Here is a 51435-nt window from a genome sequence, read left to right as displayed (position 1 = left end):
CATTTCATGTGCATTTTTATAGTACAAAAATACTCTTTATGAGCGATCGCCTCTGCCAGTTACGTCAGTTATATAGTACTAAAGTACCAGTAATTAGCGATCGCCTGTGCCAGTTGCGTAAGTCCTGGATTATTTAAAATTAGCGCTAGCTTGTTTTTTGTATCTTGAAAATATAAAAATGCAGAGATTAACTAATGAAAACAATACTGCAAATGGGGTTACATAAGTCCAGTGAATTGACATTTTATCTAAAATATGCCAAGGCAATAACAACGTAACTAAATAAGTTAATCGATGTATCTTTTTCCAATAAACTTTTAAGCTCTTTACACTCCAATCATTTGATGTTATTGCTAAAATACTGAAAATAAATAGCATAGATATCCCTTGAAAGTATTCAATATACGTTAAGGGTGAAAGTAAATTGATTTCTCTTTGAATTAATAGTAGTAATCCGTGATTTGAGCCGAAAAAGAAAGCAGCAATACCAATGTATCGTCGTTTATTCATTAAAAATTTTATAGCTTTACTATTTTTATAAACTGGAAAAGCTCTTTTAAATATGCTTGGTATTAACGTAGTGATATAAGCTATTAATGAAAAAAAACCTAATAAATTAGCCAAAGGTACAGGATTACAAAAGAAAGCCAAACATAACGTAATTAAGTAGATAGTTAAAGCTAATATTCCTGAAGTAAGATAAGATTTGCTATTTACAATTACTTGTCGCATAACTATTTCCTTTAAGCCTGTTTTTAACAGTTATCGGTAAGGATTTATTAGTAAACAGTGAGTGATGTATTATCCTTAACTTATACTCACCAGTTGATAATAGCCGTTAGTGCGCTGTAATACAACAGGATACGCTTTGGTAACCGTTTACTGTTTACTGATTTAATGTTTAAAGTAGCGGTAATTTAGGGTAGGAATAAATAATGTAATTTGGTTAGATTTCACGCCTACCCTAAAATTAACGTTAATTGGTAACAAATGTAGATAAGTGTTGTAGCTTACTACACTAAAAAATTATCAACTACGTAATTGCCAACAGCGGTACCTGCAAGTAAACCAGCTTCGCTTGATGAAGGTAAATGAACCCCACCATAAAAACGGCTGATAGAATTTTCTTCTACAAAATCTCTAAAACCTTGGAAATATCGAGCAACACCAGGTAATTCTTGCGAAGTAAGATTAAAGCTGATGTTATCAGTGCCATAGAAAGAAGCTAAAACTGTACCAGCCGCAGCACCTAATGCAGAGTGGGCCGCTATGTAGTCAGGATGTGATGGAGTGTCTAGTAGTGATTTCCAATTAGGATCTTGAACTGTGTATAGATTACCATCTGTATCAGCCTCACGAATTCCTGTAATGGGTCGCCATTGATTGTATGTATATTTAACATCAAATGCAACGACACCTGCATCAGCGATCGCCATATTCATGAGTGCAAGCAATTGGGCATTTTCTGTTATGGTATTACCTTGTTGTAAAGCTACCCTTTGAGCAATGAGGTTGTAAGGTTCTCCAAATGTGTCGGAGCGATCATAAGCCCAGAAATTAGCGATTTCAGTCTGTTTTGGGGTGCGAATAACGTCAGTAATATCAGTATCCTCTAAACCACCAAATAATCGAACTTGTTCCAGTTCTTCTGCATACTGAATGCTATCTAACGCTGGAGGGCCTTCTAACCCAGCACTTTGGATAACATCTTCCACACTAGATATTGCAAACGGAGTAACATCACCCCAGCCAGGCAATAATGCTTCGCCACCAATCTCATCTGTACTACTATTAATAGTTGGTCGCCAGACACCAGGAATAGGCTGGGCTGTATAAGGTTTAATAAATGCTTCTATTGCACCATCATTACTCCGTAATTGCAGTATTTCATTAGCAACACGTACTCCCAAACTATAGCCAAGTTCTTTAGCTTCGCCGTTGGGAATCTCTGCTAAAGACCGAGTTTTTTGCGCCTCGAATGCGTCTTTTTCTCCTGGATATAGATTGATTAGTGTTTGGTAGGCTGCGCCAACTACTGCGGCTTCCAGCGATGCACTAACTGTTTCCGATGGGTCTATATTAACAAAATAAGAAGCGTGACTACGATCAATTGCATTTACAGCATCATATATTGCCAAGTGAACTATTGCGGCGTTACGCGGATCAAGTGCAGCTAGTTCTAACGCTCCTTCAATATCACCCTGTTCCAATTTATTGCCTATTTTAATGTTATTCGCTTGTATGGCATTAAATAGGGTAGAATTCCAATCGAGTACAACATCAGTTCCAGGCGTTGAAACAAAAATGCTGTTGAGATTGTTGTTTTCATTACTTTCAACGATGGTGTTATTGAGGTCAACTTCACTTAACAAATAATAAGCTCCAGGTGACACCACACTAGGAGTACGAAATTTAGCATCAGCAAAGTTGAGTGTAAAAGTTTTAGATTCGCCTGGCACTAAGTTCAAATATGACAAATCCAAACTACCTAATAACTCATCTGTTCCTTCTAATGCAGGGTTGAGGGTATTCAGGGGGGAATTATCTAAAATTGAATCTGTTGAAGCATAAAGGTTGATAGTTAAAGGCCCTTTGAATTTTGCTTGACCTTGATTGCTGACAACAACGTTAACTTTCCCGCGTTCGTCTGGAAAAATTGTTGGTTCTTCAATTTTGTCAAAAGTAATTGATATATCTGGCATAAAATTTTCAGTTTTTGTAGAAGTTTTAGTTTTGCTAGAGCAAGAAGATAAAATTTGCTTATTGATAGCAGTAAGTAGTTGGTGCTCTTGATTGTAAGCTGGAATTTTATCTAGCTTTATTGAACTGTTTAGTGATGCTATATCAGTGCGCTCACCAACATCACCAGTCCATAATTTTGTTTTAGAATCAGCATCCTTAAAGTCAAATCGAGTTTGAGCGTCAGGTATGTTTATTAGATTGAGGACTGGTGTTGCTTTTGTAGAGTTTGACCAGTCTTTGTAATTGTAGCGGTCACTAACTTGACGCTGGGGGTAAGGTATAGGTGAAGAATCTTCAATTTCAGTCCAATCTATCACAAACTTAGATGATTGCTTTTTCATGAGCTTTCTATTCCTTATGTAAATGGGTATTAACTAAACTTGCAGATAAAAAGCTTAAGGCATAGGTATTCAAGTCACACCAATCTGCCTGTTTTTGAGAAAGAACAAGCAACTATGCTTTAGTTACAAGAGAAAATTGACTGCTAATCTCAACAATCCAGACTTTATCTCAGCGTTAGGATTTAGATACTTATATCTGGTATTTCATCCTCTACCCGTCGCAGACGAGGATATTGGTAAGCAATAACTGTCGCTATCATCGTCAGTGTTCCTATAACAATGAATAGTAAAGCAATCCCACGCCCTTTGCCAATACCAATAATCTGCCCTATACTGTCAGCTAGAGGTCCGTTAACAGCCATCAAAGGCTCAAAAATGTAATCTGACAGAGGCCCAGCCACAAGATAGGCGACTGGAAAGGAAATTCCAGAGATCATTTTACTCAAAGCAAAAACCCTTCCCTGTAAATTAAGCGGAACCTTGCGTTGGATAATTATTTGGTTAGAACCGTTGATCATTGGTAGACCATAACAGAAAAGGAAAACAGCAAGAGTAAAAAGAGCAGGCGAAGCGCGCAACCCTGCGACAATCATGCTCAATCCGTTGAGGAACAAAAAACCAAACACAACATTGACGCGGCGTTTTGGGCCTTTCCAGATACTCATCACAATGCTGCCAAAGAGCATCCCACTGCCGCCAATAGAAAGTATACTACCAGCAACAGCAGGCGAAACAAAAGAAAGAATCAGCGGTGTAGCTAAAACTTCCACAATTCCTTGCAGAAAGTTAGTAGCTGCGAAAAATATCTGCAATCCTAGTAGTCCAGTCCGTGTTGTAATGTAATGCCAAGCAGAGGAAATATCACCTAGCAGCGAAGATTTCTTAATAGCATCAACATTCGTACTTTCATATTTAGGAAATTTAACAATCAGTAACGTAATTAAAGCAAAACAGAAAGTACAGAAGTCGATTAAAAGTACACCCTGAATTTGAATAGTTACAACTAGTATTCCTGCAAGTACAGGTGAAGCCAGTTCAGCGACAGATTGACCCATTTGAGTCAGACCGCCTACCCGATGAAGATGCTCTTTAGGCACCAAAGTAGTACTAGCTGCGGTGTAGGCTGGTAATTGAAAAGCTTTACAGATGGAACTAACGGCTGTTGCTAAATAAATATGCCACAATTCCAACCGACCGGAAAACAAGAGTAAAGCGATCGCTATAGTACTTATACCAGCCCCTAGATCGCTATAAAACATCGTTTTCCGTCGATCCCAACGGTCTACAAAAGCACCTGCAAAGGGTGAAACCAAAACCAACGGTAAGGTCGTAAATAAAGAAATCAGTGAAAAATCAGTTACCGACCCCGTGCGTTGATAAACCCAAACACCCAAGGCAAAGCTTGTCAAACCAGAACCCACCAAAGACACAAGTTGTCCTAACCAGATAATGATAAAAACCCGCATTCTTTTCGCAACAGCACGTTGTTCCATCTCAGTATCCTATTCGCCTGGAAATAATTTCTTTAGACTACCTGAGCCAAGTATTCTCGCAACTGTTGTGCTAAAACTTGCACATGGGGTTGAGCCAAAATACTGTAGTGATTACCTGATATAGTCTGGATTGTTAGCTGTTGGGCGAACTTATGCCAACCCCAGCTGGCATCGCCAAAATCATCAAAATCTACTGAAAATACTTCATTGGGACGGATTAGCACCATTGGCTGTGCATAAACCCTTGGTTGATAGTTCCACATAGCGCGTGTGTTAGCTTTAAAAATCTCTAGCAGACGTTGCATTTGTGTTACCTCAATATCTGACGGCAAAATATTGGCTTTAATTGCTTGTTCTAAAAGGTAATGCAATCCTGCTTCTGATTTGAGATTTTGGATTTCGTCGGGTAATAGTGGGAAATTTTTACCAACTAATCCGCTTAAATCTCTAGCAAACCATGTCAAAAGTGTAGCATCATCTAAGTTAGGTGTAAAAGTAGGCACACGACTATCTAATAAAACTAATGCGCTAACTTCCTGCTGCTGTTGATGCAATTGCTGTGCCATTTCATAAGCTACCAGTCCACCCATCGACCAACCTCCTAGTAAATAAGGCCCTTGAGGCTGGATAGTCCGCAGCTCTTGGATATAATGAGCAGCCATATCTTCAACCGTAGTGTAAGGCGGCTGTTCTCCATTAAGACCTACAGATTGTAAACCATAGAATGGTTGCTCACTTCCTAAATGACGGGCTAAATCTACGTAGCACAGCACATTTCCGCCGACTGGGTGAACGAAAAACAAAGGTATTTGAGAAGTACTAGGCTGAATTTCTACCAAAGATGACCAGCGCTGGTTGGTTGTTTGTTGGCGTAAAACATTAGCTAAATGTTCTACAGTTGGCCCTTGTAAAAGTGTTGATAATGAAAGTTCTTGTTGATATAGCTTGTGAACTTTAGCCATCAGACGCACAGCTAAAAGAGAATTACCTCCTAGCTCAAAGAAATTATCTCGAATACCTACAGGATGGACATTCAGCAATTCTTCCCAAATCTGTGTTAATTGCAATTGCAGTGCATCAGCAGGTGCAACAAAATTACTTTGTCTTTCAGTCACCCTTGTTTCAGGATTTGGTAGCGCTTTGCGGTCTACTTTACCATTAAGAGTCAATGGAAAAGTTTCTAAGACAATAAAAGCAGTTGGAATCATGTACTCTGGCAACTTATGTGCAAGAAAGTTTCGTAGCTCATTAACATCTGCAATCAAACTTTGCTCGGTACGGACATAAGCTACTAAACGCTTGCTACTATGAACTTCACCAACTGCTGTCACAAATACATCACGTATAGCTGGGTGTTGTCTAAGTGCGCTTTCAATTTCTCCTAACTCAATGCGGTAGCCTTGAACCTTAACTTGAAAGTCTTCTCTACCCAGAAATTCAATGTTGCCATCAGGGAGATAACGCCCAATATCCCCTGTCCTGTACAAACGTTTTCCGGTCTGAGGATGAACAATAAATTGAGCATTTGTTTTTTCCTCATCTCGCCAATAACCTTTTGCCAAGCCAATACCTTCTAGATAGAGATTACCGACTACCCAATCTGGACATGGTTCTAAATTCTCATTGAGGATGTGAGTGCGCTGATTGGTCATTGGTTTGCCATACGGAATGCTAGATTGTGTAGGAGCAACCGTCGTAATGGGATAACAGACAGACCAGATAGAAGCTTCTGTAGCTCCTCCTAAACTAATCACTTGCACTCCGGCAAATAAAGACTTAATTTGATCTGGTAATGTAACTCCAATCCAATCGCCACTCAAAAGCACTAGGCGTAGAGAACAGGCTGATAAATCATAGCTAGAGGCATAATCAACCAACATCTGCATTAAGGCGGGTACAGAATTCCAGATTGTGATTTTTTCTTTTATCAGTAATTGAGTCCAATGGGCAGGATTTTTGAGCGCATCGGCATCGGGAAGAATTATTGTACCGCCAGCAGCCAGAGTACCAAAAATGTCATATACTGACAAGTCAAAATTTAAGGAAGATAAGGCCAGCACTCGATCCTCAGACCCAACGCCGAAGCGTTTGTTTAGATCGCAAATTGTGTTGACAGCACCGCGATGATCTACCATTACACCCTTGGGTAAACCTGTGGAGCCTGATGTAAAGATAACGTAGGCTAAATCTTCTGGTTGCTGAATCAGTTCTAAGGGGTGATCGCCTATATTTTCTATATCCTCGCTATCAATGCACAGTAGTTGGATATTTTTAGGCCATTGTATTTTGTCCTTAAGCCAGGATTGTGTCAATACTAAGCCGACTTCACTTTGGGCTATTAGATATTGAAGGCGCTCTTGGGGTAGGGCTGGATCGATTGGTAAGTAAGCGGCTCCAGATTGCAGAACTCCCAAAACGGCAACAACTTGCTCCCAACCTTTCTGCATCACAACTGCCACCAGTACATTAGGACGAGTGCCTAACTGCCTCAGCCAACGTCCTATTTGATGAGAGTAAAGATATAATTCCTGATAAGTTAAGGTCTTGTTTGCTGCCACAACTGCTGCTTGCTGCGATCGCTCGGCTACTTGTTCTGCAAATAAAGTATGCAGCATGGCCTTTGTTATCGGCGCATCAGTGCTGTTAACAGCTATTCTTTGTTCTAACTGTCTGGCTGGTAGCAGTTGAAATGACTGTTCTTGCCATGCCTCGTCTTCATCAGCTAAACGCTCCAGAAGATGAGTATAAGCACTAAACATATCATCTATCATTCCCTCTGGAAATATTTCTTCAACTACATCCCAGTTACATAGTAGCGCTCCATTTTGTTCGTAAACCTCATGGTCAATCTGCACTTGGGGTGTTTGCAAAGCATTACAAATTAATTTCCCTGACAGTGGTACTGCGATCGTTTCGTTACCTTGAGGCTGCAAATTCAAACTGCTAGTAAACACTATTGGCATTGCCGCTTTGGAAGTCTTGGTTTCTATGCGGCTTTGTTCGCGCAATACTTGTATTCCACTAACATCACTATGTTCTAAATCAGTAAACAATTGACTTTGCAGACGTTTAGCTCTAGTGGCAAAGGCAGCAAATTGGGAATAATTTACTTCTAACAAAATGGTAGAGCTAAAATTACCTATCAAATCATCAACTTGAGGATGTAAAGGCAGACGATTAAAAAACAGGATATTAACAGTAAAATGGCGAGTTTTGCTCCAAGCAGCCAGCACCTCACAATAAACTGCACACAGGGCATTTGTCGGTGTCAGTCCTAACCGAGTAGCTTTAGTTTTAAACCGTTGCCAACTTTCTGGAGCTAATTTTCCAGTCCGGCGGACAAATTTTGACTGTGATACTAAAGCAGGATTTTTTGCCAAAGGTAATTCTGGAGCAGGGGGTAAGGTAGACAGGCGATTTTTCCAATATGCCAAAGAGTTTTGATAAGTCTTGGAATTTTGGAATTTATTCAAGGCTAATACATAGTCTCGATAAGATAGCTCCAAGGGAGGAAGATAAATATCAGGATTCTGATAAAATTTGCAAAATTCTTGGGTAGCAATACCGTCAGATATACCATCTAAAATCATCAAACTAACGCTGAAATGAACGCGAAAACACCGTTCATCAAGTTGATGGACTTTAATTTCAAACAAAGGCCATTCATCAGTACTAGATCCATGCTGAATCATGCGCTGTCGTACCGATTCTAAACAGGCTGTAATTACTTCTGGCTCCTGACCTCGCAAATCAACAACCTCTATTTTATAATCTGGAACTTGCTCTAGAATTTGCTGTTGTCCATCTGGCGAAATCACTGCCCGCAGCATATCATGTCGCTCAATCAACCTCCGCAAAACTCGCTGGCATCGATTGATATCCAAATCATAAACTTCATATTCATCATAAGTATGCGCTCGCAGATTTCCTAGTTCAAAAGCATTACTCTGCCCCAACCAATAAGCTTGCTGAATATCTGTCAGAGGAAAAGGCAGATGTCGCTGCTCTGGCGCTGGTAGAACTTTCCATGCAGAAAATTCATTATCCACCGTTGCTATTTCTTGATTTATAGTGTGAGCGACATCTGCAATCATATCAGTAGCGGTAGTAGTGGTTTTATTTATACTTCCAGAGTGTTGCTTATGATTGAGTAACTCAGGAGAAGCTAAAAAAAAACCGCCTGCTCGCATATCTTTGACACTCTGCTTCACAGCTTGAATTACATAATCAATCTCTTCATCAGTGTGAGCAGTGGATAAAAACAATCTCCGCGCTTCCCAAACATAGATCCCTTTTTCAATGAGGTGATAATAGAACAAATCCATTTCTATGTTGGAGTCTGCAAACAAGTTAACATTATTAGAATTGCTCACCGCAATAAAACGGAACAACGATCCGCAATAAATAACTTGGATGGGCACATTTTCTTGCTGGAAATAATTATTAAGTCTCTGCGCGAACTGTGCTGTACGCTGATTTAAATTGTCTTGTAATGCAGACCCTTGCTGTTTAAGATATTTCAAGACAGCAAGCGTCGTAGCAACAGTCAGAGGATTTTTATTAAAGGTTCCTCCGTAAAAAATAGTTCCTGCTTGAGGATAGGATTGATCGCCATAATTCCAATAGCCCCCGTCAATGCTATTCATATATTTGGCCTTGCCAGCCAAAATACCAATTGGCATTCCACCGCCAACAACCTTGCCATAAGTAGCTAAGTCAGCTTGAATCCCGTACCATGCTTGAGCGCCGCCAGGATGTAAGCGGAATCCTGTGATTACTTCATCGAAAATTAGCAAAATACCATTGTTAGCTGTCAGATCTCTTAAATTTTGCAGAAATGCTTTTGGTTGTAAGTCAGGATGACTACTTTGTACCGGCTCAACCAAAATGGCTGCTAGTTCTCCTGCATATTCCTTAATTAGGTCAAGAGACTGTGCATCGCCATACTTGAGAATTAGTGTATCCTCGGCCATATATTGAGGTACACCATTCAATGGAGATACACAAGGTTTACCATCTTCCGTTAAAGATGGAACAAACAAAGTAGCATCTGATTGACCATGATAGGAATTGGCAAAGAAAGCAATTTTAGTCCTGCCTGTAACAGCACGAGCTAAACGTATTGCTGTCATTATTGCTTCTGTACCTGTATTACAGAATGAAGCACGCTCCATACCTGTTAGTTCACAGAACAGTTGAGCAACTTCACCTGCTAATCTGGCTTGTGGACCAATTTGAATCCCTTCTTTAATCTGCGCTTCTAAAGCCTCCATAATAAAAGGTGCAGCATGACCAAACAAATGCACCCCAAAGCCCATTGAAATATCAATATATTCATTGCCATCTACATCCCAAATTTTAGAACCTTGAGAGTGTTTGCCGGCAATGGGATAAATCATTTCTTTGATGGCTGGACGAAACCCAGCAGCAGCTCTTTTATCTGCTAAAACAGGATGGTAGGTTTGTTTTAGTAATTTAGAGCCTTGAGTACGGTTGGTGTAGCGAGCAATGAAGGCATCAAGATATTCTTGTTGCTGCGGCTTTAATGTATTTCTGCGTCCTAAAGAATTAGTAGATGAAGAAGACGCAGAGAGTTTACCGTTAGATTGAACAGGAATAACTGTTGGTTGGGATGTAGCTGTCTTAATAACAGAAGTTTGTGGAGTTTGATTGGCAAAAGCATCGGTAGTTTTTGCAGATAGCAACTGGGGCTGAGATGATGTGAATTCAATTGGTGTGGTACTTGTTTGATATAACTGTTTTGGCAACGAAACTTCACTACGTAACAGTTCCATTTGTTGGGACATTAGTTGTAATTGTTGCCCAATAATTCCTGTTAGCGGCGATTCGGACAATGAACGACTTACTTGATTTTGTGTGGCTGGATTAAAGTTCAAAGATACGGGTTGTACTGGTTGATGTTGTTGAACTGACTGTTGCACAGTTTGAGAAACTTGATTAATAGTTTCAAACTGAGATATTTCAGCTTTTTTAGAGATTTTTAAATCTGGTCGATTAAAAATCTCTAAGCCCCATGATGCTGGTAGGTGTTGCTCAAGATATGTGATTAGACTATCTACAGTTTGTATATCTTCAAAAAATTGACGGACTTCTATTTTAACGCCAAAGGTTTTTTCTAAACTCCTAACAGCTTCTAAAAGACTAATTGAATCAGCACCAAGGTCTAAAAAATTTGCATGGACATTTAGTTCATTAAGGTTATCTATATGTAACCAACGTCCTATTAAAGGCAGCAAAGTAGAGCTAATTTTTTCTCTTTTAATAGCAGGGCTATTTCTTCCATTTGATATATCGCTTGATACATCCATTACGTTGGCATGAGATTTATTCATTGTTAATGGTTGATTCATGGTTTTAACAGATTCTATCCAATAACGTTTGCGCTGAAAGGGATAAGTTGGTAAATGAATTTTGGAACGCTGGTAGCCTTGATGAAAGCTCGCCCAATCTACTTCTATGCCATTTGTGTATAATTTACCGAGGCTATTTAAGATTAACCACCAGTCGTCTTGCTCTTTTTGCATTGAAGGTAGCCAAGTGGCATTTTCTGTTGTCAAACAGCGTTTACCCATTGATGACAGAACAGGATGAGGCCCTATTTCTAGAAATAGATCGTAATCTTGCTCAATCAAAGTTTGGATAGCGGCTGCAAACTGAACAGCTTTTCTGGTATGGTGTCGCCAATAAATAGCGTCGATAGTTTCTTCGGGCGTGAGAATTTTCCCTGTAAGGTTGGAGACAATAGGGATACACGGGTGATGATATTGAACTTGCCTAGCTATTTGCTCGAATTGGTCGAGCATGGGGTTGATCAAGGGTGAGTGGAAGGCATGAGATACTTGCAAAGAGCGAGATTCTATTCCTTGAGCTTGCAACTGTTGAATTATGGACTCTACAGAGTTTCGTTCGCCGGAAATTACTGTATGTTGAGACCCGTTAACAGCAGCAATGCTAACTTGAGATAGATAGGGAAGAATTGCTTGTTGGACTTGCTCTTGTGTTGCAAATATAGCTGCCATCATACCTGTTGGTGGTAGAGCTTGCATCAGCCGTCCACGTTCAGCTATGAGCTTTAATCCGTCTTCCAGGCTGAAAACTCCTGCTACACAGGCCGCTACATACTCACCAACGCTGTGTCCCATGACTATATTCGGAGATATACCCCATGATTGCCACATTTGGGCCAGCGCATATTCTAGAGCAAACAGGGCAGGTTGAGTATAAACTGTCTGGTTGATTAAGTGCGTGTCTGTGGTTGCGAATAAAACTGATAACAGGGATTTTTCGAGATACGGTTGCAGCAGGCGATCGCATTCCTCTAAAGTCTTGCGGAATACAAGTTGGGTATCGTATAGTTGCCGCCCCATATTCACATATTGCGATCCTTGTCCGGTAAATAGAAAAGCAATTTTCCGCTGTTGTTTACTGCGTACAGAACCACTAGCTAAACCGATAGGTGTTTGTCCTTGACAAAAAGTGTCCAACCGTTGTGTTAATTGCTGAGTTGAACCAGCAGTTAATGCCAGACGATGCTCGAAATGAGAGCGTCCTGTACTAGCTGTAAAGCAGACATCCGCTAAGGATACTGGAGGATGAGATGCCAAAAAATCTAGGTAACGCTTTGCTAAATCTTGCAGTGCCTTCTCACATTTCGCTGATAAAGTCAGTAGATGCAAAGGACTATCAACAACAGGCTCTTTTCTTGCAACTTTAGGTGCATCTGCTAATACTATATGAGCATTAGTGCCGCCAAAACTAAAGGAACTAACGCCAGCGATCGCCATATCGGTTGTTTCTGGCCAAGGTTCTAAAGTTGTTGGCACACGTAACGGCAAATTCTTAAAAGGAATATACGGATTAGGTTGTTGGAAATGTAGGCTAGGTGGAATTTGACGATGATAAAGTGAGAGTGCAACTTTGATTAAACCTGCAATGCCAGCTGCTGCTTCTAAATGTCCAATATTAGTTTTGACTGAACCAACGAGACAATCACTTCCTGGAGCACGGCCTTGTGCAAGTACTTTACCAAGAGCCTTCATTTCTATTGGGTCTCCTAGTTGTGTACCTGTACCATGAGCCTCTATATATTGCACTTGATGAGGAGAAATCCCTGCTTGCCGATAAGCTTGTAGTAGTAGTGCTTCTTGCGCCCAAGGATTTGGTGCAGTTAAACCATTGCTACGTCCATCTTGATTAACTGCACTCCCTCTAATCACGGCATATATTAAATCACCATCAGCCATAGCTTGGGAAAGAGGCTTGAGTAAGACAACACCAGCACCCTCGCTGCGAACATAGCCATTTGCCCGACTGTCAAACGCTTTACAACGTCCATCTGGAGCCATAAAGCCTGCTTTACCAAAGCTAATTGCAATCCAAGGGGATAAAATAATCCTTACTCCTCCTGCTAAAGCTAGGGTTGAGTCTCCATTCCAAATACTTTGGCAGGCTAGATGAACTGCAACTAGAGAAGAGGAACAAGCTGTATCAATTCCTAAACTAGGGCCAGTGAAATCAAACAAATAGGAAATGCGGTTAGCTGCAATACAGTTGGTGTTACCTGTACCAACATAGGCATCCATGTTTTGTGCTGGGTTATCCATCAACAGCGTGTAGTAATCAAAGCCATTGATACCCATAAACACGCCAGCTTTTGTCCCTGCTAGATGCTCTGGTTTTTGACCAGCATCTTCTAAAGCTTCCCAAGCTAATTCCAGTAACAGCCGTTGCTGAGGATCAATACTGACAGCTTCTTTCGGAAAAATCTTGAAAAATTGCGGATCAAATTGATCTAAATCTTCCAAAAACCCACCCAAACAACTATTGACAGGTGTTTCTCCATCCTCTGCGTAAACAGTATTCCCATCCCAGCGTCCTGGTGGTACTTCAGTAATTGCATCTATACCTTCTTGCAACAGCTGCCAAAAAGCTTGTTTATTTTTAGCTTTAGGAAAACGACAACCTATACCGATAATTGCGATTGGTTCCCTATCCATGTTGCTCATCCTTAAATGACTTTAATTTCCAAAGCTAACGGGGAGCTTCTTTAACCCTCGTAAAAAGACGTTTTCTCGCCACTCTAGTTTATTGGTTTGGAGTTTTAAATTAGGTAATTTTTGCACTAATGTATTAATGGCAATTTGACCTTGAGTTCGTGCTAAAGCAGCTCCCATACAATAATGAATGCCATCTCCAAAAGCAAAATGGTTGTTATTAGCGCGGGTGATATCAAGTTGATCAGGGTTGTGATACTGAGCAGGATCTCGATTGGCGGCTCCAAGAATGAGAAAAACTGGTGGCCCTTTTTTTATTAATTTTCCACCAATTTCTATATTTTCAATAGCCGTTCTGCCACTGATTTGTAATGGACTTTCATATCTGAGTAATTCTTCAACTGCACTTTGAATAAGCGAAGGATTTTGTCGCAACTTTTCTAGCTGATCTGGATGACGTAGTAAAGACAGTACTCCATTACCAATCAAATTTACTGTAGTTTCTTCACCACTGGCGAACAACAACATACACGTCACTAACAGTTCTTCTTCACTTAGCTTATCCTGCTCATCTCTAGCTTGAATTAGCGCAGTGATCAAATCATTCTCAGGTTTTTGCCGTCGTTTAGCAATCAGCCCTGTCAAATACTCTCTAAACTCTACGATTGACTGGGTAAGTTGTTGGGATACATCTGACGCCTTCATGGGATCAAAAATATAGCCCAACCAATAAGACCACTGTTTCAGTTGGTAACGATCTTCAACAGGTATTCCTAAAATCTGAGAGATGACGGTGACTGGTAAAGGTTTGGCAAAATCAGCAATGATATCTAGATCGCTTTTTTCTTCTATCTGCTTGATTAGTTCGTTGACAATTTCTTGAATGCGTGGGCGCATTTCTTCTACTACACGCGTATTGAAAACTTTACCGATGAGTCTTCTCAATCTGGTGTGATCGGGAGGATCACGAAAGAACAAAATATCGCTAATGAAACTACCTACAAGAGAACTACCTTGTTGACGCTGAGAATAGCTGGAAATCTCTGATGGTTTAGAGCTAAGACGTGGGTCACGCAGAGCTTTAGCTACATCTGTATAGCTAGTAATTATCCAGGCTCCAATTGCACTTAAATGGACAGGATCTTCAGTTTGCAGTTGGCGATAAGTTGGATAGGGATTGATGTAAAAATCAGGCAAGAAAGGGTTAAATCTAATTTTTGTTGCTCCTGAATTATGGTTTTTACTAGGAGTAGCAGTTTTACCATTTTGATGAATAAGTTGTGTCATTCTGACTATCTCCTTATGAACCTACTGAAGCGGATACTGATAACAAATTGCATTTTTCTACTAAATGTTTGGTTAGAGATTCAATGTTAGAGTATTCCCAGAAAAGAGTTGGTTCTAGCTCAAATCCTAGCCAATCCATCAGTTGACCAACTGTATTTACTGCTATTGCTGAATCCATACCGTAGTAGGCAAAGGATTCTTGAATGTCTATTTCACTGGCTGGTATTTTCAACTCTAACGATAAATGAGAAATTAACCAAGCTTGGATTTGTTCTTCTTTCATTAAGCTAGACCGATTGGCAGAAGTATTGGTGTTGATTCCAACTTTTTCTTGCACAGGATTTTGGACTTTTTTCCAGAGATATTCTATATCTGCTTGTAATTGTATTAAATCGATTTCTTGCGGTTTAGCAATCCATTGATTGACTAGATTCAAGGTTCTATTCAAAAAATTAGCTCGACAAGCATAACGTTGAATTTTTCCACTAGATGTTTTTGGGATGCTGGCAGTTTTAAGCAATAATACTGCATATACTTGCAAATCGTGCTGCTCTGATACTGCTTTACGAATTGCGCCAACTACCTCATCTACATCCAACTGACGTAAAGAAGTCCGTTCTACTTCTTGCGCTACTACTAGTCTTTCTACTCCATCTACTTCAACAGCAAAAGCAGCACCACAACTACTACGAAGTGCTGGATGGCTTTGTTCTACTGTCAATTCGATATCTTGAGGATAATGGTTTGTACCCCGGATAATGATTAGGTCTTTTAATCTGCCAGTGATAAATAGTTCACTACTTTGTAAGAAACCTAAATCTCCTGTACGTAAAAACGGACCTTCTTTTGTATCTGCTGTGAAGGCTTGGAATGTTTGTTGTGTCTGTTCAGGTTGGTTCCAATAACCCTGAGCTACGCTAGGGCTGGAAAACCAAATTTCTCCTATTTGCCCAGAAGGACATTGAGTTAAGCTTTCTGGGTCAACGATAATTACTTTTTGGTCTAACCATACTCTGCCACAGCCTACAATTTTTCTGGTTTCTTTCTCATCGCCTACACTCTCTATCACCTGATTTTGTCTTAAGGCTGCATCTTGAACTGTACGAATAACAGGGGAGCCTGTTTTTATACCGCCTGATATTAATAAAGTTGTCTCAGCCATTCCATAGCAGGGATAGAATGCTTGTTTACGAAAACCGCAATCAGCAAAGGTACGAGCAAATTGTTCTAATGTTTCGGCTCGTACAGGCTCTGAACCATTAAAGGCTAATTGCCAGCTACTTAAATCAAGGTTAGCTCGTTGTTCTGGGGTAACTTTACGAACGCATAGATCATAGGCAAAATTAGGACCACCACTGGTAGTTGCTTTGAAGCGAGTAATAGCCTCTAGCCACCTTACAGGTTTCATCAAGAAAGTTTCTGGAGACATTAGAATACTTGGCATCCCCAGGTATAGAGGTTGTAAAAGATTGCCTACGAGTCCCATATCGTGGAATAGGGGCAGCCAACCAACGATCACTTCTTCATCAAAGTGTCCGAAAGCGTGTTGGATCATTTGCTCGTTATGGAGCAGGTTGGAGTGGCTTACCATTACTCCTTTTGGTGTACCTGTCGAGCCTGAAGTATATTGCAGAAAAGCCAGACTACTTCCGTTTAAAGATGCTTCTTGCCATGAATGTGCTTGATTTAAAGCAATACTATCTGTGGCAATCAGCGGTAATTTTGCTAGTTCGGGATTCTCGCTAAACTGATTTTCTATGTTTACTAGCAATTCTTGAGTAGTGAGAATAAGTGATGCTTGTGCATCTGTGGAGATCGCTACTAACCTAGACATCTTCTGGTTGCGTTTAGGAGGATAAGCTGGAACCGCTATAACTCCTGCATATAGACATCCAAAAAAGGCTGAAATAAATTCTAACCCAGATGGATATAGTAGTAAAATCCGAGAGCCTGGAGGGACAAGAGATTGTAAATAGGCAGCAATCGCACGTGCTTGTAAGTCTAATTTCTGGTATGTTAAACTTGATTTTACAGCTTCACCATCTTCTAGAAAAGTAAAAGCTATTTTTTCGGGATGATTTTGGGTTCTAAAGCGCAAGACATCTACGAATGTAAAATCTTTTGCATTCTCAAGTATGTTTATCATTTGTGCCAATCCTACTAAAGTAATTGAGCTAGAATTGAAAATCTTTACTCGCTTACAGTATAAGTATTCATTAAAATTTATAACTTTGAAAAAAAGACAAAGTTATAAATATATAAGAAGAAGTTGTTGTTTATTAAATCTGTACGCGAGTAAATACAGGCAAAGTTTAGAAGTAATTGAAACTCTTGCCTAAGAAAATTTTTATCAACGTCAGTTATTCAAATTCAAACTGCTAATTTATGACTTGCTCAAATTAACAGTCGCTTTTATCCACTTTTAGTAATTCCAAAAATCAGTATCCTCCTAGGTTTGAGTAATTTTAAAAAACAGAGATATGTATTCTAAAATTGAGGACACACCACAAGCAACAAAAGTTGCTTGCTATTAAGAGTAAAAGCATAGGCAAAAGAAAAGGTTTAGCATAAATATGATGCAGCTAAATAACCTATGCTTATCCCATTGTTATACAACACTAAAACCTTAGCTCAAATGTGCAAGATCAAAATTTAGATTTGCACTATCACCTTACTAGCTTGATTTAATCAAGTCATTACTACTTGAATATATCTTGCTATCTCCTAAATGACTACCCTATAAAGAGAGTATTATTTTATACTTATTTATTTTTCTAATAAATGTTTTTTTTATATAATGTATAAAAAAAGACTGCATATTTGTTTTCGTATGTATATAAGGGCAATTCAGAGCGTATTTAAGATTCTTTAAGGTATCTTTGCTAACAAAGGTTCTTTGCGCTTAATGTATAGATTATTCTTATGATATGTATAGGCAGCAGCATCAATTATCCGAATATAAATGTAACAAAAAGACAGAATTGTTAAAAATAACTAGTTTTCAGATATCAAGAGATTCTAAAAAATCTAACTCCAGTTTTTATATATTTGATTTAGATTAACTTGACTTATTAAAATATCTAATCTCAAAACCTAACATTAACACTACAATTATTTACTTCTATTAATTATTTTCTAAAATTTAATAAAATTAACTAATAGTTTTATATATAATCTACTTATAAGCTTTATTTAATAGACCTATTACACGAGTTAGGAAAACAGAGCAAGTTCATCATTGGGAAGTCAAGCAATCAGGTTGCAATGTAAGAACATGCTTGAAAAGCCGACTATATTGTAAAAAAAACTCTCTCAGGTAAGCTGCGAATAGCAAAAGACACTTGCGGGTCTTGGTCACTACTGCCAATGCGGGTGAGCGTTTTGGGGGCAAAGAAGTTCTTCAACGGGTCAAACAGCCGAACACAAGTATCTGTTTAACAACCATTTGGATCGACGGAAAGAGTCTCGTAAAATATTCTTAACCTTCAAATAACCGTAAGGTAATATATAAAATTGTAGAATTCGATACAATTAACAGGCTAGGAGAGCCAAGGAGAAGTAAATGGTACTTTTGAAAGGCTTTGAGATTGAGATGTACACCGGTACGTCTCAAGGTGAAATTATTGGTCTCTCCGATAAGATTGTTGCCGACTTAAAGGGGTTTGTGCGGGAACCAGACAGTCGTAACGTAGAATACACAACTCATCCATCCACGAGTTACGAAAATCTTTTATGTGCCTTACTACAACCGCGAAGAGTATTACGAAAATATCTCCAGCATTTGGGTAACTACACTCTCATACCCGGAAGTACGCTGTCTTTGGGTGGAGGCGATCACTTCTTTCGTTCCGACCCCACAAATCCATATCATGACTATATTGAGCAAACCTACGGCACGGATGTAGTTACAGCCAGTATACATATAAATATAGGTATTAGTGATCCAGAAATATTAATGCTGGCTTGTCGCCTCATCCGTTTAGAAGCACCGTTATTTCTTGCCCTGAGTGCGTCATCGCCCTTTTTTAATGGTAAAGCCACTGGCTATCACTCAACTCGTTGGAGTGTCTTTCCCCAAACTCCCGCATACGTGCCATTATTTACTAGCCACGCCCATCATATTCAATGGGTAGAAGAACAATTAATAGCTGGAACAATGCAAAATGTCCGGCATTTATGGGTATCAGTGCGTCCAAATGGAGATCGCCGTCCTTATGATCTAAATCGTCTAGAACTACGAATTTGTGATTTAGTCATAGATCCTATTGCTTTACTGGCAATTACCGCATTGTTAGAAGCCCGTTTGTTGCAGATAATAGACAATCCCGATTTAGATCCCTTAATTAACAGCACCTTTTCGCCAGACGAACTAATAGCCCTCACCACTAATAACGAATTAGCAGCCGCTAGTGCCAGTCTCGATGCCCGACTGCAACATTGGCAAGATGGCAGAATGATTTTAGCCAGAGATTGGATCGCAGAATTATATCAAGAAGTTTGGGCAATCGCTAAACAACAAGGCTTTAGCTGTTTTCTTTCTCCTTTGCATAAAATTTTGTGCGAAGGCAATGAAGCTCAACAGTGGCTACAACTACATCGCGTTGGTTTTGACTGTCAGCATGTGATCACCCAAGCTATTGTGGCTACACAAGAACGCGAAGTAGAACTAGAAAACAAATTGTGTTCTTTCTTGCTCGCTTAATCAGGCATGGCGAATTAGTCCAAATATTGTACATCTGACTTGAGATTTTTCCTGTTGACTGCTAATCGGTTAGCAGTCAACAAACCTTATGAGCGATTGGGCGTTGCTGAATCAAAGTATGTCAATTGCCGTAAAGGTTTGGAGTTTCGCACCGGGAACTAGACTAAAAGTTATTGTTCACAAGCTTGTGTGTGACTGTAACCATACGTTGTCCGCGACGGACAGCTTATGGTTGAAAATTGTAACTTAAGGGATAAAGTGGCCGGAATTAAAGCATAAAGTGGCCGCTTTAAAAGCCTGAAATGCTTATTTTTGCGTTGCCCTACTTTCACTTAAAGGAATTTTTAGGAGTTGAGGTAGGTAACTGCTTTGTGGCTTATCTTAGTACCAATAAATTGAGCAACCTGCTTTGAAAGCATAAAGCAAGCAAATTGCTCATCTTATGCTTACAGTGACAGTTGTGACTTTAGACAAAATCTGTTCAAACCACAAGGGATAAGTTGTCCGCCTTTGAACGTGAAACACTGATACTATCGTAGGCAAATTTCTTCTGCCATAAAACTAATACAGCCAAAAGTTGCCTCAAAGTTGGAAACCAAGGCATTACTTGTCACACAGTTGAAAAACCAGCTAAAAGTTGTCCAAAAGTTAGGCTTACTCCTGCCGAATATTCAGCCCTACCAACAGTTCAGCCTGCAAGCGAAGCAGTAACATCAACCGGACTCTAAGTTATATCTCCTTCTACTCCTCGATCCAAGCATAAGTTGTCCGAGTTCAATCCAAGGCATAAGTTGTTCGATTGTGACAACTTTTAGTTAAAGTCACAAGAGCGATCGCCCGTAGTCAACACAAAATAACTAGCCCTTATCTTTTATCCGGCAAAAACTACGATAAAAACTACTTTCCTTGATACATAACACTTTCACCAACATGCGATCGCGGGGTGCATGTTGGCAACGGAATATAAACTATTGCGCTGCCGATAAATTTTGTTTGTCTTTGGTATCGCCTTTGATGCGTAATCCAAGCGATAACCATTTACAGGGTGCTAACTTCCAGTTATAGTTAGCCGTAACTTATTATAGGCACAATGCAACTATGACGTTGACTTGGTGTAAAGATAGTTTACAAAAGTTGCTCAGGCGGTTGCCTTAGTCTAGGGGGATAAAAAAGTTCAACAATTTCTGTTAGGTGCTTTACCCCGCTTCAAGTATCCGTCCATAAATCGCTTGAAAGAGCCTCTACGCTGCACCCACGTTAGGTTATTACTAGAGCGATCGCCACTGGCTCATGACGGTTACGCCATCGCTCTTAAGCTCTTCAAAGATTTCTGATCTTATTTCCCGGTAACTCTATTATTATCCAGTTATCAGTAATGAGGAGCATATTTTCCAGTGTTGTAGAGTTTTTTGTTCTTGACTAATAAATTTCGTCTTCTTCATCTACCCAATCTTCATCCCAGAGAAGTTCATTGTAAACCTTAGTAGCTTGAGATATTTTTAGGTTGTGAGCTGCTGTCACACAATTTCTTGGTTGCCAGCCAATGAGGGCGTATCTCCCATGTAAATATCTGACAGCATTTTTGCAGTCATTAATTACTGGAATATCCTCAAAGATATATTTTCGCAATTGGACTCCTAAACGAATTGCCTCCATTTCATAATTGTGAAAGTTGGGTTCTTCAACATCAGGTGTAGAAATCAGTAATCCTCTTACCCAGGCATGATTTTTATAGATAGCCTTCGCTACAACTAAATTGACTTGTTTTGGTGTCCAGTTGCTCCGAAGTAAAAAGTTATCTATTGCTGATTCATCATCTAAATCTATATCGACGTTAGATTCTGAAAGTATTTCCAAGATATCTGTATTTTCTAAGAACAGTTCGTACCACTCTTGAAAAGTTTCGCGACTAAATAGTTTTCTGGCTTCTTCAAATGAAATTTTCTCCCATCCTGCATCTGTAACTATTTCGTTACCAGTCCTTGTAATGAACAGATTCTTTTCTTCTAGCATCCAAGGGAAGGATGTCTTGTGATGTCTTCTCTTTCGTTTACCCATTAAACAACCTGATGCCATTGCGATGCCTGCGATGAGTCGCCTAAGCATCTATACATTCAATTTTAGTGCTATCGTTGATTATTTTTTAGGCTTCTTTATCAAAAGAAAACTTCTGTTTGTGACAGTGCGTACACACAACAGCAAGGTATTTTTTTCACCTATTTTTACCAAGATTTCACCCGCAGAAATCATCTACGCGGATATCCCGCCAGATATCAGAAATCTGCCAGCCTGATTTGCCCACCGATTGAACTATGGGATTACCCCGTAATGGAATGTAGTTCGGTTCTTTTGGCTCTTGAATCACTACTGATTTTTCCTCAACCACAGGGGTTGATGAATTGACAGCATTAGCTTGAAGAAGCTGGTCTTCTGCTTCTTCAATTAACTTCATCTGTCTCAGGGTAAGCTTGTCGGATTTTATGATGATCTTCTTTGTCTGTATCTCATTAGAAGTATTCATTGGCTGTTCCCTCGAAGGCATTGGCTTAAAATTTGGATGGGTAAAGTTAAGGAAGGTAGGTGTAAATAATTTGCATGGAATTAATAAGATACAGCAAATCTCTGAAAAATACGAGTCTCTTGCCGAAGAATTTCTCAATTATCTGGAAAATTGCAGCATTAAAGATGTTTTAAGTAAATCAGCAAAGTGATTGAGCTAACTCTCGTCAGTTTGATGGATGTCTTTCAATTGCCACTATTCCAAAATCCAGATATCACTTGGGAGTGATTGACTTAATCTACTACTCCTGGAATCGACTATCTAATATTTTTACTTTAATTGCGGCACGTAGCTTTGGCGACTAACTACCGCTAAAAATAATACTAAAAAAGTTAAAATTCCAGCTAGATATAAAGGATAGCCGTAGGTTATGGGATGCGATTGATGAATGAGCGTTCCAGCAATTATAGGCCCAATACCATTAGAGATACTTAAATAAGATGCGTTCAAACCTAAAGCAGTTCCCTGCTCTTGTGCTTTAGCATTCAGAGAAATTAGTGTATTGATCGTGGGTTGGACTAGAGAGTTGAATAGAGAAAATAATATGACAACTCCCACAAAATAAATAATGTTTTCCCAAATTGGCATGAGAATAAATGACAAACTGCGGATAAATAAACTGAAAAATAATATATTTACTATATTAAATTTCTGATTGAGAATTGAAACGCCCCAAGTCTGCATAATTACCCCCAGGACTCCAAAAACTAGAAACATCAGTGTCAAAGACTGACTATTTTGACCCAACACATTAATAAAGTAGGGTTGAAAAGCATAAGTAAAAATTGTGAACGTAGTGCCAATAAAAAAGTTGATGACTAAAAGTATACCAACTTTCGGAATAGCTAAACCCCTAATTAAATTTCCTAAACCTAGATCAAAGATATTTCGTGCCTTATCGGCTTTGTTTTGTAGGGTTTCAGGTAAAAGAAAAATTGTGACTAAAAGTCCTACAAATGCAACTGCACCAGAAACTAAAAAAGCCATCCCCAAAGAAATCTGCTGCGCTAGCAAACTCGTAACTGGGCCTAATACAAAACCTAAACCAGATGCTGCTCCATAAATCCCAAATCCTCTAGCTCGGTTTTCTGAAGTGGTGACATCTGAAATAATTGCCTGAGCAACAGAAGCATTGCCTCCAGTTATGCCATCCAGAAATCGTGCTAAAAAGAGAACAACTGCTGTTGTAGCAGTTCCAGCGATTAAGTTAGCAATTACAGTCCCAGCTAAACTAATAATCAATAAAGGTTTGCGCCCAAAGCGATCCGAAAGTTTCCCAATAACAGGAGTTGCCAGAAATTGAGCGACAGAGTAGATTGAAAATAACAAACTCGTTTGGAAATCGCTTAAACCAAATCGTTTCCCATAAAGATAAATAATCGGAATTAAAATTGTCAAACTCAGGGAGTTAATAAAAGCAATTAAGGCAGTAATCCAAAATTTTTGATTCATCAGCGATTTCTAAGTACTAGGTTTTTATTTATATCAATTCTCTATAAAGTTGCACAGAATAAAATGCTTGAGGTGTTGTGTATTCTTGAAAAATGATTTTATGCATACTCACATAGATTTAATGGTAACGACTTGTCAACTATACTAATAGTAGTATTTGCTATTTTTCGGCTAGTGCCAATGAAACTTCAACTAATAGAACTTTCTTTTCACGAAAGCACAAACAGTGTTTAATCTCACGGGGCCACATCAAGATCCAAAATAGACTGTTTGAGATTATGGGGATGAGCGTATGGTATTCCTACTGCCGTGATTTTACCATTTGCTACTAACAATTCCTTAGACAAGCCTTGTCATCCTTATTTGAACAAGATTCCTGGTTAAAGGAAGTGCTTCTAGTCAGAGGCTAGGATTACAAATTACGGATTAGTATAAGGGGGTGTGTTTGAGTTTTGTCTCTACACACAATGTATAATTTTTGGGAACAGGGAGCAGAATAGAGCGTAATGAAAGCAGAAGTGGCATCTTATGGATCTTGGCGATCGCCCATAACAACAGACTTAATTACCGCACGTACAATAGGGTTGCGACAAATTGCTCTCTGTGGCGAAAATATTTATTGGAGTGAGCTACGACCGTTAGAGTCAGGTAGAAATGTCATAGTGCGCCAGGGTGCAAATGGTGAAACTCAAGATATCACGCCTACTGGCTTCAACGTGCGTACCCGTGTGCATGAATATGGGCTGTAGACAAGATTTCCAGCATTTATACAGAGGTATAAATAGGTATCAAATTATAAAATGAACACTGCTAAAAGATGATTATAGTAAATTTATATACTCTATCGATGTGAATAACTCGGTAGAGTATTTTTGTGAAAGTGCGCCTAACCTAAGCGATCGCCTCCCCCTGCCAAAAGCAACAACTCCCCTCCACAGCCTACGATTGCCAGCTTGGGATAATGGAACTGGAACAAGCTCTTATGTATAGAGGAGCGATCACGTCTTTGCAGGAGAACCATCTGGATATTCTATTACTTGTAATTGCCTTAGAGCAAGTCATTCAAGTATGGCATTTTCTCCCCTAGCAACAAGAGCTACCTTAGCTCGAGTGTATTCTAGGCTATCACAGTAGCAATAGTTAACAACAATTACTTTTACTCCCACAACGCAGCTCTACGTCCTTCAATTTTGCCAAACTGTTATGGTTCGTAACCCTATTATTAAAAACCTGATTTTGTCAATCACTTCTATTTATCATTATCAGAAAAAATAGAGATAGCTTATATGAGTTAATTATTTTAGAGTTGAGATAAGATTAAAGCCTTAAAAACTTATATAGTATTTAGCCTGATGAAACTATCAAATAGTTTTGAATACTCACTTCTAGCGATGTTGGCATTGGTAGATTGTTACCAGAATGGCGATTCAATGCAAATTAAAGAAATAGCAGAGCTAAGAAGTATACCAAATCGCTATTTAGAACAGCTACTAGCTACACTAAGATGCCGAGGTTTAATTAACAGTATACGTGGTTCTAAAGGTGGTTACGTTTTAGCACGTGACCCTCGGAAAATTACAGTTTTAGATGTTTTAACTTCCATTGAGGGAGTAGAGATTGATGCATCTACCAACAATACAACTCTCGGAAATATAGAATCGTGTGTAGTGGAAGAGGTTTGGCAAGAAGCTTGTCAAGCAGCTAACCTGGTTTTGCAAAAGTATTCACTCCAAGACCTTTGGGAAAAGCAAGCTACACGCCCACAAAGGGCGCTTATGTATTACATTTGAAAGGGAGTTTTTGTACTAATGTTTAACAAAAATATTTTCTCAGAGCCTATTGGTGAAACAACTGATGTGGAAGTTTGGCTCTTGCGGGCAGAGCTAAAATTTTCCGATTTAGGTAATAATGTCCTTAGTATAAGCATCCGTAAGCAGTGGCGAGAATATCAAGCAGTAGTGCAAAGATGCTGTGCAGTTTTACACCTCCCACCAGAACGTGTTCAATTAGGAGGCGTTTATGGGTTTTTGAGAATACCTGATGTTCAAGCTAAATTCACACAAAATAATACAATTTGAGCCTGAATAGTAGATTATCACTCATTCTGAATTCTTACGCTTTGTGAGGGTAAACTATGAAACTCAAAAGAGTATTCATGGACTATACAAAGTAATCCAATAACATCAAATTTAGACTTTTAGTAGCAATATTTTTATATGGATAAGTACAATCAAGTAGATAAAAATAATTTTCTTTACCAACCTTATCGATACTTGGGTGAATTTACCCCGCAGAGTCTTATATTTAATGCTAATCTTCAAGAATTTTCTCAACGGGTAAGTTACATCTGCAATTTACAGACTGGAGGAAAACTTTCTTTGAAGGATTCCTATGAGCAAATTGAGTCACTTTGGCAGCAGTTAACACACAGCTACAAAGCACTAGGAATTGGTGAAGATATAATTGAGTAATTGTTAATACCTGGTTAGAGCTTGTCAAGGAACGAGTTGTAGATTTGCACTCTCGTTTTGATGCCTACGGCAACCCCTTTGGTGTACGCCACATCTGCGATCGCTTAAACCTGTCTTCGTACTATCAATTCCTTCATGAATATCAACAGAGTGAACTACTAGTAACCGCTTGCGGGAGCGATCGCCGAGGAGCCGGGAGCAAAAGATTTGTGGCATAATAACTTTTAAAAACTATTGGCAATTTTTGCCACCATGAGGAGAAAAGTGACGTGAATCGCCAACGGACAACGCAAAACGTATCACTGACTCCTGATTTTAACGAATTTATAGCCTCGCTTGTGGAGTCAGGAAAGTATAAATCAGCAAGCGAAGTCGTGCGCCAAGGATTGCGGCTACTTCAACAGCAGATATCAACTTCAAACCCCCAAGAAATAAGAAGCGGACAAGAGCAATGCCTAAGCTCAAACAGTGTAATAAAGAATAGGCAATTAGATCCGTTTCCGGGTTCAGGTGAGATGAGGGATTTGATACGTGATTTTGACTGGTCAAGCACATCTGTTGGCGGTATAGAAACATGGCCCCAAAGCTTGAAATCAACGATCCGCACAGTGTTAGGTTCCCGTTATCCAATGATTTTGCTATGGGGACAAGATTTAATCCAAATTTATAATGATGCCTATACCAGCCTGATCGGGGGAAAACATCCACAGGCACTGGGGCGCTCAATTCTTCAAACACAGTCAGAATCATGGGATGTAATTGGGCCGATGATTACCAAAGTGATGACGACGGGTGTTCCCAACTGGGTAGAAGACCAGATGATGGTGGTGAACCGCTCTGATTATAACGAAGAAGCCCACTTCAGCCTGTCTTACAGTGCGGTAGAAGATGATGAAGGGGTAATTAGGGGTATGCTTTGCGTGTGTAGCGAAGTGACGCAGCAGGTATTAGGAGAGCGGCACTTACGGTTGCAACGTGATTTGGCAGCCAAAGCAAGTGACACACGCAGCATAAACGCAACTTGTAAAGATATCTTGTCCACGATAGCTGAATATCCCTTGGATGTGCCGTTTGCGCTATTGTACTTGAGTGATGAGTCTTGCGCTAAAACAATAAAATTATTTGGCAGCGTGCGTGTGATTGAAAATGATGATATCGCACCAAAAAGTGTCCTCATTCAAGAATCGGATGGTATATGGCCATTTGCTCAGGTGATGGCAGGGCAAGCAGTTGTAGTTGAAAATATCAAGCGCTATATCACCATTACTGGTGGCCCTTGGGGGGAAATTGTAGATCGGGCATTGGTGCTACCGATTCCGTCATCAAATGTTAATGCACCACTTGGGGTATTAATAGCAGGAATCAGCCCGAATCGTGCCTTGGATGAAGGCTATAAGTCGTTTTATGAGTTGTTAGCTGGACAGATTTCAATTTCCCTCCGCAATGCAGGGGCATACGAAGAAGAACGCAAAAAAGCCGCAGCCCTAGCCGAGCTAGATCGGGCGAAGACAGCATTTTTTAATAATGTTTCCCATGAGTTCCGTACGCCTTTGACGTTGATGTTAGGGCCATTAGAGGATGTTTTAAGTAGGCAAAATGCTTCACTAACAATAGAGTCGCGTCAGCAATTGCAATTAGTACAGCGCAACAGTCTGCGTTTGCTGAAGCTAGTCAACACATTATTAGACTTTTCCCGGATTGAAGCAAATCGAATTCAAGCTGTTTACGAGCCAACAGACCTAGCTGTATTTACCAGTGAACTGGCGAGTGTTTTTCGTTCAGCGATCGAAAAAGCAGGTTTACGTTTAATAGTAGATTGTCCACCATTACAACAAAGGGTTTACGTAGACCGTGAAATGTGGGAAAAAATTGTCTTGAATTTGTTGAGTAATGCTTTCAAGTTCACCTTCGCTGGAGAAATCACTGTTGCCTTGCGCTCTAATGGGGAACGTGTGGAAATGGAAGTCCGAGATACAGGTACAGGAATTCCACAAGCAGAGTTACCACGCTTGTTTGAACGATTTTATCGTGTACAAGGGTCGCGGGGTCGCACTTACGAAGGCTCTGGCATTGGGCTATCGCTTGTACAGGATTTGGTTAGACTTCATGGCGGTGAAGTTCGCGTCACCAGTCAAGAAAATCAGGGAAGTTCTTTTATAGTTGCACTGCCGTTTGGGAAGGCTCATTTGCCCGCAGAGCGTATTGGAGCTAATCGCAAGCCGAACATTGCTTCGGGTTCAGTTGCGTTTGTGGAAGAAGCATGGCGTTGGCTGCCTGAGGAGGAAAGGGAAACAAGGAGACAAGGTGAGCAAGTCGGAGTCTTCTCCCAAGGGGAAACACTAAAAGCGATCGCGGTTCCCGTTGAGTCCGAACTCCCGAACCCGAAGGAAGACAAGGAAAGAGAACATGAATCACGATTCCCCTTGTCCCCCAGTTCCCTTGTCCCCGTGTCCTCTGACTCTGCCCGCATTCTTCTGGCTGATGACAACGCAGATATGCGCGATTATCTTAAGCATCTACTCCAGCCATATTACGAAGTGGAAGCAGTAACAGATGGGATAGCCGCCTTAGCAGCAGCCCGTAGACAAATACCGAATTTAGTGTTGAGCGATATCATGATGCCGGGAATGGATGGGTTGCAATTGCTGCACGAGTTAAGAGCCGATTCAAATACAAAGGAGATACCAATTATTCTACTGTCTGCCCGTGCAGGTGAAGAGTCTCGTGTTGAAGGGTTAGAGATGGGTGCGGATGATTATTTAATCAAACCTTTTTCTGCGCGAGAATTGCTAGCACGGGTGAGAGCAAATTTGGAATTGTCGCAACTGCGTAAAGATGCGTTAGCTGAACGAACCGAACGAATTCAACAGCAGGCAGCGCGAGTTGAAGCGGAGGCAGCTAATCGTATGAAAGATGAATTTCTGCAAGTGCTTTCCCATGAGATACGCACACCGCTCAATGGAATGCTTGGCTGGGTTAAGATGTTAAGCCAAGGGAAATTGGATTCATCTGCGACTGCTCGTGCTTTGAAAACTATTGAGCGCAATGCTAAAGCGCAAGCGAAATTAATAGATGATTTACTGGACGTGTCACGCATTATTCAGGGAAAACTGCGGCTGGAGAAGTGTCCAGTATCTCTGGTTTCAGTAATTCTAGAGGCGATAGAAACTATAAAACCACAAGCCCAGGCTAAAGATATTACTATCGAGTTCATGCTTGAGGAGAGTGCCAGTTATGTTTGGGGAGATGCTAGTCGTTTACAGCAAGTAGTGTGGAATCTGCTCTCCAATGCAGTTAAGTTTACACCATCAGGAGGACGGGTTGAGATAGGGCTACAAGTCACAGATACAAATGCGCTTTTGGTGGTCAAAGATACAGGAGTCGGAATTAATGCTGAAGTATTACCGTACATTTTTGACCGTTTCCGTCAAGCAGATGCAAGTACAACTCGAACTTACGGGGGGCTAGGTTTAGGGTTAGCAATTGTCCGCCATTTAGTGGAAATGCACGATGGAATTGTACAAGCGCAAAGTGCCGGTAAGGGACTTGGAGCAACCTTTAGTGTGCGGTTGCCCTTGATGAATAAATCAAACAATTCTACTGGCGCAGAATCAATTTCTGCAAAAGCTGATGATCAAGTTTTACTCAACGGTTTACGAATATTAGTTGTTGATGATGAAGCTGATGGACGTGAGCTTGTTGCTTTTATCTTGGAGCAACATGGTGCTTTGGTGAGTGAAGCAGCATCAGTAGCCCAAGCCTTGTCAGCGTTAGAGTCGGGAATACCACACATACTGATTTCGGATCTTGGTATGCCAAAGGAGGATGGCTACAGCTTTATTCGTAAAATCAGGGCTTTACCAGCAGAAAAAGGGGGAAAAATCCCAGCGCTCGCCTTGAGTGCTTATGCCAAAGAAGAAGACCGAAGGCGGGCGCTGCTGACAGGCTTTCAAATGTACTTATCCAAGCCATTTGATCCAGATGAGTTGGTAGTCATGGTAGCAAGTTTGTCAGGTCGCTTTCAACAGACTTAACCCTTGAATTCATTTATGTTAATTGTGCTTTGAATCATAACTTGAGGTGCGATTTGTTCAGCCGAAACATGGTGTGTGACTTAAAGGAAAAGATTGCCGAAAATTAAAGGATAAGCTTGCCGAATCTAGAGCCTGACTGGTTTTGTGGTCAAATGCCCGTTTTGCGAGAGTGCGATCGCCACCGACTCATGGCGGTTACGCCATCGCAAAGCACAAAAATGCTCACATTGTCTACATTTAGCGTGGAACTTGCGGCAAGCTTATCCTTTAATGAGATTTGACCAATAATTTAGAATTAATCGAAATAATAATGCTTTCAGCATGGAGCAGGTCGAGCTTTCACACGGGGAGATACTCAACCAACCTGGCGAAACCATCAAAGAAGTCTACTTTCGTCTCACCTGCCTGATTTCGATCACCATTACAATGATGGACGGCAGCACGCTTGAAGCCGGAGCGATCGGCAGCCGCGAGATGGTAGGGATCAACGCCTTCATGGGCGGGGGCGAGACGACGCAGACCCAGTACATCGTCCAGGTTCCGGGCACAGCGATGAGAATGAAAGCACAGACGCTGCTCCACAAGTTCGACACTGAGAAGTCGTTGCGCGACGTGATGCTCAAATACACCCAGGCTTATATAGCGCAACTCTCCCAAAACGTTGCTTGCAACAGGATTCACACTATAGAACAACGTATGGGTCTCTGGCTGCTCCAATCGAGCGATCGTGTCGCTTCGGATGAACTGTTGCTGTCGCATGAGTTCCTTTCCCACATGCTGGGTGTGCGCCGTTCTGGTGTCACCGAAACCGCCCATATCCTAGAAAAGAAAGGTTTCATCCGATGCAGCCGAAAGAAAATCAAAATCATTGATCGACAGGGGTTGGAAGACACCTCTTGCGAGTGCTATGGGGTAATCAAAAACGAATACGACCGCCTGCTAAGGTTTAAGGCAAAAAGATAAAGGATAAACTTGAGCCGCATATCTTGGCTCAACTTCGGGCTGAGTAAAGAAAAGTTTGGCAAAGCTTGCTCTGCCACTGTTCCAGCAAGCTCATCTCTTTCAAAAGGTTTACAAAGAACCTCTTGCAATCCTGCATCCATTCAGAAACTGACGCTAAGGACTTGATGGTAAAACCTTACCGCTATCTAATTGCTCTTAAGTTCTAAGGCTTGCGGAGCTACAAAAATGGCTAGGATGCAGATAGAATAAGCCTCATAGCCCTTTCTCCTTGCTGATAGCACTTACGCTTATTAGGACTTAATTTCAATAACTCAGTGACTAACTCATAAGAATTTTCCATGAAATTGACCCAATTGTCGCCATAAAGACCAATATAAAAACTACTATGTCGTCGAACAATCCGCTTAGATTCTTTAATTCGTCCAACATATTTTTGAACACCCATCCGTTTAATTTTTTGACCAGATATAGTTGCAGCCGTATAAGCAAGTGAGATCAATAATATTAGGGAAATTAGCCTTTGTCCTGATACATTAGTATCTTCCAAATTATAACCACCGCTTTTAAAATCTCTAAACATCTCTTCAATATCAAAACGCTGTTTGTAAGCTTTAATAACGGAATCTAAATCATCTAAATTGGTAAGGATAAACCAGCCTTCCTCTGGCGCAACTCCCAAACGTTTACGCTTCCATTTAGCAGCAAGATTAAAGCTAATAAAACCTTGGGATTTTGTATATTTAATGCCTTGGTAAAAGAAGGAAAGACCAGGCGCTAAACCTAAATCTCTTAATTGCAGCCAAATTTCCGGTTCTATTTCTATAAATGCATCTTTTTTTAAGCGTAAACAGAAATATACTTTCTGCTCTGTCAGCCAGTTGGACAGCTTTATCGAGCAAAATTCACGGTCTCCTAACACTACAGTTTTATAATTATTAAAAAGCGGCAATGCTTTTTTGAATACTGCTTCTTGTTCATCAAAATTGCTTGAACCTAATTTGTCTAATAGCTTAAAATATATTGGGATAGACCTTTTATCCCAAACTACACTAATCATTAACAGATTAATACACCCCCAATTAGTCCGGTCAACTACTAAATAAATAACTTCCTTTAAGGGGAAATATATCTCTAACCAGCTTTTAATAATTGGGAACCAAATTTCTTCAATATTTATGTAATTTAATGACAAAAATCTTTGGATTTTCTTTCTTCTACTTTCAAAAAATATGGGTATAGGTAAAGCAGTAGCCAGTGCTTCAATGCTAACAGTTTTAATAGATTGTAATAAATTTATTAGGATTTTTAGTAATAAATATTCTGCACGTCCCAATTCTCGTTTGAGGTTTGTCTCGTAGAATTCTGGTAACATTATCATTAAATAGAGCTTGTTGCGAATGAAGACTCTTTTTCTTTTACCACAAATTGCTACACTCTTTGTAATCTAAGCATTCTAGACCATTTTGTCCCCCCGCAAGGTTCTAAGGCTATGAGTTGGACTTATCTTTATATAGTTTGTCCTGTAAGCCTTGCTACAACTACAACTAGCTCATTAGGTTCAAAAGGCTTACAAATAACCTCCTGAAACCCTGCATCTATTGCTTCACTAATGTCTTCTGGATACACATAACTTGTTAAAGCTATGGCTGGAAGAAACCCACCCATTGACGCTTCTTTGTTTCTGATGAAGCTAACTAGTGAGTAACCGTCCTTGTCAGGCATCCCGATGTCGCTGATCACAATATCTGGTTTCCACTCTTCAATTGCTTCTATAGCTTCATCTACCGATGTTGCCGTTTTGGTTTGTGCCTGGTAATCTGACAAAATAAACGTAACTATACACAAGCAATCGTCATTGTCATCTACCACAAGTACCCTTAAACCATTGAGGGATGGAGATTGACTTTGCGGTATTTGCTTTAAAAACTCTCTATCTTTTTGTGGATATGTCTCATTAGAACTTTTTGACAACATAAAATAGCCTCCTACTTGTTGATCTCAATTAGGAGTCTTAATAAGCAGATGGCGACCACTATCTGCTTTTAGACATTTTCATTAATAAATTAACAATACAATAATCTATATAGCCCTATATTTTCAATTATTTTTTCTCTTAATCTTGTTATAGCAAGCTTTGACCTCACACACCGAAGACATCACTTGTGTAAAGTAGTACTTATTCCACTATAAGGAGATCCCTTTACTTTGTCTTTTTGATTGTTGGTGTTGTTCTATTATCTATTGGAATACGCGATCTGCTTTTTGCCAAAGCTGAATATCTTCTTTCCCTATTTTTCCCACATTAATTGGTGAATACTCAAGCTCACCTGACTGGTTTCGGTTGACAGATACTCGAAAAATCTCACCTCGTTCATCATGGATAAATACCAATTTTCTACCCTGCTTCTCTAGAGTTGCACGATAGTTGCTGCTGATATTGAGGAAATTGTTGTGTTAATTCTAATACTGTTTCAGTTAATGCTGAAGAGACAGTCGATTGCTCAACATAATCAGAGATTGATAAGATAGCTCTCTTTTCTAGATATGATTGTAGCTCAGTCGCTTGCACTGCACCCAGGTCATTAAACACTGTTGGGAGACGAGATTGTAGAGTTGTACTAGAGTGACGATTACCACATCTGCGATCACAAAAAGCTTAAGAAGAGCTTCTGTCCGCCCCGCGCCCTCATCCCTGCTCGATTAACAACCGCCCTCCACAGCCGAAGATTGCTCACCTTGAGATGATGGTGCATTCATGCTGAAGGGCGAATGTGTCCAATTTGTTCCCAAAATATGACTAGAACAATGATTCAGTAATCAAAATCATGAGGAAAAATCAAGTTTCGGCAGGAGTCGGTCCAAAATGAGGCTTTGATTGTTTAAGTATTTGTCAGCTACCAGCAAATCTGCCCACTGTTTTTAATTGCTATGCTTGGCAACAGTATTAGGATAGATAGATTTTATACTTCCACATTCTCCCAGCCGGGAGGCCAATGATCGTAGCTCTTGACCCCACCAAGCAGTTCAGGAATGGTCAGGTGTTCAGTAGTAGATTTGACTTGAGTAAGGATACTCTCATTGTGAGTACCCAAGGTTTCATTTGTAGGTTGTTCCGTTGTCAGGACGATGGTTTGGGCTGTTGCACCTTTACCAATGCTGGCTTGTGGTGTGATTGACTCTGTAATGTTACGCTTATAAAATTGTTCTAGAACTGCATCAGTATGATTTAGGGTATCGGTTAAACCGTTACCCTTATTTTGTCCACAATTTGTGGACATTTGGTGAGTCGCTAACCCAACTTCCCCACCCCACAGTTCCGGCAGCGCTCGCCCGATAAGCTCCCGCAAGGGCGATGTATCTGTGGCAGAAATCCCCAGTCTTCAAGGGAACAGAACAAGGTAATATCTGCACACGAAAAGCTGTTGTTTCCGTGCCCAGTGGATTTATGTTTGACTAAATTTTGATAACCATTGGTTAACACGCATTCAGCCAAGGGTGTTGCATTGGGCTTGGTTGATTGCGTCTAATCCTTGTATAGTGCAGCTTTAATAGTTTTTCGCTCTTTTTGCATAAAGTACAAAACTTGAACTCAAGAGTATTACATAGCGAACGAATTATATGTAAAACATGGACAAGATTTTAAAAGTCCTTTATTCAATTTCCCTTTCGCAAGCGCTGCTCTGGCCATGACCCAGGGCAGTTTTTTGTATAGGTGTCCTCCCTTGAGTCAAGCACCCGTTAGCAGCAATTGAAATTCTCGTGCAGTACCTTATCCACTCGCCACAAAAGGAACATTGCGTTCAATTCCGTAAAATTGGATATTAGAATAGGTAAGGAATTAATCGTTTCGTGCATTGCCTGTAAACTTCATACTCATCACCAAAGGTATCAAGTAGCATCCGTTCCTCCTGTCCAATTCGTGTTACATAGGCAATACTAAAGCCAATGAATCCTGATAGACCTGCAATCAAGTTGGAGAGCAAGAGTGCTTGTGCAATGCACAGTAGCAGAACAGAGGTGTACATAGGATGACGAATGTTTTGATACACACCACTGGTGGAGAGGGTGTGTCCGGCTCGGATTTGCAGTGTTGATGACCAATTTTGACCCAAATCGTGATGACTGCGCCAAAACAACCAAAGGGAAAGCGCAAGAATAGCAGTGCCTAATCCATTTGCCCAAATTGGTAAATGGTAGTTAGCAAAATTTAACCAAGGAGATCGATTTGAGACTTTTGTACAAGCGCAACCTGAAAATATTGAACATCCTCAAGTTCAACGCAATAGCAGCTAATTGTTTGGCAACTTTCAGTTTTGTTAATAACTAAACCATAATCTGAACTTTATTAATAGACAGAATCATGTCATTGTAGTCACGGTCTCCACCACTAACTATGTCCTCAAAACCAAAAACGTTATTACCTAAAGTGCGAATATGGTCAATATGATCGCTGTTAATACCGATATAGGGCATAAGAATACGGTCAAAATCGTTACCAATACTAGATAAAGTACCATTAGATACTAAAAATGGTGCATAGTATTCACCACCTTGCAAGGATGCAGTAACCTGTGTAGTTACGAAGTTACCAGTTTGAAACTGTACATCTTTCAACAAGCGATCGCCAATGGCTAATTGTAAGTAACGTTGTCTTTGTTCATTATTAAGATTAGCTGTGGGGTCAAGTACCATACCAGTCAGTGAGTCTTTAATTGCACCATTGGGATTATCAACTCGATAGAGGTAGGCAGAATTGTTATTTGCAGCTTCCCGGTGCAGTGAAAATTGCAACATGACCTGCTGCTCGTCAAAAGCACCTGAAGATTTGAGGTCAATCAATTTTCCCTGACTCTGAGTGATTGCTAACTGACCTAATAAAGGCTGTACTTCTTCCTTAGTTAGAATTTTTGCATTGATCTCAGACAAACTAGCAAAAGAGATTTTAGCTGTTTGTCCACGTTCATCGCTACTACCTGTAAAAATTGCTGCTCCATTATTGAGACTCGACAGCGAAAACTGCACAGTTTTAGAATTAAAGCCATTAGCAAATAATTCATCTTTTGTACCACCCTGAATCTCGAAGAAAACCACTTGCTCGCCTTCTTCAAAACCAATAGTATGAGTTTGAGTACCAAAATCAGGATTGCGAGACTTATTTGTTAAGGTGCTAAAAATCACCTCTCCAAAATTAATAATCTCTTGTTTTGTTTCTTCTACAGAACCAACAGCTTTGCCATTAACCTCAATAATTTGCCCACTGTCTCCAAAACGAACACGCGCCATCCCAATTTCTGAAGCTTCAACCCCAGAGAACTGATTTAGGGAGAACTGCACAAAACTGCGGTTGCCATAAAAGTTTAAGCCATCTTGCCCAGAACGAACTTCCATCCGACTGGTTCCTAAATCCCAGTTAGCTGCAACTAAAGAGGCTGCAATTTCACCATTGCTTAAACCATCTTCATCACCCCATTCACCATCTTGGAGATAAACCACTGCCCAGTCTGGCTTACCGTCAAGATTTCGATCTTGTAATATTCCTCCAGTCAGCAGTTCGTCATCCAATAACCCTCGTTGAGGATTAAACAAGCGGCGGAAGTCGTAGAGAGAACCATCTGCCCGACGTTGGAGAATCGTATTCACAGCTATATCCTCAAGACCATCAGGCAACTTAAACATTACCTTCACAGGCTTTTGTTTGATCCCTCCTTGAATTTTTTGCTGTAAATCCTCGTTTGTTTGTACTGGATTAGGTATCACCTTAAAGTTGATGATGTCTGTAGCCGTCAAATCTTTGAGCGCTCGCTTTTTCAAGTCTTTCTCATCGAAATTAAATATCGGCTCGGCAATTTCATCTTCAAAGTATTGAGTTGTCAGTTCGTCAATTACTAGTGCAGGTGTTTGAGAATCATCGCTCAGAAGTTGTTGATCTTGTGGATCGATCTCTACTTTAATTTTATTGGGTTCATAGATAATACCTATGAGTTCTTCTCCAACCTTAACAAATGTTTTGTTAGCTTCTTTCTCTGTACCCTGAGTGAAGGTCAATTGATCTTGTAGTTCTTCAGATACTTGAATCTGATCTACTCCTGCTTCAAATTGATAAATCTTTGTTACACCTTTGCCCACTTCTAGAGTTATGGTGTCTTTTCCTAAACCCGTGAATACCCTGTTATTCCCACCACCAGGGGTAATAATATCGTTGCCATCGCCAGTAAAGATGGAGTCATTGCCATCACCGCCATTAATGTCATCGTCTCCTGCATTAGTCCTAATGACATCATTGCCAGCGCCAGAATTGATAATATCTTTGCCGCTTCCTGTATAAATCTTATCTTCGCCTGCATTTGTAGCGATGACGTTCATACCATCTCCTGCTCGGATGGTATTATTGCCATTACCAGCTCCAATCCAATCATCACCGTTGCCTGTGATGATTTGGTCGTTACCACCATAGGTAGTGATCAGATTATTGCCATCGCTAGCATCGATAGTATTGTCACCCTCTCCAGCGTTAATGACATCATTACCGTTACCACTGGTTATTTTGTCATCACCAGCACCAGTGGTGATATTGTTTAAGCCATCACCAGCAAAAATAACGTTATTCCCTGCCAGAGCTTGGATAAAATCGTTTCCACTCTCTGTATGAATTTCGCTGTCTCCAGCGCCACTATAAACTACATTATTACCTTCACCAGCATCAATGTAATTTTTGCCACCAGCATCTTTAATGAAATCATCTGCATTTCCTGTAGTAATGTAATCATCGTCAGGACCCGTGTAAATTCTGGTCTTATCCGCTTGATTAGCGAAGCTGGTATAGACGGTGACATTTACACTACCATTAATGAGTTTTGTGCCGTTACTAGCAACATAGAAAAAGTTATCTTCTCCCAGAAAACCAGCAAGGGGAATGTAAGTTATTGTCCCGTCTTGGTTGAGTGTGGCTGTTCCGTTTTTGGAAGTAAAAACTTTGGTGACTGCAAATGATGTATTTTCTGGTTTGTTGAGAACGTTAAGTTGTAACTGCGTTTCTTGAGAGGTAATGGTAGTTAGGGTATTTTCATCTGTTTTGAAGGCAGGATTGCTAACTTCTGCGGCTGTAATTTGGTTAGTTAAAGCATTGCCTGTATTTTCGGCAATTGCTTCGCTAATGGACTTTGTACCAGTTCCTACAGCTTTTAAATCTGCCGCAACTTCACCTTGAATCACCTTTTGAATTTGAGTGATTTGAGTTGTTTTCTCTACTAGAGACAAACTGGTATTATTAACGATGGTAGTGGGTAGTTGATTGGCTTGAGTAAGGATTTGGGCGACACCATTAATATTTTTTACTGCTAAGTTAGGAGCCAATGTCTGAATAATTGCAGTGAGAAAACTGATATTGCTAAGATCGACAGACTGATTGTTCTTAATAGGCTCAATTAAAGCATCAATGACTTGATAAGAAACCTTACTAACATCTATTCCCAAATGCCCACTGAGTAATTGCGTTAGTGCCACAATAGTATTTTGGACTACTGTCTGTTTGACAAAGACGATTAAACCATTGCCTGAAGGATCGCCATTAGCAATTTCTGCAAAGGGATCAAAGTTAAATATATCTATTCGTGGTAGTCCTAAAGCAGTTTGGACTTGAGATTGAGCGCCTACTGTATCTAGCGTATCCGCAACTAATTGAGTAAGTGCCGATAAAGGTTTAAGTGCAAGGCTTTGAAAACCACCAGCTAATTCGGCTGGTGCTATTTCAGCTATAATTTGTTGACGCTGTTGTTCAGCAGTTAGTTGAGTATTATTAGTAACTGCGACAATAGTCTGATTTTCCCCACTAATTTGAGATGTGATCGCTTCAACTTGAATACCATCCAATATGATGTTGCGGCTAAATAGTACCTCTTGGAGTATTACTTTTACTGTTGCTTGGTCGCTCAAGTTGAGATTGATATTGTTCTGAATACGAGCAACGATCACTTCTAAAACTTCATTAGCAATAGTAGCTATAGCTTGAGGTTCTTGGGTGGTTGTGGCGGCTGCGATTTCTGAAGTTGCATAAATAAGTAGATTTTGTAATTGACCTAACTTTGATAATGTAGGAATGTCAAGGTCTGAGAATTTATAGTCAAACAGGTTGAAACTAGCAGGTAATCCCATGACTTGCTTGACTTGGGTTGCGGCTGAGTCTAATTTCATATCTGCAATCTTAGCCGCCAAGGTTGTTAGCGGACTAGCAACGGTTGCTTCCGGTGTAGTGATTAGAGGTGTGGTTTGAGTAATGTCCGTTGAGGTATCAATCCCATCCACAACAATGATATTGCCTTCAGTAGCATCAATCTTGCCGTTACTATTAATGTCAAACTGGGCTAAAGCAATGTCTAAACTGTAAGTACCATCAGCATTACTGATTGTATAAGGTTCGGTAGAATCGAGAACGCCATTCAAATTACTATCAAAAAAGACATAAGCAGCAGCTACATCACCATCAAAAGCTGTTCCCGCAGAATTACCCTTTGGTCCAACACTAAAAGTGGCTAAGTTAAACGTGGCTAACCGTCTTTCCCAGACTTTAGCACCAAACGATCTAACTTCTGCGGCTACAAAAACGTTAAGTGCGCCAGAAAGCTGAAAGAGTTCCCAAGGCGATGACAGGCGTGGAACTAATTCTGAAGGGCGAATCCGTCCATCACTTGTGCCATTTAATTCACCACCATCTATTAAATCAACACCCAAAAGACCTTCTAAACCACCTTTGACGTAGCCAGAAATGGCAACAAAATTTAAACCTGCTCCAGCTTCGATATAAGCTCTAGCGGTGAGTTCATTAACATCTGCACCTGTACCATCAGCATTAGCGCGATCGCTCACATAAAAACCATCAAAAACTCGCCAAGCTTGTAGCGGCGCAAAATCTTGGAACGACCACTGACGGAAACCGTAGGTATCATAACCAAAGGCTAAGTCAGCTGCAACACTAAAGCCTCCTCCTAAAAGGCCAGAAACAGGCCAAAAGACAGGGAACTCTCTGCTAACACTAAAGTCGAAAACAAGAGATGGGAGATCGAAGGCAAACAGAGGAACATCTTTACCAAACAGCAAATCAACAACAGTACTAGGATTAGTCAACAGAGGAACGCTAAAATCGGGATTTCCAGTGAATCCCTTAACCACTTTTACTGATGTAGAGTTTTTCGCACCCTTAAGTTGGTCATCAGCACTAGGAGCCGTTTTCGTAGGTTCAGTTTTCTTCTCTTCATCCTGCTTGTCCGGGTCTGTAACGTCAATCCCACCAAGTAATTTATAAGAACCTAAGTCAATTAAAATAGGTTGCTCTTGCTGTTGCTGAGAAATTTCTTTGATAGTATCAATTAGCCTATCAAACCGTACTATCGAGTTAAAGAACTTAGTACCGATACCAGAAGACTTACCAAAGCTTTCTAACCTCTTCAAGAATTCTGCAACTTCTAAAACACTAACCTTGTCATCTCCATCGCGATCAAATACAGAAGCCAGCCCTAACGCTGAAAATATTTTGGTATCTGCTTGTAGTAAGTTAATAACTGGTCGAATTGGGTTGATCCATTTATCAATTGTTTGTACAATCGGTCTAGCAAAATTGCTAGCAAACGTTCCTGCATCTAGCTGAATATTATTGAAAGCAATTTCTGGTACTTTAGGGCCTGTTAGCTTACCATCTTTATAAGCTAAGACTGGGAAGTTGCCAGCAAAATCAAATAAAACTGAAGGGAAAGAGGAGTTGCCTTGAATGCTAGTTTTTGCCTTTAACCCAAGGTTAACATCGGCATTCACGAAAATATTTAATAAATCAGTTTTTTTGCCTTTTAGTATTGCCTGCTTGATTTCATCAAAAGTTAAATAGCCACCATCTGTATAGTATGTAAAAATTTTCTTGCTGTCAGATGGTATTCCAGGGATAGTAACAAATTCGTTGTTTTGAAAAGAGACAGGCTCGTCAAGACTTAAAGTTGTATTTCTCTCTCTATTACCGTTTAAGTCTATAAAGCGGAACTCACCTTGATTAATTACAAAAGGCTCATTTTGGTTAAATATACCATTTTTGTTGAGATCGATGAATTGGACTGTACCATATTCAACGCTAGTATCCCACTTTAAATCGCTTTCTTTGATAGTAAAAGTCTCACCTGTTGCATCTAGTGAGTAGGGTTCACCTGGATCGAATACTTTATCGTTATCTAAATCAATATAGCGATCGTACTCACCATTATTATCTAAATCAAGCTTACTTGGATTAGGATGAGGTTGTCCTTGTTGATCCAACCCATTATTAAAAAGCACATTTTTGGTTAAACCTTCAAGCCCTAACCCAGAAACAGCAAATAGAGGATTGAACTTAGAAGAAACGTAGGGTTCGCCTTGATCTAGTCGATAGTTATCATTTGAATCAACATACCGAACCCCAATACCTTGATAAGTTTTACCCAGTTCTTCACCTATTATCGTTGGAGAATCTCCAAACTTGTTAATGAGGACATAAGGATCTATACTCTCAAACTTTCCATCTTCATCAACATCAAGAAACTTGATAGTACCATAGTTGTCTACATCATTGAAACCTAAATCAAACTCAATTCTCCCTTGAGTTGAATTGAGATTATCATTTTTCAAATCTAAACGTAAAAAACCTAGATTTCCCTGTGCTGCAAAATTAGGATCAACACCTAAATTCAGTTTCCCTTGAATACCTGTATTTTCGGTGTCTATAAAATAACCAAATTTTTTATTCCAGCCTAAACCTAAATCTAATCGCCAATTAAAAGCTGATTGGAATCGTCCATCAACTTTTACACCTAAAGCAGGTAAACCTAAATTAGCCTTAATAGGTTCATTTAGAAGGTTGTATGTGTCCGTTAAAGTAAATCCAAAATAAACTTCTTCCTGATCTGCTTTGACGTTAACGTTCTTTAGCTCAAAAGATTTTGAGCCTAATTCTTTTTCGATAACTTTTTGGAGCTTTTCTGGAGTTAGCTGAGAAACTCCCCGGATAACATTGACCAGTCCATCTTTGAAGCTTTTGATGAAGTCAGTTCCTAAATTACCTGGCGAGCCAAAGATTGGTAACTCAGTTTTAAAAAATCCGCTGTTGAACGAATCTTCCAAAAAGCTAAGGCTTTGATCGAAAACATCGGCCACTTCCCCAGAATCAAGGATGGGATCGGAAATTTTTACAGAAACACCAGCAATGGGTTGTCCATTAATCACTGTTCCTGTGTTGTAGGTGGGGTCAGAACTGCTGACAGAATGTTGAATAGTAGCTTTATTTTGATTAGTAGTTTCTAGTTTACCGTCATCAATTGCAGTTACAGTAACAGTTTGCGGTTGCTTCCAATTTTCTGGAGTAAAGGTAATAGGATTGATTTGGGCTAGTTGACCATTAGGAGAAGTGGAAAAATTGACCGTAACATCAGCAGTTGGTTGGCTTAGGAGATAGATTTGATAAGTATCTGTTAGACCTCCCTCAAAAACTTCAGTGGTTGTACCAGATTGAATAATTCTCAATCCTGGAACGTCATCATCTGTAATCTGAATGGTTGCAGTATTAGACTGTCCTGCTATATATCCATCACCAGAAGCAATTGAGATGGTGACATCTTCAGATGGTAATTCTGATAGTATGTCAAATATAGGAGTGATATTAAGAGTTGCACCTGTAGCACCAGGATCAACTTGAATAGTACCTGTTAAGGGCAAAAAGTCTATGCCAGAAGTCGCTGCATTAGGACTGGTGGGATGAGCGCCTGTAATGGTGTAATTAATCTTAAAGCCTTGACTTGGTGCAGGTTGATCGAGAATAAAGTCAATTACTCCCGGAATACCGCTTTCTTCACTACCATTACCAATGGCTTTAGCATTAACGGTGATTTTTTCGTTATCTTCTATCTCGACATTCACGTTACCAACAGGAAGTTGTCGGTATCCTGAATCGCTGCTGCGAACAGCGTGACTGATAACGCTACGATGAGTAAATTCTAAATCTTGATCGTCGTTTGCTTTGACTGTAACAGTTTGAGGAGTACTAAAGTTAGTCGGGGTGAAAGTGAGGACAATAGGAACACCCGCTCCAGTACCCAAATCAACTTGACTTTCAGGGCTAATAGTAATTTCAACAATTTCGGTGGGCTTCTGAGTTAGAACCAGGGTATAGCTATCTGTGATTCCACCTTCACTCACCTTTGTACTACCATCCGACTGGCGAATTAGGATATTTGGTTTATCGTCATCAAAGTTAATCAGTGCGATATCTTGCGGATCAATTACTTGATATTTTGGATCGTTAGTAGTGATACTAGTTTGGATCGTATAGTTTTGATTGTCATCTGGAACTGTATCGTCAACGCCTTGAATTGTGATAGTTTGCAGTTGATTCCAGTTATTACTATCAAGGGTAATGGAGTTGACGGTAGTATTACCCTCGTTGGCATGAGAACTAGAAAAGTTGATGGTGACAGGAGAAGTAGGCTCACTAGCAAGGCGGACAGTAAATGTAGCTTGATCTCCCTGTTCGCTGGTATTTCCACTCGCTGGAGAAATCACAACTCCTGCGGTGTCGTTATCTTCAATTGAGAGAGCGGCGTTAGACTCAATGCTGTTAAGGTTGTAGTATGGACGAGATAGAATTGCTTGTTTGAGATTCAGATTAATTGTTTCGACATCTTCATCAATAAAGTCGTTTTCAGGAGTGATGGCTACTGTCTTTTTTAATAAAGACTTATACTCGTCGTTACGAATCAGAGATTCTAGCTTGACTAAAGGGTAATCTGCTCCTCGGATGGCAGAGCCATTTAAATCATATTCAATGACAATATCTCTACTCAGGTTGCCATTCTTATCAATGTAATATTCAGGAATTCTGGGATCGTTATTACTTAAAAGATTGCCATTTTGGTCAAGATATTTAACTGTAAACTCAAATGTTCCTAAGTTGGAGTTATTTTCTGAAGGTTGATTTCCTGCTTTAACAGAGATGGTTGGTTCAATTTCGTTATCTAGAATGTTGATACTGGTCTGACCTTTACCTGGTTCAATTCCGTAATCTTGCAGTTCACCGTTTTGCAGATTTTCGACAATTTCCAAGATAATGATTTCAGTCGGTTCTAGAATGCGATCGTTGATGGGGACAACCTTGATGTTATATGTTGTGCTACCCGCAGGTATAGTAATGAAATCTGTAGAGTTTAGTAGTTCAATTTCTTGGCCCGGATTGAGCGAGTCGGGAATGAATAGCTTGTAATCTTCTTTGAATACTGCTGAACCATTGCCAATTTTGTATCGAATATTTAAGCCGTTAACAGGAGCAGGTCTATCTAAGGTAATCGTAAATTGGCTATTATTACCACCCTCTACGGTTTGCGAACCTGTAACACTGATGACTTTAGGATCATTATCTATAGTTGTTTGCGTAGCTGTGCTTTGGGATGAGTTTATATTGTAAAAACTTCCCTGAGCCAAGGTAGCAACTATAGTTTCATTTGGATCGTAGAATTGATCCTCAAGAATTGGGATGCTAATAGTAGCACTAGTGCTATTGGCAGGGATAACAATACTACTTGATGGTGTGTAGTCTTTATTAGCTGTGGCACTACCACTGAGAGTATAGTTGATAGTTAAGTTGGTCGGAAGAGCTGTAGAAAGACTGACTCTAAACTGTGCAGCAACCAATCCTTGTTCTGAAGGTGTAATAGCGACGGGAGTAATACTAACTGTAGGGCGAGAAAGTGGTGTGTTCGGCCCAGAGATAGTGTTACCGTTGAGGGTTACATCCAGTGTGTTAAGTGTTGCGCCATTACGAACAAAAACAGCAGTACCTAAACCTTGACCATTATTTCCCCCAGTCCCTCCTGTAGCTTGATTGTTATTAAAGCTTGCACCAATCAAAGTCAATTTAGAGCCATCATTGACAAAAATAGCACCGCCAAGACCAGCGCCACCACCACCAACTCCGCCAGAACCACCAGCACCATAGCCTCCAGAACCACCGCCTGCAAACTCTCCGCCAGCACCGCCAGCACCGCCGCTACCATTTTCGTCAGCACCTACATTATCTATATCACGACCGCCACCGCCACCAGCGCCGCCACCAGCACCAAAACCACCACTACCACCGACACCGCCATTGCCAGCAACATCATTGCCATTATCACCGCCGCCGCCGCCACCACCAGCACCACCGCCAGCACCAAAGCCACCACTACCACCGTTACTACCGCCTTGTTGAAGACCTCCTCCGTTTCCTCCTCCTCCTGGATTAGAAATACTGGCGTAATATGAGGTAGAACCACTAGTGTTGAGACGTCCTCCAGAACCGCCGGTGCTTCCACTTCTTTCGTCAGCTCCTCCAGAAGCACCTGTGGTTCCATTACCACCTTTAGCTTGGTTATTAGTGAAGGTGACGTTATTGACGATCGCAGAGGAGTTATTATTTATAAAAATAGCCCCACCACCTCCTAAGCCGCCGCCGCCACCACTGCCACCATCACCACCTTTGGCAAGACCATTTGTTAGGGTTAGGTCAGATATTGTAATATCTGCTCCGTTACCAACTGTTAAAATTTGCTGTTGATTACCATTAATAGTAATTTTATTATCGCCATCAATCTTTAGATCGTCAGTAATTGCAGGTAAAGTACTCGATAAAGTGATAGTACCTGTGATATCAAAAATAATTTCATCCGCACCAGCAGTACTGTTAGCAAGGGAAATAGCTTGTCGCAAGCTATCGATGCCACTATCGTTTGTATTTTTAACTTTGATTTGAGCTAACACACCTGTATAGGTCTTTAGTACCTCTATTTGAAAGGCTAAAGGTGCTTCAATTAAACTTGTGGTGTATTCTAATTCCCAATCTCCATTGAACTTTGCGCTTCCTGTTAAGTCATCTGATGCTGCAATGTCTATACCAGTCAATTCGCTCAGTTTATCTACAAATTCTTTGCCTTGCTCTCCTGTTGCTACATTACAGCCCAAGAGTAAGATATCGCCATCTTGACTTAATGCTTTGTTCCAGGATTGTAATTGTTGGGAGTATTCATTGATATTACTAGTGTTTAACTCTAGATTACCTAGCTGCAAACTTCCTACAGTGCCATGTGAAAAAATTTGAATGCTTTCTAATTTTGAGTATTCCTTTAAGGTTTCAGTAATTTGAGTAATTCCATTTACATTAGGATTGAGAAAAATAATTTTTATATTGTTTGTAGCTGTTTGTTTTAATAAATCAATAAATGATTCTTCGATGTTGCTATCAATAAATATGACTGTTGTATATTGCATATTTTTTTAATTTTACCTATAAAGAAGAACTATAATTAATATTGGTTTTGCGAGTTTTAGCAATTTTAGGTAATGTTAAATAAAATTATTAAAACTCGCACATAAAAGCTGGCTTTTAATATTTTAGACAGCTTGCTAAACTGTATAAAAATATTGAAATTATTTTTATACGCAATAACTTCAATAGCAAGATAGCACACGTAATAATAAAAACATTTCAGTGTAATTGCTTAAATATTAGATTGAAGAGTGGACATCGAAACCCACTTATTTCTTAAACAGCTACAGCCTCAAACTTCAACAGTAGCCGTCATTCGTCTACACCCAGGTGCTTTTCCTCGGACATTAATATGCATTTGCGTATCAATTTCTGCTGTGGTCAGTTGCTCTATATTTCCCATCTTGCTGTAAGCATGATTCGTAATCAAAATATCGATGTGTCCAAATGTTTGAACCGCAGTACCCATAATTTGACCTGGTACAGCAGGATCGAGAAAATTTCCTTGGGCCTGTGCGATCCGAGTACCATACTTTTGAAGCAAAGCAATCAATGCAGAAATCCCATCAGGATCGGCTCCCCACGTTTTAGTAGCATCATAGGGTGAATAAGAGTGAATGAAAACGTCTGCACCCAACATTGCTAATCGTTGCGCGATTGCTTTCTCCAATTCCTTTACGCCGACTTACACCTGTAACTAGGGCAACACGACCTTTCAACACTGCTTCAGGCACAACAAGAAAACCTCTGTACTATTTGGACGTACTACTAATGTAACTTTTATACTTCCGGACTTTCAAAGCACTGCCTTCTTTATAAAGTTATGTAACTTTTTGCATTATTTATAACTAACAAGTTGATAGCTACTATGCAAACAGTTTGTGACTGACTATAACGTAGCCAGAAAAAATCAATTATTTTGGACTGCTTACTTATAAGGAATTATGAAACATCCATTTGATCTAAAAATTGCTGAACTCGAATCTATTGATTTAAAGATTACAGCGTTAAGCGATGACGAAGCCAATCAAGTTTGTGGTGGTTTTGCAACTGTTACCAAAGCTATAGGTGAAGAAGGTGGTAGGGTTACTACCCTAGCTCTGGGCGAGGAAGGTGGTAAGGTTACTACACTAGCTCTGGGCGAGGAAGGTGGTACGGCTACTACCAAAGCTGTAGGTGAAGAAGGTGGTACGGCTACTACCCTAGCTCTGGGCGAGGAAGGTGGTGGGGACTTGTGTCGCTCTTGAAGAAGGTGGTCGCTCTTAACCCAAAAATTTTTGGGTTAAAACCTTGAATAACTGCTTTAAATCTAGCTGATTGATGACATCATAATATACGGAACGCAGCATTCCATATATTATGCTGCACTTTTGTCGCAATACTTCGCCAATTTTTTGGCGAAGTATTGTTATTGAGGAATTATTTTTCTAAAAAATTACTATTTAGAAATGAACATTTTAATTTTAGGTAATTCTCAAGATGCTCATGCATTAGCTATGCAGCAAGCTCTTACTAAGGCGGGAGCGAGAGCAGATTATTTCGATACTTATTCTTTCCCAACTCAATTAAAAATATCTTGGGAACCAAAAACACAAGCAGGAAGTTTAATATTACCTGAAGGAGGTAAGTTAGAAATTGGAGAAATACATAGTGTTTTCTGGCGAAGTTTTTCTGGTGTTTATGTGCCGTCTTTAAACAATTCTCAGCAACAGGATATTGCTATCAATGATTCAATGGGCACTCTGCGCTCTTTCATGCAGGCTTGTCGGGGGCGTTGGGTAAATTCCTGGCAAGCATACCAGCTTCATAAAGAAAAACCTCTACAACTGAGTATGGTGAACAATATAGGGGTTTCAATTCCACAGACTCTTGTTAGTAACGATCCAGAACAAATTATTTACTTTACTGAATCTTTAGATAAAGCTATCTTTAAGCCTGTTTATGGAGGTACATATACTAAACTAGTAACAGCAGAGCATCTAGACCCAAAGCGATTAAGTTTAGCCCTACAAATTTCTCCGGTAAAAATACAGGAATATATTCCTGGTACTAATATTCGTAGCTATGTAATTGGTGAGTCAATTTATGCTGCTGAGATTCGAACTAGTCAGTTAGATTTTCGCCTAGACGAAAAAAGTGAATTGATTCCATTAGACCTGCCCTCTTCGGTTCAAAAGCAATGTTTAGACATTGCTAAAGTATTGATGCTGGAGTGGACAGCCATTGACTGGCGTCTAAAACCTAGTGGTGAATATGTTTTCCTCGAAGCAAACCCCAGTCCAATGTTTTTACATTTTGAGGAAAAAACAGGTTTTCCCATTACTCAAGAGTTAGTTAGGCTATTAATGCAGTAGCTCTGGTAAGAATGCTGCTAATCATTCGATGGAACAGTGAACTACTCTGACCTACACCGCCACCAACCAATCACATACCACAGACGTACACCCGCTATTCATTGTTAACCCAAACCCCTAGCTATCTAATTGGTATACAAAACAAGTAAGCTGATATTGCACCTACCAACGGTAAAAAATTAGTGAGAGTAAAGTTGCCGAGCCATCGCCCTCATAGAAAGTTCAGTAATGCCAAACGAATAATTTTAGAATGTTCGCTCATCGAATGTGTGCATTGTGGGACAGAGTTATTACTACGTAGATCAAGGCATATGCGTAAAACTGTTCAAACAATGGATGGTGCAGTGTTTGTGGCAGGTAAGAGTAAAGAATGTACCAATCCCAATTGCACACATTTTGGTAAACATTACTACGCTACTGGCTAGCTATTGTACAGTCTGCCTTACAGTACCTATGGGCTAGACGTGCTGGCATTTATTGGTTGGCAACATGAACATGAGCATCAACAGTTGGTAGAAATTCAACACTCATTAAACCAGCGGGGTGTTGAAATTAACGAGAGTAATGTAGGCAAGTTATACCGTCAATTTCTGGCACTGTTGGGTGGAACAATTGCACATACGCAGGAGAAATTAGCTGCCACAGCCATTGAACATGGTGGTTTGATTTGGGCAATCGATGCTTTACAGCCAGAAGGTCACGGGACTTTATTATACGTATTATATGAAGTATTAAGTGGTATACCAGTCAGTGCAATTCAGTTGCCACAGGCACAGGCATCCGGGTTAATTGAGTGGCTGCAACCATATCAGGAGTTACGATATAAAGTGCTGGCAACCCTATCAGACGGAGAATCAGCGATTATTACTGCCATGAATTCAAGTTGGCCAGATGCACCACATCAACGAAGTCGCGGCCCACTTTCTCAACAATTTAAGTGAAGCGGTGCTACCAGCAGATACAAAGCTACGACAACAGTTAAAAGCAGATTTAGATGGAATACCAAAAGTCCCTGAGTACTCCGAAAGACCCCAATATCCAAGCTCCGAACAGCAGCAAGGCAATACCCCTTTTTTTCAGGAATTCCCTATTTGTCACGAGACATAGAGTTAATGGCAATCGAATCCCAGATTCGGGCTGCGATTCGGGATTGTGTCAATCGCACTAGTCGCAAACCTTTTCGCTGGGGCGGTTTAAGCGGCTACCAGCAATTAGAAACTATTGGACAGATACTACGTAGTTTACCATGTCAAGAAATTGATACGGATTATTTGTCTGTGTTGTCAGTATGGGTTGACCAAGCTTTAAGCAGCAATCGTTTAGTAGCCTCCGACTTAGAAGAAACACACCAGTGGTTGCGACGAATTGCCGATTGTTTACGCTACACTGAAAACTCGAAACATAACGCAGATAATGTAACTGATATTACACAAACTAATAGTTTCCCCTTAACTAGCCTTCAGATTCGGCGTGAAATGGAAGAGTTATTAAAGGAATTTCAGCCTGACCCTCAACAAAATCCTGCACAGTTTGCCTTGAAGAAAAAGCTACTAAAACTCTGGCATAAATACGGTACTGATTTATTGCACTGCTATGACATTCCTGGTTTGCCACCAGATAATCTCAAAATGGAACCTATGTTCAGCAATTTACGTCGCCACCAGCGGCGTATTAGTGGGCGAAAATCAACTATCGAATTACGTGATTGTGGGCAATATCAAGTTCTTTTCTTAGCCGAAAGTGAAGAAATGCTGCTGACACAAATTCGGGAAGTGCCTGTAGCGGAATACAACACTCAACGTCGCAGATTAGCTTTGGCAGAAGCACCCCGTCAACAAAAACATCGCCTTCATCGTCATCCAGTTCGCACAATACAAGCTTTGGTTGATCAACATACGGAACTTCTTACTGTGCTTAAGTCTCAAGCCCTGAAACACTAATTAGATAGCTAGGGCTCACACATGAAACAGTATGTCTTTTCACGTACTATGCTCCAAAGCCCAGATGAGAATGTTGAACTTGTTTCAGAAAATGCTGTTGAGTTAGTCAAGAGTCTCAAGAGCGAAACTCTTAAGGGTATTTGGCTGTGTGGTGGGGCAGATTTAGCCACAACGCTTTTTGCTCACAAATTAATTGATCAGTTAATCCTGAAAATCAACCCATTTTTGATGGGTTCAGGCATTTCACTTTTTTCTGGAGTAATAGGGCAAACTGCTTTAGAACTTGCCAACAGCAATATTTATGAAAACGGAGTCGTGTTACTCCATTACAGGGTGAAGTGATTAAGTTATTGAGCTTCTATAGTTCTGTTGATCCGCTAAAACTCCAGTAGCCTCAGCCGTCAATAACCTGTTGCTGCATCACATAACGCCGATGAACTTTGTTTCTAAATTGTTGAGGTGGTGCTATGCGTACCACTTCAAAACTCAACTTCTGTCAAAAAGCGAATCCCGCCTAGTTTGTCTTTTAAAACAGCTAAAAATACGAATTGTATACTTTGTAAAATTAAGAACCATTACCTTTGACTCTATATTCTGGGGCTAACACAGGGCAAATGCTACAGAATGGTAACGTGTAATACCTTATATGAGCTACAGATGAGATTTTAATTTGACGAGAATATCTCTAGCTCTTGTCCAGAGAATTGAGCCTCCTTGTTTTGGGTCTACAGTATGCGTTGCATTCGATAGGCGTAAAGCCAATGTTGCACCAAAATCAGGA

At 40.1% G+C, this 51435-nt stretch carries 33 protein-coding genes; 15 read left to right on the top strand and 18 right to left on the bottom strand.

Features of this window, described 5'->3' with window-relative positions:
* Positions 1 to 129 precede the first annotated feature (129 nt).
* From H6G96_RS32560 to H6G96_RS32535, 6 genes are all read right to left on the bottom strand, one after another.
* Positions 130 to 732 (bottom strand): ferric reductase-like transmembrane domain-containing protein, encoded by a 603-nt coding sequence (locus H6G96_RS32560; RefSeq protein ID WP_190917374.1) that lies wholly within the window; start codon positions 730 to 732, stop codon positions 130 to 132.
* 281 nt (positions 733 to 1013) lie between these two features.
* Complete coding sequence (locus H6G96_RS32555; RefSeq protein WP_190917371.1) at positions 1014 to 3083, bottom strand: vanadium-dependent haloperoxidase; 2070 nt, start codon at positions 3081 to 3083, stop codon at positions 1014 to 1016.
* Between the two features lie 182 nt (positions 3084 to 3265).
* A complete protein-coding gene (locus tag H6G96_RS32550) occupies positions 3266 to 4576 on the bottom strand; it encodes an MFS transporter (protein WP_190917369.1) in 1311 nt (436 codons plus the stop codon).
* 32 nt (positions 4577 to 4608) lie between these two features.
* Positions 4609 to 13593 (bottom strand): non-ribosomal peptide synthetase/type I polyketide synthase, encoded by an 8985-nt coding sequence (locus H6G96_RS32545; protein ID WP_190917367.1) that lies wholly within the window; start codon positions 13591 to 13593, stop codon positions 4609 to 4611.
* A gap of 21 nt (positions 13594 to 13614) precedes the next feature.
* Positions 13615 to 14877 (bottom strand): cytochrome P450, encoded by a 1263-nt coding sequence (locus H6G96_RS32540; protein WP_190917365.1) that lies wholly within the window; start codon positions 14875 to 14877, stop codon positions 13615 to 13617.
* Positions 14878 to 14890: 13 nt separating this feature from the next.
* Entirely contained in the window at positions 14891 to 17023 is a 2133-nt protein-coding gene (locus tag H6G96_RS32535; RefSeq protein ID WP_190917363.1) for an AMP-binding protein, read from the bottom strand.
* Positions 17024 to 18439: 1416 nt separating this feature from the next.
* Here H6G96_RS32535 and gshA point away from each other — a divergent pair.
* Positions 18440 to 19579 (top strand): glutamate--cysteine ligase, encoded by a 1140-nt coding sequence (gene gshA / locus H6G96_RS32530; protein WP_190917361.1) that lies wholly within the window; start codon positions 18440 to 18442, stop codon positions 19577 to 19579.
* A gap of 1419 nt (positions 19580 to 20998) precedes the next feature.
* Here the strand turns inward: gshA and H6G96_RS32525 are convergent.
* The 3 genes from H6G96_RS32525 to H6G96_RS32515 form a co-directional block, all read right to left on the bottom strand.
* The gene (locus tag H6G96_RS32525; protein WP_242063485.1) at positions 20999 to 21685 is read right to left on the bottom strand and encodes a hypothetical protein; all 687 of its coding nucleotides are present in this window, start codon (positions 21683 to 21685) and stop codon (positions 20999 to 21001) included.
* Between the two features lie 127 nt (positions 21686 to 21812).
* Complete coding sequence (locus tag H6G96_RS32520; protein WP_190917359.1) at positions 21813 to 22100, bottom strand: hypothetical protein; 288 nt, start codon at positions 22098 to 22100, stop codon at positions 21813 to 21815.
* 309 nt (positions 22101 to 22409) lie between these two features.
* Positions 22410 to 23591 (bottom strand): MFS transporter, encoded by a 1182-nt coding sequence (locus H6G96_RS32515; protein WP_190917357.1) that lies wholly within the window; start codon positions 23589 to 23591, stop codon positions 22410 to 22412.
* Positions 23592 to 24097: 506 nt separating this feature from the next.
* Between H6G96_RS32515 and H6G96_RS32510 the strand changes: the two genes are divergently transcribed.
* A complete protein-coding gene (locus tag H6G96_RS32510; protein ID WP_190917355.1) occupies positions 24098 to 24340 on the top strand; it encodes a hypothetical protein in 243 nt (80 codons plus the stop codon).
* A 137-nt stretch (positions 24341 to 24477) separates the two neighbouring features.
* Here H6G96_RS32510 and H6G96_RS42560 read toward each other — a convergent pair whose 3' ends face one another.
* Positions 24478 to 24612, bottom strand: coding sequence for a hypothetical protein (locus H6G96_RS42560; protein WP_277933004.1), 135 nt, complete (start codon positions 24610 to 24612; stop codon positions 24478 to 24480).
* 331 nt (positions 24613 to 24943) lie between these two features.
* Here H6G96_RS42560 and H6G96_RS32505 point away from each other — a divergent pair, with 331 nt between their 5' ends.
* The 7 genes from H6G96_RS32505 (at position 24944) to H6G96_RS32475 (ending at position 31059) form a co-directional block, all read left to right on the top strand.
* The gene (locus tag H6G96_RS32505) at positions 24944 to 25381 is read left to right on the top strand and encodes an Rrf2 family transcriptional regulator (protein WP_190917353.1); all 438 of its coding nucleotides are present in this window, start codon (positions 24944 to 24946) and stop codon (positions 25379 to 25381) included.
* An 18-nt stretch (positions 25382 to 25399) separates the two neighbouring features.
* On the top strand, positions 25400 to 25669 hold the full coding sequence (locus H6G96_RS32500) for a hypothetical protein (RefSeq protein ID WP_190917351.1): 270 nt from the start codon (positions 25400 to 25402) through the stop codon (positions 25667 to 25669).
* A gap of 138 nt (positions 25670 to 25807) precedes the next feature.
* A complete protein-coding gene (locus tag H6G96_RS32495) occupies positions 25808 to 26062 on the top strand; it encodes a hypothetical protein (protein ID WP_190917349.1) in 255 nt (84 codons plus the stop codon).
* Between the two features lie 44 nt (positions 26063 to 26106).
* Entirely contained in the window at positions 26107 to 26280 is a 174-nt protein-coding gene (locus H6G96_RS32490; protein WP_190917347.1) for a hypothetical protein, read from the top strand.
* Positions 26281 to 26331: 51 nt separating this feature from the next.
* Positions 26332 to 30096: a type II toxin-antitoxin system ParD family antitoxin gene (locus H6G96_RS32485; protein WP_190917345.1), complete on the top strand. Its 3765-nt coding sequence runs from the start codon at positions 26332 to 26334 to the stop codon at positions 30094 to 30096.
* A 116-nt stretch (positions 30097 to 30212) separates the two neighbouring features.
* Positions 30213 to 30377 (top strand): hypothetical protein, encoded by a 165-nt coding sequence (locus H6G96_RS32480; RefSeq protein WP_190917344.1) that lies wholly within the window; start codon positions 30213 to 30215, stop codon positions 30375 to 30377.
* A 40-nt stretch (positions 30378 to 30417) separates the two neighbouring features.
* On the top strand, positions 30418 to 31059 hold the full coding sequence (locus H6G96_RS32475) for a Crp/Fnr family transcriptional regulator (RefSeq protein WP_190917343.1): 642 nt from the start codon (positions 30418 to 30420) through the stop codon (positions 31057 to 31059).
* A 229-nt stretch (positions 31060 to 31288) separates the two neighbouring features.
* Here the strand turns inward: H6G96_RS32475 and H6G96_RS32470 are convergent, their stop codons facing one another.
* From H6G96_RS32470 to H6G96_RS32440, 8 genes are all read right to left on the bottom strand, one after another.
* Entirely contained in the window at positions 31289 to 32431 is a 1143-nt protein-coding gene (locus H6G96_RS32470) for an IS4 family transposase (RefSeq protein ID WP_190917342.1), read from the bottom strand.
* A 134-nt stretch (positions 32432 to 32565) separates the two neighbouring features.
* On the bottom strand, positions 32566 to 33033 hold the full coding sequence (locus H6G96_RS32465; RefSeq protein ID WP_190917341.1) for a response regulator: 468 nt from the start codon (positions 33031 to 33033) through the stop codon (positions 32566 to 32568).
* 264 nt (positions 33034 to 33297) lie between these two features.
* Complete coding sequence (locus H6G96_RS41750; RefSeq protein ID WP_242063484.1) at positions 33298 to 33450, bottom strand: hypothetical protein; 153 nt, start codon at positions 33448 to 33450, stop codon at positions 33298 to 33300.
* A gap of 4 nt (positions 33451 to 33454) precedes the next feature.
* Positions 33455 to 33649 carry a hypothetical protein gene (locus tag H6G96_RS41745; RefSeq protein ID WP_242063483.1) on the bottom strand — a complete coding sequence of 65 codons (195 nt, stop codon included), beginning with the start codon at positions 33647 to 33649 and terminating at the stop codon, positions 33455 to 33457.
* Positions 33650 to 34019: 370 nt separating this feature from the next.
* On the bottom strand, positions 34020 to 34406 hold the full coding sequence (locus tag H6G96_RS32455) for a hypothetical protein (RefSeq protein ID WP_190917340.1): 387 nt from the start codon (positions 34404 to 34406) through the stop codon (positions 34020 to 34022).
* Between the two features lie 474 nt (positions 34407 to 34880).
* Positions 34881 to 35318 carry a protein-S-isoprenylcysteine O-methyltransferase gene (locus H6G96_RS32450; RefSeq protein ID WP_190917376.1) on the bottom strand — a complete coding sequence of 146 codons (438 nt, stop codon included), beginning with the start codon at positions 35316 to 35318 and terminating at the stop codon, positions 34881 to 34883.
* Between the two features lie 64 nt (positions 35319 to 35382).
* Positions 35383 to 46362 (bottom strand): DUF4347 domain-containing protein, encoded by a 10980-nt coding sequence (locus H6G96_RS32445; RefSeq protein WP_190917339.1) that lies wholly within the window; start codon positions 46360 to 46362, stop codon positions 35383 to 35385.
* Between the two features lie 290 nt (positions 46363 to 46652).
* Positions 46653 to 47030, bottom strand: a complete 378-nt coding sequence (locus H6G96_RS32440; protein ID WP_190917338.1) for an SDR family NAD(P)-dependent oxidoreductase — start codon at positions 47028 to 47030, stop codon at positions 46653 to 46655.
* Between the two features lie 274 nt (positions 47031 to 47304).
* On the opposite strand from H6G96_RS32440, the gene H6G96_RS32435 reads away from it, so the two are divergent.
* From H6G96_RS32435 to H6G96_RS32410, 6 genes are all read left to right on the top strand, one after another.
* Complete coding sequence (locus tag H6G96_RS32435) at positions 47305 to 47607, top strand: hypothetical protein (protein ID WP_190917337.1); 303 nt, start codon at positions 47305 to 47307, stop codon at positions 47605 to 47607.
* 201 nt (positions 47608 to 47808) lie between these two features.
* Positions 47809 to 48714, top strand: a complete 906-nt coding sequence (locus tag H6G96_RS32430) for an MvdC/MvdD family ATP grasp protein (protein WP_190917336.1) — start codon at positions 47809 to 47811, stop codon at positions 48712 to 48714.
* Between the two features lie 428 nt (positions 48715 to 49142).
* Positions 49143 to 49655, top strand: coding sequence for a hypothetical protein (locus H6G96_RS32425; RefSeq protein ID WP_190917335.1), 513 nt, complete (start codon positions 49143 to 49145; stop codon positions 49653 to 49655).
* Between the two features lie 4 nt (positions 49656 to 49659).
* Complete coding sequence (locus H6G96_RS32420; RefSeq protein WP_190917333.1) at positions 49660 to 49821, top strand: hypothetical protein; 162 nt, start codon at positions 49660 to 49662, stop codon at positions 49819 to 49821.
* A 5-nt stretch (positions 49822 to 49826) separates the two neighbouring features.
* A complete protein-coding gene (locus H6G96_RS32415; RefSeq protein ID WP_190917331.1) occupies positions 49827 to 50654 on the top strand; it encodes a hypothetical protein in 828 nt (275 codons plus the stop codon).
* A 21-nt stretch (positions 50655 to 50675) separates the two neighbouring features.
* Positions 50676 to 50996: a dihydrofolate reductase family protein gene (locus H6G96_RS32410; RefSeq protein ID WP_190917329.1), complete on the top strand. Its 321-nt coding sequence runs from the start codon at positions 50676 to 50678 to the stop codon at positions 50994 to 50996.
* Positions 50997 to 51435: the final 439 nt, after the last annotated feature.

Origin of the sequence: Nostoc sp. FACHB-892 (genome assembly GCF_014698795.1) — a bacterium.
Lineage (GTDB): Bacteria > Cyanobacteriota > Cyanobacteriia > Cyanobacteriales > Nostocaceae > Nostoc.
The sequence above is the reverse complement of the archived record's forward strand: the minus strand, read 5'-3'. Positions and strand labels throughout refer to the sequence as shown.

Bases quoted from the DNA above. Each gene is read 5' to 3' on its own strand.
- H6G96_RS32545 (WP_190917367.1), bottom strand. From the start codon at position 13,593: ATGGATAGGGAACCAATCGCAATTATCGGTATAGGTTGTCGTTTTCCT.
- H6G96_RS32540 (WP_190917365.1), bottom strand. From the start codon at position 14,877: ATGACACAACTTATTCATCAAAATGGTAAAACTGCTACTCCTAGTAAA.
- H6G96_RS32550 (WP_190917369.1), bottom strand. From the start codon at position 4,576: ATGGAACAACGTGCTGTTGCGAAAAGAATGCGGGTTTTTATCATTATC.
- H6G96_RS32415 (WP_190917331.1), top strand. From the start codon at position 49,827: ATGGCAATCGAATCCCAGATTCGGGCTGCGATTCGGGATTGTGTCAAT.
- H6G96_RS32495 (WP_190917349.1), top strand. From the start codon at position 25,808: ATGGATAAGTACAATCAAGTAGATAAAAATAATTTTCTTTACCAACCT.
- H6G96_RS42560 (WP_277933004.1), bottom strand. From the start codon at position 24,612: ATGGTTCTCCTGCAAAGACGTGATCGCTCCTCTATACATAAGAGCTTG.
- H6G96_RS32525 (WP_242063485.1), bottom strand. From the start codon at position 21,685: ATGCTTAGGCGACTCATCGCAGGCATCGCAATGGCATCAGGTTGTTTA.
- H6G96_RS32465 (WP_190917341.1), bottom strand. From the start codon at position 33,033: ATGTTGTCAAAAAGTTCTAATGAGACATATCCACAAAAAGATAGAGAG.
- gshA (WP_190917361.1), top strand. From the start codon at position 18,440: ATGGTACTTTTGAAAGGCTTTGAGATTGAGATGTACACCGGTACGTCT.
- H6G96_RS32505 (WP_190917353.1), top strand. From the start codon at position 24,944: ATGAAACTATCAAATAGTTTTGAATACTCACTTCTAGCGATGTTGGCA.
- H6G96_RS32555 (WP_190917371.1), bottom strand. From the start codon at position 3,083: ATGAAAAAGCAATCATCTAAGTTTGTGATAGATTGGACTGAAATTGAA.
- H6G96_RS32410 (WP_190917329.1), top strand. From the start codon at position 50,676: ATGAAACAGTATGTCTTTTCACGTACTATGCTCCAAAGCCCAGATGAG.
- H6G96_RS32430 (WP_190917336.1), top strand. From the start codon at position 47,809: ATGAACATTTTAATTTTAGGTAATTCTCAAGATGCTCATGCATTAGCT.
- H6G96_RS32500 (WP_190917351.1), top strand. From the start codon at position 25,400: ATGTTTAACAAAAATATTTTCTCAGAGCCTATTGGTGAAACAACTGAT.
- H6G96_RS32520 (WP_190917359.1), bottom strand. From the start codon at position 22,100: ATGAATACTTCTAATGAGATACAGACAAAGAAGATCATCATAAAATCC.
- H6G96_RS32515 (WP_190917357.1), bottom strand. From the start codon at position 23,591: ATGAATCAAAAATTTTGGATTACTGCCTTAATTGCTTTTATTAACTCC.
- H6G96_RS32445 (WP_190917339.1), bottom strand. From the start codon at position 46,362: ATGCAATATACAACAGTCATATTTATTGATAGCAACATCGAAGAATCA.
- H6G96_RS32560 (WP_190917374.1), bottom strand. From the start codon at position 732: ATGCGACAAGTAATTGTAAATAGCAAATCTTATCTTACTTCAGGAATA.
- H6G96_RS32510 (WP_190917355.1), top strand. From the start codon at position 24,098: ATGAAAGCAGAAGTGGCATCTTATGGATCTTGGCGATCGCCCATAACA.
- H6G96_RS32470 (WP_190917342.1), bottom strand. From the start codon at position 32,431: ATGTTACCAGAATTCTACGAGACAAACCTCAAACGAGAATTGGGACGT.
- H6G96_RS32535 (WP_190917363.1), bottom strand. From the start codon at position 17,023: ATGATAAACATACTTGAGAATGCAAAAGATTTTACATTCGTAGATGTC.
- H6G96_RS32435 (WP_190917337.1), top strand. From the start codon at position 47,305: ATGAAACATCCATTTGATCTAAAAATTGCTGAACTCGAATCTATTGAT.
- H6G96_RS32475 (WP_190917343.1), top strand. From the start codon at position 30,418: ATGGAGCAGGTCGAGCTTTCACACGGGGAGATACTCAACCAACCTGGC.